The 56,056-nt window shown below is 64.5% G+C and carries 59 protein-coding genes (2 of these 59 only partly in view); 23 read left to right on the top strand and 36 right to left on the bottom strand.

Annotation, left to right across the window (positions count from 1 at the left end; all coding sequences use genetic code 11):
- The 4 genes in view from Clow_RS03040 to Clow_RS03025 are tightly spaced (at most 3 nt apart) and all read right to left on the bottom strand, a layout consistent with a single transcriptional unit that may run on beyond the window.
- Window positions 1-2,013: the 5' portion of an ATP-dependent DNA helicase gene (locus Clow_RS03040; protein ID WP_082418485.1), read on the bottom strand. 1,059 nt of this gene lie to the left of the window's left edge; the window shows 2,013 of its 3,072 coding nt (coding positions 1-2,013); its start codon is at window positions 2,011-2,013; the stop codon falls past the left edge of the window.
- 3 nt (window positions 2,014-2,016) lie between these two features.
- Entirely contained in the window at window positions 2,017-2,874 is an 858-nt protein-coding gene (locus Clow_RS03035; protein WP_055176023.1) for a TIGR02569 family protein, read from the bottom strand.
- Window positions 2,871-3,743: a DUF3152 domain-containing protein gene (locus Clow_RS03030; protein WP_055176020.1), complete on the bottom strand. Its 873-nt coding sequence runs from the start codon at window positions 3,741-3,743 to the stop codon at window positions 2,871-2,873. Before Clow_RS03030 ends, Clow_RS03035 begins: the two co-directional genes overlap by 4 nt.
- The gene (locus tag Clow_RS03025) at window positions 3,744-3,995 is read right to left on the bottom strand and encodes a DUF3107 domain-containing protein (protein WP_245625674.1); all 252 of its coding nucleotides are present in this window, start codon (window positions 3,993-3,995) and stop codon (window positions 3,744-3,746) included.
- Window positions 3,996-4,092: 97 nt separating this feature from the next.
- Between Clow_RS03025 and Clow_RS03020 the strand changes: the two genes are divergently transcribed.
- Both Clow_RS03020 and Clow_RS03015 read left to right on the top strand, forming a co-directional pair.
- The gene (locus tag Clow_RS03020; RefSeq protein ID WP_055176017.1) at window positions 4,093-5,409 is read left to right on the top strand and encodes a DEAD/DEAH box helicase; all 1,317 of its coding nucleotides are present in this window, start codon (window positions 4,093-4,095) and stop codon (window positions 5,407-5,409) included.
- On the top strand, window positions 5,406-6,644 hold the full coding sequence (locus Clow_RS03015) for an Rv3212 family protein (RefSeq protein ID WP_055176013.1): 1,239 nt from the start codon (window positions 5,406-5,408) through the stop codon (window positions 6,642-6,644). Before Clow_RS03020 ends, Clow_RS03015 begins: the two co-directional genes overlap by 4 nt.
- A 4-nt stretch (window positions 6,645-6,648) precedes the next feature.
- Here Clow_RS03015 and Clow_RS03010 read toward each other — a convergent pair whose 3' ends face one another.
- Entirely contained in the window at window positions 6,649-7,062 is a 414-nt protein-coding gene (locus Clow_RS03010) for a hypothetical protein (protein WP_055176009.1), read from the bottom strand.
- 480 nt (window positions 7,063-7,542) lie between these two features.
- Between Clow_RS03010 and Clow_RS03005 the strand changes: the two genes are divergently transcribed.
- Together Clow_RS03005 and Clow_RS12205 are read left to right on the top strand one after the other, a co-directional pair.
- The gene (locus tag Clow_RS03005; RefSeq protein ID WP_055176006.1) at window positions 7,543-7,800 is read left to right on the top strand and encodes a WhiB family transcriptional regulator; all 258 of its coding nucleotides are present in this window, start codon (window positions 7,543-7,545) and stop codon (window positions 7,798-7,800) included.
- Window positions 7,801-7,910: 110 nt separating this feature from the next.
- Window positions 7,911-7,985 (top strand): 50S ribosomal protein bL37, encoded by a 75-nt coding sequence (locus tag Clow_RS12205; RefSeq protein WP_370513925.1) that lies wholly within the window; start codon window positions 7,911-7,913, stop codon window positions 7,983-7,985.
- 105 nt (window positions 7,986-8,090) lie between these two features.
- Here Clow_RS12205 and rsrA read toward each other — a convergent pair whose 3' ends face one another.
- Together rsrA and Clow_RS02995 are read right to left on the bottom strand one after the other, a co-directional pair.
- The gene (gene rsrA, locus Clow_RS03000) at window positions 8,091-8,351 is read right to left on the bottom strand and encodes a mycothiol system anti-sigma-R factor (protein ID WP_069724553.1); all 261 of its coding nucleotides are present in this window, start codon (window positions 8,349-8,351) and stop codon (window positions 8,091-8,093) included.
- Window positions 8,351-8,956, bottom strand: a complete 606-nt coding sequence (locus Clow_RS02995; protein WP_055176003.1) for a sigma-70 family RNA polymerase sigma factor — start codon at window positions 8,954-8,956, stop codon at window positions 8,351-8,353. Before Clow_RS02995 ends, rsrA begins: the two co-directional genes overlap by 1 nt.
- 82 nt (window positions 8,957-9,038) lie before the next feature.
- Between Clow_RS02995 and aroA the strand changes: the two genes are divergently transcribed.
- Window positions 9,039-10,325 (top strand): 3-phosphoshikimate 1-carboxyvinyltransferase, encoded by a 1,287-nt coding sequence (gene aroA / locus Clow_RS02990; RefSeq protein ID WP_055175998.1) that lies wholly within the window; start codon window positions 9,039-9,041, stop codon window positions 10,323-10,325.
- Complete coding sequence (gene rsgA / locus Clow_RS02985) at window positions 10,318-11,313, top strand: ribosome small subunit-dependent GTPase A (protein ID WP_055175995.1); 996 nt, start codon at window positions 10,318-10,320, stop codon at window positions 11,311-11,313. Before aroA ends, rsgA begins: the two co-directional genes overlap by 8 nt.
- Here rsgA and Clow_RS02980 read toward each other — a convergent pair.
- Both Clow_RS02980 and Clow_RS02975 read right to left on the bottom strand, forming a co-directional pair.
- Window positions 11,310-11,816 carry a DUF6912 family protein gene (locus Clow_RS02980; RefSeq protein WP_055175992.1) on the bottom strand — a complete coding sequence of 169 codons (507 nt, stop codon included), beginning with the start codon at window positions 11,814-11,816 and terminating at the stop codon, window positions 11,310-11,312. The genes rsgA and Clow_RS02980 overlap by 4 nt on opposite strands.
- Window positions 11,817-11,819: 3 nt before the next feature.
- Window positions 11,820-12,230, bottom strand: a complete 411-nt coding sequence (locus tag Clow_RS02975) for an HAD-IA family hydrolase (RefSeq protein WP_055175990.1) — start codon at window positions 12,228-12,230, stop codon at window positions 11,820-11,822.
- 96 nt (window positions 12,231-12,326) lie between these two features.
- Here Clow_RS02975 and Clow_RS02970 point away from each other — a divergent pair, with 96 nt between their 5' ends.
- Window positions 12,327-12,725: a hypothetical protein gene (locus Clow_RS02970; protein WP_055175986.1), complete on the top strand. Its 399-nt coding sequence runs from the start codon at window positions 12,327-12,329 to the stop codon at window positions 12,723-12,725.
- 52 nt (window positions 12,726-12,777) lie between these two features.
- Here Clow_RS02970 and secA read toward each other — a convergent pair whose 3' ends face one another.
- The 9 genes from secA to Clow_RS02925 form a co-directional block, all read right to left on the bottom strand.
- On the bottom strand, window positions 12,778-15,330 hold the full coding sequence (secA, locus tag Clow_RS02965; RefSeq protein WP_055175983.1) for a preprotein translocase subunit SecA: 2,553 nt from the start codon (window positions 15,328-15,330) through the stop codon (window positions 12,778-12,780).
- Window positions 15,331-15,472: 142 nt separating this feature from the next.
- Window positions 15,473-16,147: a ribosome hibernation-promoting factor, HPF/YfiA family gene (hpf, locus tag Clow_RS02960; protein ID WP_055175980.1), complete on the bottom strand. Its 675-nt coding sequence runs from the start codon at window positions 16,145-16,147 to the stop codon at window positions 15,473-15,475.
- A gap of 180 nt (window positions 16,148-16,327) precedes the next feature.
- A complete protein-coding gene (locus Clow_RS02955) occupies window positions 16,328-16,933 on the bottom strand; it encodes a ComF family protein (protein ID WP_069724552.1) in 606 nt (201 codons plus the stop codon).
- Between the two features lie 30 nt (window positions 16,934-16,963).
- On the bottom strand, window positions 16,964-18,706 hold the full coding sequence (locus tag Clow_RS02950) for an LpqB family beta-propeller domain-containing protein (protein ID WP_055175977.1): 1,743 nt from the start codon (window positions 18,704-18,706) through the stop codon (window positions 16,964-16,966).
- Window positions 18,703-20,328, bottom strand: a complete 1,626-nt coding sequence (mtrB, locus tag Clow_RS02945) for an MtrAB system histidine kinase MtrB (protein ID WP_245625686.1) — start codon at window positions 20,326-20,328, stop codon at window positions 18,703-18,705. The genes Clow_RS02950 and mtrB overlap by 4 nt, the downstream gene beginning before the upstream one ends.
- Before the next feature lie 87 nt (window positions 20,329-20,415).
- Window positions 20,416-21,096, bottom strand: a complete 681-nt coding sequence (mtrA, locus tag Clow_RS02940) for an MtrAB system response regulator MtrA (RefSeq protein WP_055175974.1) — start codon at window positions 21,094-21,096, stop codon at window positions 20,416-20,418.
- 4 nt (window positions 21,097-21,100) lie between these two features.
- On the bottom strand, window positions 21,101-21,727 hold the full coding sequence (locus Clow_RS02935; RefSeq protein ID WP_055175971.1) for a dTMP kinase: 627 nt from the start codon (window positions 21,725-21,727) through the stop codon (window positions 21,101-21,103).
- Window positions 21,727-23,166, bottom strand: a complete 1,440-nt coding sequence (ahcY, locus tag Clow_RS02930) for an adenosylhomocysteinase (RefSeq protein WP_055175967.1) — start codon at window positions 23,164-23,166, stop codon at window positions 21,727-21,729. Before ahcY ends, Clow_RS02935 begins: the two co-directional genes overlap by 1 nt.
- A 48-nt stretch (window positions 23,167-23,214) precedes the next feature.
- The gene (locus Clow_RS02925) at window positions 23,215-23,568 is read right to left on the bottom strand and encodes a DUF4259 domain-containing protein (protein ID WP_055175964.1); all 354 of its coding nucleotides are present in this window, start codon (window positions 23,566-23,568) and stop codon (window positions 23,215-23,217) included.
- Window positions 23,569-23,847: 279 nt separating this feature from the next.
- On the opposite strand from Clow_RS02925, the gene Clow_RS02920 reads away from it, so the two are divergent.
- Window positions 23,848-24,693: a hypothetical protein gene (locus Clow_RS02920; protein WP_055175961.1), complete on the top strand. Its 846-nt coding sequence runs from the start codon at window positions 23,848-23,850 to the stop codon at window positions 24,691-24,693.
- A gap of 41 nt (window positions 24,694-24,734) precedes the next feature.
- Here Clow_RS02920 and manA read toward each other — a convergent pair whose 3' ends face one another.
- The 4 genes from manA to Clow_RS02900 all read right to left on the bottom strand — a co-directional run bounded on the left by manA (window position 24,735) and on the right by Clow_RS02900 (window position 28,801).
- The gene (gene manA / locus Clow_RS02915) at window positions 24,735-25,925 is read right to left on the bottom strand and encodes a mannose-6-phosphate isomerase, class I (protein ID WP_055175958.1); all 1,191 of its coding nucleotides are present in this window, start codon (window positions 25,923-25,925) and stop codon (window positions 24,735-24,737) included.
- A 46-nt stretch (window positions 25,926-25,971) separates the two neighbouring features.
- On the bottom strand, window positions 25,972-26,904 hold the full coding sequence (locus tag Clow_RS02910; protein WP_055175955.1) for a hypothetical protein: 933 nt from the start codon (window positions 26,902-26,904) through the stop codon (window positions 25,972-25,974).
- A gap of 20 nt (window positions 26,905-26,924) precedes the next feature.
- The gene (locus Clow_RS02905; protein ID WP_055175952.1) at window positions 26,925-28,292 is read right to left on the bottom strand and encodes a phosphomannomutase/phosphoglucomutase; all 1,368 of its coding nucleotides are present in this window, start codon (window positions 28,290-28,292) and stop codon (window positions 26,925-26,927) included.
- 65 nt (window positions 28,293-28,357) lie between these two features.
- A complete protein-coding gene (locus Clow_RS02900; RefSeq protein ID WP_055175948.1) occupies window positions 28,358-28,801 on the bottom strand; it encodes a DUF3499 domain-containing protein in 444 nt (147 codons plus the stop codon).
- An 85-nt stretch (window positions 28,802-28,886) separates the two neighbouring features.
- Between Clow_RS02900 and Clow_RS02895 the strand changes: the two genes are divergently transcribed.
- Both Clow_RS02895 and Clow_RS02890 read left to right on the top strand, forming a co-directional pair.
- Window positions 28,887-29,342 (top strand): metallopeptidase family protein, encoded by a 456-nt coding sequence (locus tag Clow_RS02895; RefSeq protein WP_055175945.1) that lies wholly within the window; start codon window positions 28,887-28,889, stop codon window positions 29,340-29,342.
- 70 nt (window positions 29,343-29,412) lie between these two features.
- Window positions 29,413-29,922: a hypothetical protein gene (locus tag Clow_RS02890; protein WP_055175942.1), complete on the top strand. Its 510-nt coding sequence runs from the start codon at window positions 29,413-29,415 to the stop codon at window positions 29,920-29,922.
- A gap of 82 nt (window positions 29,923-30,004) precedes the next feature.
- Here the strand turns inward: Clow_RS02890 and Clow_RS02885 are convergent, their stop codons facing one another.
- The 4 genes from Clow_RS02885 to rfbD form a co-directional block, all read right to left on the bottom strand.
- Complete coding sequence (locus tag Clow_RS02885; protein WP_370871895.1) at window positions 30,005-30,295, bottom strand: WhiB family transcriptional regulator; 291 nt, start codon at window positions 30,293-30,295, stop codon at window positions 30,005-30,007.
- 237 nt (window positions 30,296-30,532) lie between these two features.
- Window positions 30,533-31,612: a mannose-1-phosphate guanylyltransferase gene (gene manB / locus Clow_RS02880; RefSeq protein ID WP_055175936.1), complete on the bottom strand. Its 1,080-nt coding sequence runs from the start codon at window positions 31,610-31,612 to the stop codon at window positions 30,533-30,535.
- 149 nt (window positions 31,613-31,761) lie between these two features.
- Window positions 31,762-32,628 carry a glycosyltransferase family 2 protein gene (locus tag Clow_RS02875; RefSeq protein WP_055175933.1) on the bottom strand — a complete coding sequence of 289 codons (867 nt, stop codon included), beginning with the start codon at window positions 32,626-32,628 and terminating at the stop codon, window positions 31,762-31,764.
- Window positions 32,625-33,488 (bottom strand): dTDP-4-dehydrorhamnose reductase, encoded by an 864-nt coding sequence (gene rfbD / locus Clow_RS02870; protein ID WP_055175930.1) that lies wholly within the window; start codon window positions 33,486-33,488, stop codon window positions 32,625-32,627. Before rfbD ends, Clow_RS02875 begins: the two co-directional genes overlap by 4 nt.
- Window positions 33,489-33,584: 96 nt before the next feature.
- Between rfbD and Clow_RS02865 the strand changes: the two genes are divergently transcribed.
- Both Clow_RS02865 and Clow_RS02860 read left to right on the top strand, forming a co-directional pair.
- On the top strand, window positions 33,585-35,228 hold the full coding sequence (locus Clow_RS02865) for an LCP family protein (protein WP_055175927.1): 1,644 nt from the start codon (window positions 33,585-33,587) through the stop codon (window positions 35,226-35,228).
- A gap of 21 nt (window positions 35,229-35,249) precedes the next feature.
- Entirely contained in the window at window positions 35,250-35,903 is a 654-nt protein-coding gene (locus Clow_RS02860; RefSeq protein WP_055176329.1) for a TIGR03089 family protein, read from the top strand.
- 22 nt (window positions 35,904-35,925) lie between these two features.
- On the opposite strand, the gene Clow_RS02855 is transcribed toward Clow_RS02860, so the two are convergent.
- Genes Clow_RS02855 through Clow_RS02845 form a run of 3 tightly spaced genes read right to left on the bottom strand, consistent with a single transcriptional unit; the run spans window position 35,926 to window position 38,193 of the window.
- A complete protein-coding gene (locus Clow_RS02855) occupies window positions 35,926-36,393 on the bottom strand; it encodes a YdcF family protein (RefSeq protein ID WP_055175924.1) in 468 nt (155 codons plus the stop codon).
- Between the two features lie 7 nt (window positions 36,394-36,400).
- Entirely contained in the window at window positions 36,401-36,901 is a 501-nt protein-coding gene (gene purE / locus Clow_RS02850; protein WP_055175921.1) for a 5-(carboxyamino)imidazole ribonucleotide mutase, read from the bottom strand.
- A 53-nt stretch (window positions 36,902-36,954) separates the two neighbouring features.
- The gene (locus tag Clow_RS02845) at window positions 36,955-38,193 is read right to left on the bottom strand and encodes a 5-(carboxyamino)imidazole ribonucleotide synthase (RefSeq protein WP_055175917.1); all 1,239 of its coding nucleotides are present in this window, start codon (window positions 38,191-38,193) and stop codon (window positions 36,955-36,957) included.
- Window positions 38,194-38,246: 53 nt separating this feature from the next.
- On the opposite strand from Clow_RS02845, the gene Clow_RS02840 reads away from it, so the two are divergent.
- Together Clow_RS02840 and Clow_RS02835 are read left to right on the top strand one after the other, a co-directional pair.
- On the top strand, window positions 38,247-39,980 hold the full coding sequence (locus Clow_RS02840; RefSeq protein WP_055175914.1) for an ABC transporter ATP-binding protein: 1,734 nt from the start codon (window positions 38,247-38,249) through the stop codon (window positions 39,978-39,980).
- 2 nt (window positions 39,981-39,982) lie between these two features.
- Complete coding sequence (locus Clow_RS02835) at window positions 39,983-41,944, top strand: ABC transporter ATP-binding protein (protein ID WP_055175910.1); 1,962 nt, start codon at window positions 39,983-39,985, stop codon at window positions 41,942-41,944.
- 72 nt (window positions 41,945-42,016) lie between these two features.
- Here Clow_RS02835 and Clow_RS02830 read toward each other — a convergent pair whose 3' ends face one another.
- Both Clow_RS02830 and Clow_RS02825 read right to left on the bottom strand, forming a co-directional pair.
- On the bottom strand, window positions 42,017-42,475 hold the full coding sequence (locus Clow_RS02830; protein ID WP_055175907.1) for a PH domain-containing protein: 459 nt from the start codon (window positions 42,473-42,475) through the stop codon (window positions 42,017-42,019).
- Between the two features lie 11 nt (window positions 42,476-42,486).
- Entirely contained in the window at window positions 42,487-43,242 is a 756-nt protein-coding gene (locus tag Clow_RS02825) for a biotin--[acetyl-CoA-carboxylase] ligase (RefSeq protein WP_055176326.1), read from the bottom strand.
- Between the two features lie 104 nt (window positions 43,243-43,346).
- On the opposite strand from Clow_RS02825, the gene Clow_RS02820 reads away from it, so the two are divergent.
- Genes Clow_RS02820 through Clow_RS02800 form a run of 5 tightly spaced genes read left to right on the top strand, consistent with a single transcriptional unit; the run spans window position 43,347 to window position 47,416 of the window.
- Window positions 43,347-44,879, top strand: coding sequence for an acyl-CoA carboxylase subunit beta (locus Clow_RS02820; RefSeq protein WP_055175904.1), 1,533 nt, complete (start codon window positions 43,347-43,349; stop codon window positions 44,877-44,879).
- Window positions 44,880-44,888: 9 nt separating this feature from the next.
- Window positions 44,889-45,098, top strand: a complete 210-nt coding sequence (locus Clow_RS02815) for an acyl-CoA carboxylase subunit epsilon (RefSeq protein ID WP_055175903.1) — start codon at window positions 44,889-44,891, stop codon at window positions 45,096-45,098.
- Window positions 45,099-45,120: 22 nt separating this feature from the next.
- Window positions 45,121-45,720, top strand: a complete 600-nt coding sequence (locus Clow_RS02810) for a Maf family protein (RefSeq protein ID WP_055175902.1) — start codon at window positions 45,121-45,123, stop codon at window positions 45,718-45,720.
- A gap of 7 nt (window positions 45,721-45,727) precedes the next feature.
- Entirely contained in the window at window positions 45,728-46,948 is a 1,221-nt protein-coding gene (locus tag Clow_RS02805) for a DUF418 domain-containing protein (RefSeq protein ID WP_055175901.1), read from the top strand.
- A 57-nt stretch (window positions 46,949-47,005) separates the two neighbouring features.
- A complete protein-coding gene (locus Clow_RS02800) occupies window positions 47,006-47,416 on the top strand; it encodes a DUF3151 domain-containing protein (protein WP_055175900.1) in 411 nt (136 codons plus the stop codon).
- Window positions 47,417-47,569: 153 nt separating this feature from the next.
- Here the strand turns inward: Clow_RS02800 and Clow_RS02795 are convergent, their stop codons facing one another.
- Window positions 47,570-48,625, bottom strand: coding sequence for a Cj0069 family protein (locus tag Clow_RS02795; RefSeq protein WP_055175892.1), 1,056 nt, complete (start codon window positions 48,623-48,625; stop codon window positions 47,570-47,572).
- Window positions 48,626-48,923: 298 nt separating this feature from the next.
- Between Clow_RS02795 and Clow_RS02790 the strand changes: the two genes are divergently transcribed.
- The 4 genes from Clow_RS02790 to Clow_RS02780 all read left to right on the top strand — a co-directional run bounded on the left by Clow_RS02790 (window position 48,924) and on the right by Clow_RS02780 (window position 52,413).
- Window positions 48,924-49,790, top strand: a complete 867-nt coding sequence (locus Clow_RS02790) for a sulfurtransferase (RefSeq protein WP_055175889.1) — start codon at window positions 48,924-48,926, stop codon at window positions 49,788-49,790.
- Window positions 49,791-50,009: 219 nt separating this feature from the next.
- Window positions 50,010-51,764, top strand: coding sequence for an acetyl/propionyl/methylcrotonyl-CoA carboxylase subunit alpha (locus tag Clow_RS02785; RefSeq protein WP_055175886.1), 1,755 nt, complete (start codon window positions 50,010-50,012; stop codon window positions 51,762-51,764).
- Between the two features lie 82 nt (window positions 51,765-51,846).
- Complete coding sequence (locus Clow_RS11635) at window positions 51,847-52,011, top strand: type II toxin-antitoxin system HicA family toxin (protein WP_281175638.1); 165 nt, start codon at window positions 51,847-51,849, stop codon at window positions 52,009-52,011.
- A 15-nt stretch (window positions 52,012-52,026) separates the two neighbouring features.
- On the top strand, window positions 52,027-52,413 hold the full coding sequence (locus tag Clow_RS02780) for a hypothetical protein (RefSeq protein WP_055175883.1): 387 nt from the start codon (window positions 52,027-52,029) through the stop codon (window positions 52,411-52,413).
- A 233-nt stretch (window positions 52,414-52,646) separates the two neighbouring features.
- Here the strand turns inward: Clow_RS02780 and Clow_RS02775 are convergent, their stop codons facing one another.
- The 4 genes from Clow_RS02775 to Clow_RS02765 form a co-directional block, all read right to left on the bottom strand.
- The gene (locus Clow_RS02775; RefSeq protein ID WP_245625685.1) at window positions 52,647-53,591 is read right to left on the bottom strand and encodes a type II toxin-antitoxin system HipA family toxin; all 945 of its coding nucleotides are present in this window, start codon (window positions 53,589-53,591) and stop codon (window positions 52,647-52,649) included.
- A complete protein-coding gene (locus Clow_RS12015) occupies window positions 53,560-53,865 on the bottom strand; it encodes a HipA N-terminal domain-containing protein (RefSeq protein WP_245625684.1) in 306 nt (101 codons plus the stop codon). Before Clow_RS12015 ends, Clow_RS02775 begins: the two co-directional genes overlap by 32 nt.
- A 17-nt stretch (window positions 53,866-53,882) precedes the next feature.
- Window positions 53,883-54,170, bottom strand: coding sequence for a helix-turn-helix domain-containing protein (locus Clow_RS02770; protein ID WP_055175880.1), 288 nt, complete (start codon window positions 54,168-54,170; stop codon window positions 53,883-53,885).
- 81 nt (window positions 54,171-54,251) lie between these two features.
- Window positions 54,252-56,056 carry the 3' portion of a pyruvate carboxylase gene (locus Clow_RS02765; protein ID WP_245625672.1) on the bottom strand. Its footprint extends 1,624 nt past the window's final position, so 1,805 of the gene's 3,429 nt are visible here — the last part of the coding sequence; the start codon falls outside the window, past its right edge; it ends in the stop codon at window positions 54,252-54,254.

Raw genomic sequence — 56,056 nt, 5'->3', positions numbered from 1 at the left:
CGAGGGCTCCTTGACCTCTTCGTCCTCTTCCTCCACGGCGGTGATCGCCAGATACTCGGTGGCCCGGCTGGCCGCCACGTGAAAAAGACGGCGCTCTTCTTCCATCTTCTCCTTGGTGCGGCCGATAATCACCTCGGGGTCAATGCCCACGTCCACCAGGTCTAGGAACTCCTCTTGTTCAAAGAGCGTGCCCGTCTCCCCCAGAGCGGGCCAGGCATCATCTTGTACCCCCACCATCAATACCGCGCGCCACTGGCGGCCCGCCGCACCATGAGCGGTGAGCACCGTGACGGCCTCGGGGGCCGCCGCGCGACGATCGCGCACGCCCGTGGGCAATTCCTGCTGCTCGATGTGCTCGATGAAGGCGTCCACGCTGGCATTGGGGCGGCGCTCCACGTAGTCACCGGCGGCGTCGAAAAGCGCCATCATAGCGTCCAGGTCACGATCCGCCTGGGAGCCCGCCGCACCGCCACGCAGTGCTGCCGCGGAGAGGCGTTCCGAAAGGCCCGTGGCCTGCCACAATTCCCAGAGCACCTCCTCCACGGAGCCGCCATCATTGCGCGCCACGGAGGCCGCGCCGAGTACTTCGCGCATGCGGGTGAGAATGTCCCATTCGCGCTCCGTGAGTACCTCGCGCAACCCCTCCTCGGTCTCCTCATCGTGGGGAATAGCGGGGTCGATAAGGCGGCGCAGCGTGACCATCGCTCGGGTGGACATCTCCCAGCGGCGCAGGCCGCGCAGCAGGCGGCGCAGGGTCACCGGGTCCGCACCGCCCACCGGGCCGAGCAATAGGTCCTCAAGCTCTGTGGCGTCGAGCGGTTGGCGCAGCGCCTTGATTCCCAGAATCATGCCCGCCACCACGGGCTGCTGGGCCAGCACCATATCCGTGGCCTCGATGTGCACGGGGATACCGGCGCTTAGGAGCACGCGGCGCACGGGGTCAATGTGCCCCGAGGAGCGCACGATCACCGCGATCTCGCTCCACGGCACCCCGTCAATGAGGTGGGCGCGGCGCAACGCATTGGTATAAAAGGCCTGCTCCGCCACCGCCGAGGACGCAACGTGGATGACCTTGGCGGGCTTACGGCGCGATTCCGGCAGGTGCACCTCGTGTTCCACCGGCAGGTTGCGTAAGAAATCCGGCGAGGCCCCCCGGAAACGGAAGATGGACTGTGCAGAGTCGCCGCCCACCACGGCGAGGCGTGCGCGATCAAGCAGGAGGGAAAGCAGTTCCCCGGAGAGCGGATCGAGGTGCTGGGCGTCGTCCACCAGCACCGTGTGCCAGAGGCCATCGAGTATGGAGGGCTCGGCGCGCAGCGCCCGCAAAGCCACGTTCACCAATTCCGAGGCGCTATAGGAATGTGCCTCGCTCAGAGCCATTGTTTGCTCGTATTCCCGCAGGAAGGTTCCCGCCGCCTCCCAAGCAGGCTTTCCATAGCGCTGCCCCAGCTCTTCTAGCGACGCCGCCCCCACTCCCCGCTCGGCGGCTCGCAACAGGAAATCGCGCAATTGGCGGGCAAAGCCCACCAGTTCCAAGGCTGGAACATAATCCGCAGGCCAGGGGCCACGGCCTTCCTCGGCATGGCCCGCCAGTAATTCTCGTATCACCGCGTCCTGCTCCGCGCCGGTGATGAGGCGAATCTTCTCCTCGCTGACGTGTCGCAACAGGGCAAAGGCCAAAGAGTGAATGGAGCGCACCGCGGGTTCCTCGGCGGCGTAGCGGCCCTGGCCCGCCAAAAGACGCTCGGTCAGCTCCCGGCGAAGCCTGCCCGCGGCGTCCTTGGAGGCGGTGACGATGAGCACACCCGAGGGGTCCGCGCCGTGAGCGATGGCCTGTACGGCGGTATCCACGAGGAAGGAACTCACCCCCGCCCCCGCCGGTCCCGTCACTCGCCAGCGCCCCCGCTGCGGCAGGCCCCCCGGTATTTCTTCCCACCGGCGTTCCCCCTCAGTGCGCCGCCGGGCGGTGAGCCGAACCTCGGGGGCTGGGGGGTATAGCGATGCTTCGGTCATGCCTCACATTGTGGCAGATAGGCGGGACAGCACCAGCCGAGCAACCCTCTCAATGTTCGAAACAATGTTCGTATACACCCCTCCGACCTGGGCACATACGTAGGCGCGGTATAGCACGGCGCGCACCGCCAACTGCTCTGCCTCGGGGATATGGCTAAACCTTTCAAAGACGCCCTCGTCGGTGGCCTCAATCAGCAAAGCATCCACCATCGCCTGAACGGCAGTGTATCCATGCGGGCGCAGTACCCCCACGAGGTCGGTAAGCACCGGACCCTCACCCTCCGCGTAGATCGTGGTGCCCAGCATATCCGCGTGTCCAATGCACACCGGGGCGTCAATGTCCTCGCGGGCGGCGCGGAGATCCTGAATGACCTCCCTCAGGCGAGCATCCATTAGTTCCATGTCCACGGCACCCACGTCCGGGGACCACGCGCAGCGATCGGCCACGGAAAAAATATCGTCCCCACCCGTATCGGGGCGCTCGCTGACCCCCACCAAGGCTGCCTCTAGACGCAGCGCCGCCACGATGGTCTCGTCCACGCGGGCCACCAGCGAGCCTTCCTGGAAGGTGGAGGCGCGCCAGCCTCCGGCCACAAAGCGCCCATCGGTGGAGCGTACGGGGCGCGCTACCTTGAGCCCCGGCACGTCGAGGCGATCGCGCACCCGCGCCGACCACGCCACGTGCGGCCCCACCGCACGTGAGAGCGCCACGGTGCCGATGCGCCACCCGTGATCCCAGGCGCTGCCAAGCGGGGTGGGTTCTGCGCCTTCCGCGTGAAAAACCGCCGCTACCTGGTCTGGCAACCCCTCCGAGCGGGGCTCAAGCGGGAAAATCTGTGCTGGTTTTGCAACTTTATTCACGGTGCCACCTTGGGGTAAGGCCACGGGTTGTATTTACACGTGGCGTTATCGTCCGAATAAACCTCGCTGGGGTCAAAGCCGGCAAGCTCAGAATTATTCAAGCTCAACGTCTGCTGCATCATCACCGGAGCCAGCTCGCCGTCGCGCGCGCAGGGCTCGTGCTCGGAAAAGCCGAGACCGTGGCCAACCTCGTGGTTGATGAGGTATTGGCGGTAACTGCCCAAATCGCCCTGGAAGGGTGTGGCTCCGCGCACCCAACGGGATTCATTAATCACCACGCGGTTGCCTGCCGAATAAAAGCAGCTGGTCTCCATCTCCAAGTTGGTGCCACACAACTCGTGCGTGGTGCCCACGGAGGTCAATTGAATCCGCATGGTGGGATCGTCCGAGTCCGTCACGTGTTCAAAGCGATAGGCGGAATCATGCGTCCAGCCCTTGGGGTTAGACAGGGTGGCATCAATCATGGAGGCCAGGGCGTCATCCCCGCCCAGGCCGGCGGTGTCCACGCCGCCTTCCACCTCAATGACGTAGCGCACGACCTTTTCTTTGCCCTCCCCTACTTTCATCCCGGGGGAGCCAATCACGCGATACGTTCCGTTTCCGCGTTCCGTGTAGGTACCTCCCGCGGGGAGGCGGTCTGCGGCAACCTTCAAATCCCCTTCGTCGGAGGGCACTGGGCCTCGCTTGGTCTCCTGCCCCTCCGTGCGGGTGTCCTGCGTCACTTCAGCCTGGGAGCCTTCCTCCGAGGCGGGAGCGGTGACCATATCCCACAACACCCATACGGTGATGACCGCGAGAACCGGAATAGCATAGGCACGCCAGCCGTAATCGCGGGCAAAACGCACCAGCGCACTGTCCGAGGAGGCCATTTAGGCCCCGGCAAAGCCCACGGCACGGGGGGTGGTGGCACCCATATCCACGTAGGCAACGGTGGCGTTGCGCACCAGGTAGGTTCGCCCCTTGGTGCCCTGGAGTTCCAATACGCCTTCGCCGCTGCTCAGGGATTGTGCGATGCGCTCTTTCAGATCCGCACCGGTGTCAGCCACGTGCACCACCAGTTCCCGCGGGGACTCTTGAAAACCGATCTTGATGTCCATAGCCTCTACAGCCTCTGCCTTCATCCTCTTCGACACGTACATGGAGATTCTTTAAGGGTTCCGCACCGGAGGTCCGGCGGTCATGGAACCATCATAGTCAGGTGTCGATAGTATCTAAGGTGTGTCTGTAGGAAGCAACAGCCCAACCTTCGCGGAACTCGGCGTGGCCGTGGAAATCACGGACGCGCTCAGGGAGAGAGGGATAGAGCGCACCTTCGCCATCCAAGAACTCACTCTGCCGCGTGCTCTCGACGGCCGCGACATCATCGGTCAGGCGCGCACCGGCATGGGTAAAACCTATGGTTACGGTATTCCCCTCCTCGATCGGGTCTTTGACGCGGCGGATATTCCCGAGCTCGACGGTACCCCCCGCGCCCTCGTAGTGGCCCCCACCAGGGAACTGGCCGATCAGGTGGGAGAGGATCTGCGCCGCGCCGCCGCGTATCTTCCCCTCACCGTGGCTACCATCGTCGGTGGGCGGGGCTACGAGGAGCAGATCGACGCCCTGCGCAGCGGGGCCGACGTCGTGGTGGGCACGCCCGGCCGCCTGCTCGACCTCCATTCCTCTGGTTCCCTCGACCTCACCCAGGTAGCCATTCTGGTGCTGGACGAGGCCGATGAGATGCTGGATCTGGGCTTCCTTCCCGCCGTGGAAAAGATCATGAAGGCGCTGACCCACCCGCACCAGACCATGCTCTTTTCCGCCACCATGCCCGGCGCGATTTTGGCGCTGGCCCGCGGGTTCATGGATCACCCCCTGCATATCCGCGCCGAGGTGGGCGAGGAAAAACCCACCCACGATCGCATCCGGCAGATCCCCTTCCAGGCGCACCGCATGGATAAGCCCGCTATCTTGGCCAAAATCCTTCAGACTCCCGGCCGCGGACGCACCATCATCTTCACCCGCACCAAGCGCTCCGCCGCCCAATTGGCAGAGGATCTGGCTCAGGCGGGCTTCACCGTGGGCACCGTACATGGCGATCTACCGCAAAATATCCGTGAGAGTTCCCTCCAGGCCTTCCGCGATCGCCGCTTTGAGATCCTGGTGGCTACCGACGTCGCCGCGCGCGGCATCGACGTCGATGACGTCACCCACGTCATCAACTATCAGGTGCCGGACGATCCCATGACCTACATTCACCGCATTGGCCGCACCGGGCGCGCGGGCCACAGCGGCACGGCGGTGACCCTCATCGGCTATGACGAGGTAAATAAGTGGCAGATCATCAATGAGGAGAACTCCCTGGGCTTTGGCGAACCCGCGCAGTGGTTTTCCACCTCCCCGGAGCTCATTGAGGCCTTTGACCTCGACGCGAACACGGGGGATTCCGTGGGGCCGCCGCGCCGCGTCTTTGGTCTTGCACCGGCCCGCTCGGGCCTGGCGCGCGGGAGCAGGAAGGGGCAGAAAAACAGTGGGCGCGGGAGGCGTCGCCAGTGAATACTCCCCCGCTGCGCCGCACCCGGCGCGATCTCGCCGCCACGGCTGCCCTGGGGCTGCTGGCCGCCCTCGCGGTGGGCGGGGTGGTGTTGACCGCCCCGATTAGGGACGCTCATCCGAGCCCCAACCTTGAGGAATACCAGGCACCGCCCTCGCTGAGCGCGGTGCCCACCGGCTTGCAGGAATCCTGGCGGGTGCCCGATGCGCCAACGCCGGGGGTGAGCAAGCCGCTGTATTCCTATGGGCTCACCTTTACCCGCGATGCTCATTCTGTTTACGCCCGCGATGCCGCCGGTGAGGTGCGCTGGAGCTATGGGCGCGATGATGCCGAGATTTGCTCCCTGGGGGCCGCCTGGGGATCGGTAGTAGTGACGTATCGCACCCATGCCGGCTGCGGCGATGTGGTGGCGCTGAACGCCAAAACCGGGGAGTACAAGCACACCCGCAGTTCCCGCAACAGCGAGTTCACCTCCGCCATATCCTCCAACGATCGCGTGGGCACCGTAAGCGCGCAGCACGTGGAGTTATGGCGCTCCGATTTGGTGCGCACGGTGGAATACGGCGAGGTAGAGGCCAAACAAGAACCAGAGCTGCAACCCCACGAGGAATGTTCGCTTAGCTCCGCGCTCACCCGCAAGGATCTCCTGGCCGTGACCGAGACCTGCCCCGATCAGGATGGCTCGTGGCTGCGCTTGCAGGAGGCCACCCCGGAATCCTCCCGCGAGCCGAAGATCACCGGGGAGGTTCACCTCCCCCATGCCCAGGCGTGGCTGGTGGCCGTGGGGGAAAGCGCGGCCGCCGTGTATGTACCGGGCACCACCCCGCAGCTCATCTCCTATAACAAAGAGGGCACGGAACTCAGCCGCCGCGAGGTCCAGGCGTCTCCCCTCATGGAGGAAACGTCCCCGGATGAGGTCTTGTCTCCCCTCACGGCGGATCTTCCCACGCGCATGAGTTGGTTTGATGGTCAGCGGCTGTACCTCTTCCACCCCAGTGATCTCAGCGTGACGCAGGTTATCGAGGACGCCGAGGGCACCGGAGCCGGGGTCGCGGATCGCCTGCTCTATCCCACCGCCTCGGGTATTGCGGTAGCCGACGCCGAGAACGCGCACGTAGAGCGCACCCTTGAGGTTTCCCGCCCGCACACCCCTTCCTTCCTCGCCCTTTCAGTAGTGGGAGAAACGCTGGTGGAGCGCCAGGACGATACAACGGTGGGATACCGGCTTTCGTTCTAAAGCTCTAGCCCTCGTACACGCGGCTGGCCCAGGCCACCGCGCTGGGGCTAAACATGAGCACCAGCACCGCCGCCGCGGAAAGGCCCGTGGCCAACCCCAGAGGCCAGGCCCCAGCCCCCATCATGCTGAAAGATATGGGAACCAAGATGAGATTGAGCATGATGATGGGGCCACGCCCCAGACGCCCCCGGCCCCGCAGCACCGCCGCAGCCCCCACCACGACGGTGCCAAAAATAAGGAGGAAGAAGATCGCGGTGCCCAATCCCACCCACGCGGCATTGGGGCTATCGCTCACGATGGATTCATCGCGGGCGCCCGTCAGTTGGCGCACGATAAGCAGAATCGCATAGCCGATTCCCACGAGGGATTGCACGATGGATATGATCGCCGCCCAGCGGGCGGGGGCAGGGGGTGTCATACTCACGCGGGCAATTCTATCGCGCAGCGCCCGCCCGCTCAGAAAGTGATGGCGGGGGTTGGGTAGGCACAGAGTGATTTGACTTATGGGACACAGATAGTTTGATTCACTCTTCCGAAAAGTCCCAGTTCAGTGCTTTAAATAAGGGTAGGCTCACTAAAATTAAAACCCCTCCAGCCCCAACCAGTACCCCTCAAAGGCACTATATTTTGTGATTTATAGCACTTTTTAGGCCATAACCCTAGCCAAGATTGTTGATGCGTGCCATTATTTCCAGGTACCCAAAGCGACCGGCCAGTGAACCGGACGTGAACGTGGAAACACCAGAAGGTTAACGCAGCGTTACGCAGGGCCACGAGACCCCCGCCCCTCACCGCGCTACCCGCCCCCTCACCCCTCACAGGGTTCTTCTGGTGTGCCCACCGCTGTATTCACCACACCGCGCCCCCTGCGGGCGCTAATAAATTAAGGAGAAACATCATGGATTGGCGCCACGAAGCCGTTTGCCGCGACGAAGACCCCGAGCTGTTCTTCCCCGTTGGCAACTCCGGCCCCGCCCTCGCCCAGATCGCTAAGGCCAAGATCGTGTGCAACCGCTGCCCCGTCACCTCGCAGTGCCTGCGTTGGGCCCTGGAAACCGGGCAGGACGCCGGAGTATGGGGCGGCCTGTCCGAGGACGAGCGCCGCGCCCTCAAGCGCCGCAATAATCGCGGCCGCCGCATGCGCATGACCGTCTAAGCACCCGGCACATCAAAAAACACGGCGTCAATTTTCTCCCCAGCCCCGCTACCCACTAAAATTGGTGGGGTTGTCCTCCGTACTATTACTACGACCCACAAGGAGTCATCATGAGCAAGCGTGGTCGCAAGCGCAAGGACCGTCGTAAGAAGTCCGCAAATCACGGCAAGCGTCCGAACTCTTAAAAAGAAGTTCCCCGTGAAGCCGCATGGTGCCCGGTAGCCCTCCCAAAGGAGGACGCTACCGGGCACCAGCGTTTTTATAGCGGCACACGAGCCACTACAAGCCCCTCAGCCGCGCACAATGCGGATCTGAGCGGTAATTTTCTGCCTCAACATCACCGGGGCGTGGTCGGCGCCGCAGCAGCTCCGCATGAGCGCCCGGATTGCTTCCTCGCGCTCTAAGCGGGAAAAGCACTCGGGGCAACTGGCTATCTTCTGCCTCAGTGCCTCGCACTCCTGGGGGCTGAGGGCGGCGTCGAAAAGCTCCGACATCTCCCCTTGAACCTCCGTGCACTGGCAACCGCACGGTTCCTTATCAGAATCAGACATTATTGCTTCACCTTCTGAGCCTTCTCGCTATTCTCAGGGTGGTCGAGGCCAATCCCCTGTTCCTGTGCCACTTCCTTTAACAACCCGCGCAGCTGTTTTCTTCCGCGGTGCAGCCTGCTCATCACGGTGCCCAGCGGAGTATCCATGATCTCCGCGATCTCCTTGTAGGCCAGCCCCTCCACATCGGAGTAGTACACCACCATGCGGTAATCCTCGCGCAGCTGGTCCAGGGCGTCCACGATCTGCTGATTCGGCATCCGCTTGAGCGCCTCCACCTCGGCGGACACGAGCCCCGTGGAATCGTGGGAGGAGGTGGTGTAGAGCTGATAATCCGTCATCTCCTCCGTGGGCGTTTGCACCGGCTGGCGCTGCTTCTTCCGGTAGGAGTTGATGTACGTATTCGTCATAATCCGGTAGAGCCACGCCTTGAGATTGGTACCGGCCTGGAACCGATCAAAGGCCTGAAAGGCCTTCATATACGTCTCCTGCACCAGGTCCTCGGCGTCGGCGGGATTCCGGGTCATCTTGAGCGCTCCGCCATATAGTTGATCCAGCAGCGGCAAGGCCTCTTGTTCAAAGCGCTGGTGGAGCTCGGGGTCCGCCATAATCGGGATGCGGCCTTTCGGTTGTGGGGCAAGGGGCAACGCACACCATTGTAAGCACTGCCGCGATCTCTATGATGGGGGTGTGCCTGATCGTGATTCCTCCCCCGCCGCCTGGCAGGCCCCCACCGCCACCGGCCCGCTGAATTGGACGCAGAAAGTCCCCGGCTCTAAATCCATGACCAACCGCGCCCTCGTGCTCGCGGCCCTGGGTGACGGCCCCTCCACGCTGCGCGGCGCGCTGCGCTCCCGCGACGCCGATCTCATGTGCGAGGCCCTGCGCGCAATGGGCACCGGCATCGAGACCTCGGAATCCGATCCCACCACCATCGCCGTCACCCCCGCCGAACTCCACGGCGCGCAGGTGAACTGCGGCCTGGCGGGCACCGTCATGCGCTTTCTTCCCCCGCTGGCTGCGCTGGCCACAGGCACCGTGCTTTTCGACGGCGACCCCCGCGCCCGCCAGCGCCCCATGCGCCCGCTTCTCGACGCCCTGCGCACCCTCGGCGTGACGATCACCGGCGACGCCCTGCCCTTCCGCATGGAAAGCCACGGCGTCCCCGCGGGCGGCACCGTGGAAATAGATGCCTCGGCCTCCTCTCAGTTTGTCTCCGGGCTGCTCCTCTCCGCCGCCCGCTACGAGCGCGGAATCACCGTGATTCACCGGGGCGGAACCCTGCCCAGCCTCCCCCACATTGAGATGACGGTGGAGATGCTGCGCCGGGCCGGCGTGGAGGTAGAGGTGGATACCGCGCGGTGGACGGTGGCCCCCGGCCCCATCGCGGGGGGCACCTGGGAGATCGAACCCGATCTTTCCAACGCCACCCCCTTCATGGCCGCGGCCCTGGTCACCGGGGGCACCGTGCGCATACCCGGCTGGCCCACCGCTACCACCCAGGCCGGGGATCATTTCCGGCGCATCGCCACCGCGATGGGCGGCACCATCATCAACGATTCCACGGGCCTGGAAATCACCGGCCCGGTGGGGGGCCGCATCCAGGGCATTGACCTCGATATGTCCGAGATCGGGGAACTCGCCCCCACCGTGGCCGCCCTGGCTACCCTGGCGGAGGGGGAATCTCACCTGCACGGCATCGCCCACCTGCGCGGGCATGAGACCGATCGGCTGGCTGCCCTGGCTGCGGAGATTAATAACCTCGGCGGCGCCTGCACCGAAACCGCCGATGGGCTGCGCATCGAACCCTCCGATCTTCACGGCGGCCTCTGGAAGGCCTACGACGATCACCGCATGGCCACCGCGGGCGCCATCATCGGCCTGCGGGTGCCCGGAGTGGCGGTGGACGACGTGGCCACCACCGCCAAGACTCTGCCGGGCTTTGACGCCATGTGGGAGGCGATGGCGCGTGGCTAGGCGCCGCTACGACGAATCCGATGTGAAGGTGCGCCCCGGCAAGGGCTCGCGCCCGCGCACCAAGAATCGCCCGGAGCACCGCGACGCCCTCTTTGGCATGGTGGTGACCAAGGATCGCGGCCGCTGGGGAGTGGTGCTCGATGGGGCAACGGACCCCGTGGTGTGCATGAGAGCCCGGGAATTGGGCCGCACCCCCATCGAGGTGGGCGACCGCGTGGGCCTGGTGGGCGATACCAGCGGCACCCCCGGCACTCTGGCCCGGATCGTAAAACTAGCCGAGCGCACCTCCGTGCTGCGCCGCACCGCCGACGACACCGACCCCTACGAGCGCATCGTGGTAGCCAACGCGGAGTTGCTGCTCATCGTGTGCGCGGTGGCCGACCCCCCGCCGCGCGCGGGCTTCGTGGAGCGCAGCCTGATCGCCGCCTTCGTGGGCGGGCTGCGCCCCGTGCTCTGCCTGACCAAGACGGACCTGGCCGATCACCGCTCCTTTGCCGCCGAGTTTGCCGATCTCCACGTTCCCGTGCTCACCTGCGGGGTCAACGACGATCTTGGCGATCTCCTCGATCTCATCGGCGGGCACACCAGCGCCGTGATCGGGCACTCCGGGGTGGGCAAATCCACCCTGGTCAATCGGCTCGTCCCCCAGGCTGGGCGCGCCACGGGGGAGGTCTCCGAGGTGGGCAAGGGCCGCCACACCTCCACGCAATCGGTGGCCCTGCGTCTGCCGGGTGAGTCGGGGGGTTGGATCATCGACACCCCCGGTATCCGCTCCTTCGGGCTGGCCCACGTGGAGGCCGATACCGTGGTGGGCGTCTTTGAGGACCTCGCCCAGGTGGCCCAGGACTGCCCCCGGGGCTGCACCCACATGGGTCCGCCCGCCGATCCCGAGTGCCGCCTCGACGGCCTCGATGGTGCCAGCGCCCGCCGCGTGCAGGCCGTGCGCTCCCTTTTGAGCGCCCTGCGCACCAACGTGGACTGGGATTAAAGCAACTCCACCAGCACCGGTAGCTCGCTGGGGTCGTACCAGGCCATGAAGTTATCCAGGGCATCGCCCACGGTGAGTTCGGCGTCCTCATCGCCCATATCGGCGGCGTCGATAGCCTGAATGGCCTTGGCCGTGGCCTCCTCCGATTCCGCCACGTCCACGTGGATGGCGGCCACGTCCACCAGGTTCACCTGCGCGGGGCTGAGTTTGACCACCGATTCCCCGTGATCGGGGCTCAGCGTGGCGTGGGAATCGGGGACGTCGGCGGAGATGACCACGCGACGGTTCGGGAACTTCCCCTCATCGCCCACGGCGAGCAGGCGAATAGAGGCCTCCGCGGCGTCCTGGAAGGCCGCGTGGGCGATCTCCTCCTCATCACCCTCGGTATAGAACTCGCGCAGGGCCGGAGTCACGGCAAAGGCCCAGCCTGAGCGCGCGGTAACCACGCGGGACTCGTTCAGCCCGCACAGGGTGCTAAAGGTGGCGGGGATGTACACGCGCATGGGCTAGAACTCTCCCTCGATGTCAAAGAGCCCCACGATCTCCACCACCGTGCGATCAAAGGACTGATAGAGCACGCCCACCAGGCCCGCCTCCACGGCGGCGCGCACGTTGACGATGGAGTCGTCGATGAGCACGCAATCGCGCATGGGCAGTTCCAGGGTATCGGCGGCAATGCTCATCGCGCGCTCGTCGGGCTTTTCCGCCCCAATTTCCCCGGAAAGCAACACGGCATCGACGATCCCGCGATACTCCCACTCCCGGATCGGCTCGGCCCCAGGGCCACCCGGATCATTGGACAAAATGGCCGTGGCCACGCCGTTCTGCTTGGCCGCCGCAAAGAGGTTGCGCCAGCGGCGCTGATCCTCCTCGGAGCCGTCTAGCACGCCCACGTAATCAACGATGAGTCCTCGCACGCCATTCCCTTCTCTTACACGTCACTTTCGTGCCACAATGATACTCAGCCCAGCCCGCGTCTGCCTCGCGCCCTCGTCCAGAAAGGCAGACATCTCTTGCTCATACCCGTACCCGGCTATAGCCACCTGAAAATCTACGTTTCCGATACCCCGGAAACCCCCGCTAACACCCCGACGCCCCTGGTATCCACGCCGAGCCCACAGCTGCGCGCCCAGGCGGTGATCTTTCTCGAAGTACTCTGCGGGCAGCGCCCCCTGCGCCAACTCAATCCGCGCTTCTTCTCCCCCGGTGTTATCTCCTATGCCCGCGCCCATCGACGTCCCCCGCAGCCGGTGCGGCTATGTTCCCTCCATCTGCGGGACCGACTACGGGATCAGGCGCGCGACCAGGGCACCGCCGAGCTCTACGGCACCTGCGAGATCGGCGGAGTGCGCTATGGATTCACCGCCTGCACCAGGGCGGAGACCATCACCCAGTTCCGAATATTGTGGTAGCAGCACAAAAGGCGGGGAGTACTCCCCGCCTTTTGCCTACCTCACCGAGCGGTTAGGCCTCTTCCTGGGTCCCCTGCTCGGATTCCTGCTGGCCCACGAACTGCTTGCGCAGCATGAAGAGCTGGCGCACCGTCTCTTCCTTGATCGCATCATTCATGGCCTGGAACATCTCGCCACCCTCCTTCTGGTATTCCACCAAAGGATCGCGCTGCGCCATCGCGCGCAGGCCGATGCCCTCCTTGAGGTAATCCATCTCATAAAGGTGCTCGCGCCACTTCTGGTCAATCACCGGGAGGATCACCATGCGCTCCAGATCGCGCATCTGGCTCTCCCCGCTGACCTCGGCCACCTTGGCTTCTAGCTCGGAGTACTGTGCGTGGGCGTCGGCAAGCAGGGCGTCGCGCAGCTGATCGGCCGTGAGCTCGCCTGCGGAGCCGTACTCGGTGCCGTCGATGAGCTCCTGGGCCTCCACCGTGGGGCCGTAGAGGGATTCCAGGGCGTGCCACAGGGCCTGAAGGTCCCAGTCCTCCACGTAGCCCTGGGCGGTGGCGCCGTCCACGTAGGCCTCGATGGTCTCGTCGATCATCTTCTGGATGTGCTCGCTGATGTCCGTGGATTCCAGGATGTCGTGGCGCTCGCGGTAGATCACCTTGCGCTGCTCGTTGAGCACCTCGTCGTATTTGAGCACGTTCTTGCGCATCTCAAAGTTCTGGTTTTCCACCTGCGCCTGGGCACCCTTGATGGAGTTATTCACCATCTTGGCCTCAATCGGCACATAGTCGGGCACGTTGAGGCGGTTCATCATGTTTTCCATCGTCTGCCCCACAAAGCGCACCATGAGGTCATCGCGCATGGAGAGGTAGAAGCGGGTCTCGCCCGGATCGCCCTGACGGCCCGAGCGGCCGCGCAGCTGGTTATCAATGCGGCGGGACTCGTGGCGCTCGGTGCCCAGCACGTAGAGGCCACCGGCCTCGCGCACGGCGTCGCCAAGCTCCTGGGAGCGCTCCTTGACCTTGGGCAACTCCTTCTCCCAGGCCTCCTGGTAGGATTCCTCGTCCTCCACCGGGTCCAGGCCGCGCTCGCGCAGCTGAATATCCAGCAGAATATCGGGGTTGCCGCCGAGCACGATGTCCGTGCCGCGGCCGGCCATATTGGTGGCCACCGTGACCGCTCCGGGCAGGCCCGCCTGGGCCACGACCTCGGCCTCCTGCTCGTGGTGCTTGGCATTGAGCACGTTGTGCTTAATGCCCTTGGCCTGGAGCAACTGGGAAAGGTACTCGGAGCGCTCCACGGAGGTGGTACCCACCAGCACCGGCTGGCCCGCGCGCTGGCGCTCCGCGATGTCCTCGGCCACCGCCGCGAACTTCGCCTCCTGGGTCTTGTAGATGCGGTCGGAGTGGTCCACGCGGGCGTTCTCGCGGTTGGTGGGGATGGGCACCACGTTGAGCTTGTAGATCTGGTGCAGCTCGGCGGCCTCGGTCTCGGCGGTACCCGTCATGCCCGCCAGCTTCTCGTACAGGCGGAAGTAGTTTTGGAGGGTCACCGTGGCCAGCGTTTGGTTCTCATTCTTGATCTCCACGCCTTCCTTGGCCTCGATGGCCTGGTGCATGCCCTCGTTGTAGCGGCGCCCGCTGAGCACGCGGCCGGTGAAGGAATCCACGATGAGGATTTCCCCGCTGCGCACGATGTAATCTTTATCGCGCTCAAAGAGCTCCTTGGCCTTGATGGCGTTATTGAGGTAGCTCACCAGCTGGGAGTGCTCGGGGGCATAGAGGTTCTCAATGCCCAACTGATCCTCGACGAACTCCACGCCCTCTTCCAGCACACCCACGGTGCGCTTGCGGTGATCCACCTCGTAGTGAATCCCCTCGCGCATGCGCGGGGTGAGCTGCGCAAAAACGCTGAAGTACTGGGAGGAACCGTTGACGGGGCCGGAGATAATCAGCGGGGTGCGGGCCTCGTCGATGAGGATGGAGTCCACCTCGTCCACGATGGCGTAGTTGTGCCCGCGCTGCACCACCTCATCGGTGGAGCGCACCATGTTATCGCGCAGGTAATCAAAGCCGAACTCGTTGTTCGTGCCGTAGGTAATGTCCGCGGCATAGGCGATGCGGCGCTCCTCCGGGCGCATATCGGAGAGGATCACGCCCACTTCCAGGCCCAGGAAGCGGTGCACGCGGCCCATCCACTCGGCATCGCGCTTGGCCAGGTAATCATTCACCGTAACCACGTGCACGCCCTTGCCGGAGAGCGCGTTGAGATAAGCGGGCAGCACACAGGTCAGCGTCTTACCCTCACCCGTGCGCATCTCGGCCACGTTGCCAAAGTGCAGGGCGCTGCCGCCCATGATCTGCACGCGGAAGTGCTTTTGGCCCAGCACGCGCCAGGAGGCCTCGCGCGCGGTGGCAAAGGCGTCGAGCAGCACGTCGTCCAGGCTTGCGCCTTCTTCCAGGCGCTCCTTGAACTCGGCAGTCTTTGCCTTCAGTTCCTCGTCGCTCAGCGCGGCATACGTGTCCTCCAGGGCAATAACGTCGTCAGCGATCTTTGCCAGACGCTTCACGGTGCGGCCTTCGCCGGCGCGGAGCAACTTCGACAGTCCTAGCACTTCCCACAAGTCCTTACTCTGATGAGGGCGGTTTGCAATTTAGAGAAATATCCTCCGACAGTGTACGCGGCAGGCCCGGCATACGTGTAACACCGCCACCGACTACGGCGTCGGCAGCGGTGTGAGCAGTATCGACGCCCCGCTAGGCCTCTTCTTCCTCCGCGGTCAGCGAGATTAGACCGTAGTCAAAGGCGTGGCGGCGATACACCACGGAGGGCCGCCCCGTCTCCTCGTTGACGAAGAGGTAGAAATCGTGGCCCACCAATTCCATCTCGGAAAGGGCATCATCCACCGACATCGGCGTGGCCGGGTGCTCCTTGGTGCGCACCACCTGGCCGGGCAGCACGTCCTCTACGGAATCCGCATAGGGGTCAACGTCAAAGCGCCCCTGCTCCTGGCGGGCCTTATCGGCCTGCGCCGCGAGGTCCGCCGTGACTTCTCCCACGCCCTTGGGGGCGCGGTGCCCCGAGCGGGAAATGGAGCGGCGAGCCTTCACCTTGCGCAGCGAGCGCTGCATCTTGGCAATCGCGGTCTCTAGCGCCGCGTAGAAGCTATCCTCCTTGGCCTCCGCGCGGGCGATGTGTCCCTTGCCGGTGGCGGTGATCTGAATACGATCGCTCTGCGCTTCCCGGCGCGGATTAGGTTCATGCTGCAATTCCACGTGGAACGAGGTGAGGGTGGGGTCCAGCTTTTCGATCTTGGCGAGCTTGGTGTGTACCCGCTCGGCAAAGTGCTCGGGGACCTCCACGTTGCGCCCGGTGATGGAAACCTGAGCTTCCGGGCTGAGGGACTCGTTGCCGTTGATGGCAGTGGACATCTTCTTACCTCCCTAGAAGTAGGTGGTGGACGTCATGTGTCCAGGGCCCATGATACCCAGATCTAAGGTGGCGCGAGGGCGATTTATTTACTTCCCATTTACCCAAGGAAACCCCCATGCCCAGGCCAGGCCGTTCAAAGGCACTGTTCATTTACCCGCTTGTCACTCTTTTAAAAGCCTCTAGGCGTGCGACCACACCACCGCCCCGGCTACCTCTACCCCGTGCACCAGTAACCGCGCCACGGCGGCCTCCAGGGTGGCGCCGGTGGTCAGGACGTCGTCGATAAGCACCACCTGGCTCGGCACCGCCCCGCGAATCCGCACGGCTCCGGCCACGTTGCGGCGGCGCTGCTCGCGGCTGAGCCCCACGGAATCGCGCACCGAGGGGCCGTAGCGCAGGACACCCCGAGCCAAGGGAATACCCGCGGCCCGGCAGCAGGCCGTGACGTGATCCCCGCCGCGCAGCCGCGCCGAACGGTCCCTGGTGGGGGCCGCCAGCGCCACGGCCTCCTCGGGGAGTTCTCCCCTGGCGTGCAGCGTGCGCAAACCCGCGGCCAGGGCCGCGCCCACGTAGGGGTACACCGCCCGATTACCGCGTTCTTTGAGGTTGAGGATCACCTGACGGCGCACACCGCCGTACACCCCGAGCGACCACACCGGAACCAGCGGATCGACCGGCGGGCTGATGCGCTGCGGGGGCCGCGCCCAATGGAGGCGGCACCGGGGGCACAGCACATGCCCCGGCTCCCCACATCCCGCGCACCGGCGCGGCAGCAGCAGTTCCACCCCCCAAAGCCCCGTATTTAGTGCACCACTTTAATGCACCACGATGGGGGTGGCGCGGGTTCCTTGGAGTCCGGGGACCTCGCGCCAGTAGGCTTCCTCCCCCGAGGGGGTATCGGGCAGCATGCGCATGGCCAGGGAATCCGTGAGGTAGAGCCGGGCCGCCGTGGCCGCCACCGCCGTTACCGGGGCGGCCACCATGGCCGAGGCGATGGGCGTGGTTTCCGAGCCGTCCAGCTCTACCCTGAGCAGGGGGCTGCCGGCCTCGCTCGTTCCCACCAGGAGGGAGCCGTCTATGTTCCAATCCACGGCGGTCACGCGGCCCGCCAATTGGGGGGAAACCTCCACCGCGTTGATGATGGAGCGCCCGCCGGCCTCGGACTTATCGACGACTCCCACGTACACGCGGGAATCAATAATCATCGCCGCCCGCGCGCCCGTGGGAGAAAGCCGCAGATCCGTCATTCTGGCTCGCTCCCCCTCGGTCTGCTCATTCGTGGGCAACCCGGAGGTATTCGCCGTGGTCTGCACCAGTTCCCCGGTGCTGGCGGAGCGCACCACCCGCACCACCTCGGTGCCATCGAGCACCGTCCAGGCGGCGGTGGTGCCGTGCTCGAAGGAGGGACGGGTGATGCTGGGGGCCTCTAAGACCTCCTCGACGCGCCCCGTCACCTGCCCCAGGAACAGGCTGCTGCGCTCCCCGTTGCTGCGGGTAAAAGCGATCTGCCCATCGGCGGTAATATCCGCCTGCTCTATCGACTCCGCAGAACCCAGGGGGCCAGCCACCGGCTCCGCCGTGGTCGCAGAAACCGTGACCAAAGCGCCATCCTCGGAGACGGCATAGAGGGGGCTCACCGAGGTAGAACCCACCTCCGGGTTGTACTCCGCCACGTCATCGGTGGTGATCCGCTCTAGGCCCTCGTCCACCGGGGCGCCGTCGATTTCGATGTCATAGGGGCCTGCCAGATTTGCCCTGGCCAGCGTCCACACCACCTGGGCGGCAAAGGCAATGCGCTGTTCCCGATCCAGGCTGCTCATCCCAGCAAAGCGCAGCACCCCATTAGCGCTCACGGAAAGGGAGACGTTCTGGGGAATCGGGTTCTCCACGGCGGTGCGAATGGTCTCGCTCGGCCCGTGCAGCAACATTCCCAGCAGGGTATCGCGGGTATCCTCCTGGCCCCGGTACACCCAGCGGCGATCGGCCACCAGCGTTTTCACCGTTTTGCTGGGGAAGTACAGCATGCGCGGCTCGTAGTGATTGCGTAGGTCCATGCGCTCAATGACCACCACACCGGGCAGGGTGGTCATGCGCCACTGATCTTCTTCGTTGCGCTCGAACACCACGGAGGTTTCCATCCGCTCGTTCAAGGGGGTAAAGGAGCCCTCGGAATCTAGTTCACCGATCACGTTGGCCCGGATTCTCAGCGTCTGCTTGGAATTGGTGGAACCGGCCTCCGTGCTGGTCTCCATTCCCTCGATCACGCGGATACTCTGCTGCCGGGGCCAGGAGGAGGCGATGTCCGTGGAAAGGAAGGCCCTGGCGGACTGATAATTCTGGGAGGGGTTCGCGGAGGCCTGGAAGAAATCACGCAAGAGCACCCCTGGGTCCGCCCCGTCCTCGGGAACGATGGTCTGCTCTGGTTCCTGCACCGCCGAGCTAAAGGGGCGCAGGGCCCTGGGCTCCGAGTTCCTGGGCAGCGTGCTGCACCCTGCGATCAGGCTCAGAGAGGACACCGCGGCGATCACCGCGAGGGTGTTCTTCTTCCATATACTCATGACGCTTCTCCTGGGCCCGGCTCTTTGGAGGATTCAGCGGCGGGTTCCGCTGAGGGCTGCTCGGAGCCTTCTTCGGCTGGCAAGGCCTCCGACGCCGCCGACGCCTCCGCGTCCGGCACCGCCGGCAACTCCGGCTCTAACTCCTCTGACTCCTCCGGCTCCGGGGCCTCCAATTCCAAGGGGCTGTGCTCGATCTTCCCATTGGGGATGCGCGGCAGCACCACGCGGAACTGCGAACCCACCCCCTCGGTTCCCGTGGCGTCGAGAATACCGCCGTGCAGAATGATGTCCTCCTGGGCGATAGCCAGGCCCAGCCCGGTTCCCCCGGAGTGGCGCTTGCGGGAGGGATCGGCGCGCCAGAAGCGGTTGAACACCAGTTCCTCCTGGCCCTCGCGCAGGCCCACGCCGTGATCGGTCACCGTCACGGCCACGGCCTCCTCGTTGCCCGCCCAGGTCACCGTCACGGGGTTTCCCTCGGAGTGGTCAATGGCGTTAGCCAAGAGGTTGCGCAGCACCCGCTCCACGCGGCGGGAATCCGCCGTGAGGTGCAGGGGTTCGTCGGGGCCCTCGAAGTTCACCTGCACGCCGATCTCCTCGGCCAGGTGCTCCACCTGCCGCCAGGCTTCCTTCACGCACAGGCGAATATCCAGGCGCGATTCGCTCAGATCGGCCACGCCCGCATCGTGGCGGGAAATCTCTAGCAGGTCTGCCAAAAGATCCTCGAAGCGATCGAGCTCGGCCGTCATCAACTCGGTGGCGCGGCGGGTGCCGGGGTCGAACTCATCGGCGTGCATGGCGATCATGTCCGCCGCCATGCGCACCGTGGTCAGCGGGGTGCGCAGCTCGTGGGAGACGTCGGAAGTAAATTGGCGTTGCAGATCGCCGTATTCCTGGAGCTGTTGAATCTGCTTGGAGAGCGATTCCGCCATCGTGTTAAAGCTCATGGCTAGGCGGGCCATCTCGTCCTCGCCCTCCACGGACATGCGTTCGCGCAGGTGTCCCGCGGCCAGACGCTCGGCAATCCGCGAGGCCGAGTGCACCGGGGTAATCACCTGCTGGGCCAGCAGCCAGGCGATACCGATGAGGAGCACCACCACGATGCCCGCCGCCGTGGAGATGAGGCCACGGATCAGCGCCATCGTCTCCTCATCGTTCTCCATCGAGAGCACCAGGTACACCTGGAGGCCGGGAATATCGGAGCTGGTGGGGCTGCCGATAATCAGCGCGTTATAGCGGCTACCATCGCTGCGGCCTACCTCGTGAAACTGGGTGGATACCTGCCCCTCGCTCACGAACTTGCGCAGGCTCGTGGGAATATCAAAGCCCTGCGGAGAGGTGACTTCTACGGTGTCCTCGTGGGCCACCATGAGGACGGGCTCATAGGGGGCACCGGCGTCCGCCTCCACGCCCGTCCTATTGGTCAAGGCGGCGCGCGCGGAGTTCAGCCGCACCTGGGCGGCGTTATTGGGAGAGGTGGCCGCGATCTGCTGCTCCACGGCGATGCGTGCGCGCTCAATCTCCGAGTTCGCAGTATTGATCTTGCTATCTACCAAACGCTGCGTGACTATCGAGATCATCGCCAATCCGAGGATCAGCATGACCACGGAGGTGGCCACGAACATCGAGCCGATCACGCGCACCTGAAGGGAGGTGCGCCAGGACTCCGCGGCGGATTCCCGCCACTGCGCTAGTCTCTGCCTCAAGCTGCGCTACTCCCCCGAGCCCGTCTTATATCCCACCCCGCGCACCGTCAGGATGATGGTGGGGTTCTCCGGGTCCTTTTCAATCTTGGAGCGCAGGCGCTGCACGTGCACGTTGACCACGCGGCTATCGGCGGACTGGCGGTATCCCCACACCCGTTCCAGGAGTTCATCGCGGGTAAAGGCCTGGCCGGGCTTGCGGGCCATCTCCACGAGGAGGTCAAACTCGATGGGGGTCAGCGCCACCTCCTCGCCGTTCCTGCGCACGGAGTGGCTGGGGACGTCGATAGTCACGGCGCCCACCTCAAGGACCTCGCTGGGCTCGGAGTCCGTGCGGCGCAGGCGCGCGCGGATACGCGCCACGAGTTCCTTGGACTTAAAGGGCTTGGTGATGTAATCATCGGCGCCGGATTCCAGGCCCAGCACCACGTCCACGGTGTCCGTTTTGGCCGTGAGCATGACGATGGGCACGGTGGATTCCTGGCGGATAGCGCGGCAAATATCCACGCCGTTCATTCCCGGAAGCATGAGGTCCAGCAGGATGAGATCGGGGGCCTCGCGCTGCGCGGTGGGCACCGCGTCCATGCCATCGGTCACGGCCACCGTGGCAAAGCCCTCCCCCTCTAGCACCAGGGTGAGCATCTCGGAGATCGCGGGGTCATCGTCTACCACCAGGATCTTGGGCATCATCTTTTTATTTTCCCTCCACGAGATCGCGCACTGCGTTGATTACCTCCGACGGCTCTGAGGCTACCAGCCACGGCCCCGCCCACTGCTGCCGCGCCAACTCCCGGTAGGCACCGTAAGTGCGCTCCTGGAGGCCGCCGTCGCGTTCGTACTGATCGCGGGTACGGGTGGCGTCGCTACGCTCCCGCGCCTGGGCGCGTGCCGACGCCACCTGGGGTGCGGTATCCAGCAGCACCTGGAGGTGGGGCCTCGGCAGGCCCAGTTGCTCAAACTCTAGGTCGTAGACCCACTCCACCACCTCCTTGGCCCGCTGCTGCCCCTTCGGGGCCAGGCGAGCGGCGGAATAGGCGGCATTGGAGGCCACGTAGCGATCTAATACGAGGAGGCCGTTGTTTTCATATTCCCGCAATTGAGACAACGCCCCGTGACGGTCCAGCGCAAAAAGGGTGGCCATGCCGTAGACGGACTCCACCAGATCGCCCATCTGCCCGTACAGGGCGCGGCTGGCGAGCTGGGCGTGCACGGATTCCGCATAGCGGGGAAAGGCCAGGCTCTCCGCCCCAAGCTCCGCCCGCAGGGCGCTGACCAGGGTGTTCTTCCCTGCGCCGTCGATGCCTTCTACGCAAATAATCATCAGTAGCGGTAGTGCTCCGGCTTGAAGGGTCCCGCCACTTCCACGCCGATGTATTCGGCCTGTTCCTTGCTCAATTCCGTGAGCGAGCCGCCCAGGGCCTCGACGTGGATACGCGCCACCTTTTCATCCAGAATCTTCGGCAGGCGGTACACCTCCTTGCCGTACTGCTCGGCGTTGCGGAAGAGCTCGATCTGCGCAATGGTCTGATCGGCAAAGGAATTGGACATCACAAAGCTCGGGTGGCCGGTGGCATTGCCCAGGTTGAGCAGGCGCCCCTCGGAGAGCACGATGATGGAACGCCCGTTGGGCAGGGTGAACTCGTCTACCTGCGGCTTGATGTTCTGGCGGCTCACGTCCTCGCGGTGCAGCAGAGAGGCCATATCAATCTCATTATCAAAGTGGCCGATATTGCCCAGCACCGCGTGATCCTTCATGGCCAGCATGTGCTCAACGGTGATGATCCCCAGGTTGCCGGTGGCGGTAATCACGATGTCCGCCTCCGCGATGGCCTCCTCCACCGTGACCACGGGGAATCCCTCCATGAGGGCCTGGAGGGCATTAATCGGATCTACCTCGGTGACCTTCACCCGAGCGCCCTGGCCCTTCATCGCCTCCGCGCAGCCCTTGCCCACGTCGCCATAGCCGCAGATGAGCACGTTCTTGCCGCCCATGAGCATATCCGTGGCGCGGTTAATGCCGTCGATGAGGCTGTGCCGGGTGCCGTACTTATTATCGAACTTGGACTTGGTGACCGCGTCGTTCACGTTCATCGCCGGGAAGGGCAGGGTGCCCTGCTGGGCGTAGTGGTAGAGGCGGTGCACACCCGTGGTGGTCTCCTCGGTGACTCCGCGCACCGTCTCCGCCGTGCGGGTCCAGCGGCGGGCGTCGGCAGCCAGCACCCGGCGCAGCATGGCGTGGAAGGCCACCTCTTCATCGGAATCATCCGGCATATCCTCCGGTACCGCCCCGGCGCGCTCGTATTCCCCGCCCTTAATCACGGCCATCGTGGCATCGCCGCCATCGTCCAAGATCATGTTCGGGGCCTCGCCCTCGCCCCAGTCAAAGATCTGATCGAGGCACCACCAGTATTCCTCCAGGGTCTCGCCCTTCCAGGCGAATACCGCCGGCCCCTCCGGCTGCTCGGGGGTGCCGGTGCCCACCACGACGGCCGCCGCGGCGGCGTCGTCCGTGGAGAAGATGTTGCAGGAGGACCAGCGCACCTCGGCGCCCAGGGCCGTGAGCGTTTCGATGAGCACGGCGGTTTGCACCGTCATGTGAATGGAACCCGCGATCCGCGCGCCCCGCAGCGGTTGCTCCTCGGCGTACTCGCGGCGCAGGGCCATGAGTCCGGGCATTTCGTGTTCCGCTAAGCGAATCTGGTGGCGGCCCGCCTCAGCGAGGTTCAGATCGGCCACCTTGTACGGCAAGGGAGTGCTCATGGGAGGGTGCTCCTTTTTAGGGTTGGATTCTCCCCCACTACCTTAGCGCTAGGAAAGGGCCTCCAAATACACTTCAAGGTCCTCCTGGGTATCGGCGTTTTCCAGCAACTCCCCGGCAACCTCGCGCAATTCTTCATCGCCCGCGCCGATGAGTTCGCGCAGGAAGGGGTGGGCGTCGGCCACCTCCCCGGCGGAAAACGGCGCCCCCGCCCAGATCGACGCCACCGTGGCGGCGGCCAGGCCGTTGAGGTATTCCTCCTCGCTGGGGGAATCCTGCTTGGCGGCCAGCACGCAGGCATCCCGAATGGCCTCCACGATCTCGGCCTCGTCGAGGTTGCCCAGCTCCTCTAGGAACTCCTCGTTGGCTTCCTCGGCAAAGATGGACATATCCCATGCACCCATGATGTTCTTTCCTTTCTTGTATCCCGTCCCGCGCCAGCATCCTCCTGCTGGGTGGTACCGCGCCATACACTGTGCCAACTTACGCGCCATTGCGGGCTCGGTGGTGGCCGCGTGGTGGGAAAAAGATGCTCTTGATTTAACGTTCACTTCTGATAAGTTCGTTATCAGGTTGTTACTTTCATCCGGCTGCGATATTCCCCAGGCGGCACGAGCGCAGCACGCCAGTAAAACACACCGAAAATATCCCCGGCACGGGGCATCGGGAAGAGGAGAAGACAGGTGAACATAAACACGCGCAAGGCGATGGTGTTTATTGCCGTGGGCATACTTGCCGCGGCCGCCATCGGCGTGATCGTGTGGCGGGTGTCCACCCCGTCTCCTCCTTCCGCAGCGGCGCGCTCCCAGCACTCCACCGCAGAAGAAACCTCCGCTGTCGACAAAACCACCAGCGCACCCACCACCACGAAGTCCGGCGAGCAGGAAGAAACCGCAACGCACCGCGATGCCGCGGCCCCGGAGGCACTGGCCGCGCAGCAGCGCGAAGAACACGAGGATGCCTCCACCCTGCTGCGTGCAAAGCCCACGAAGATCTATCGCCCCGATAGCATCTCCGCGCAGGACCTCGGCAAGGATAGCGGCAATGGCGGGGAGAATACCGCCCTTGCCGCCGCGCCCCGCGAAACTGCCGACGCCCCCGTAGCCCAGCGTTCCGAGGCCCCGCAGCCTCCCGCTGAGCCCGCCGCGCCCACGACCCGCACTCCCGTGACACCCCCCAGCGAAAACGTCACTCCCACTCCCGATGAGCCCAGCGGTTATGGCCCCTCCCTTTCCGAGGCCATTGAGCAGGCCCAGGAGGAAATCTCTAAGCTCCCCGGCATCTCCGAGCTCCCCATCCCCTCCCTCCCCTTGGGCGAGGAAAATAATCCCACCTCGGAGGAGCAGGAAGAACAGGGCGGACTGCGCCGCGTGCCGGAGGACGCCGAGGTTCCCACCGAGCCGAGGGCTACCGACGACCCCGCCCCGGCCACGAGCGAGCCCGCCGCTGGCAATAGCGGCAACAGCGAAGAGCCTGCTGCCTCCGAGGCTGCTCTTCCCTCGGCGCTCTTTTCCGCGCGGCGGGATTAAGCGCGCCGGGAATGAAATCCCGAACTCATAAAACCTCGCGGTTATACCCGCGCCCAGAACACCTCGGCTTCTCCCGAGTCAGCACCGGATACCGCCACTTCCTGCTCACAGGCAGGAATCCACACGGCCTCCCCGGCGTGCAGGCGCTCCTCCCCCGAATCTCCCTTTACTGTGGCCGTGCCCTGCGTACACATGAGGATGGAGGGGCCATCGTGGTCCACGCTCAACTCCTGACCGGAGCCAACCTCATGGCGGCTAAGCCGAAACTCCGTGCTGGGCACCGGGTAGGCGCCATCGGCATCGCACTCCACGGTGGGATTGACCAGGGAGTCGAAGGTGAGCAGCCGCACCAATTCCGGCACGTCCACGTACTTGGAGGTCAGGCCGCCACGCAGCACGTTATCGGAGTTCGCCATGATCTCCACGCCCATGCCCTTCACGTAGGCGTGGAGCTGGCCCGCGTCCAGGTAGATGGCCTGGCCGGGTTCCAGGTGAATGTGGTTGAGCAGCAGCGCGCCCAGCACTCCGATGTCTCCGGGGTAGCGCTCTTGAAGGTCGAGCACGGTGCGCAGAACCCCGCCGATCCAGTCCTCGCGCCCGGCCAGGGGGCGGGCCGATTCCACGATGGCCTCGATGAGCTTCACCCGCACCGCGTGGGGAATGGTGATCCAGGTAGTAAAGAGCACCCGCAGGTTATTTTCTTCCTCGCCCTGGTTATCCAGCATGGCGAGGTAGCGCTGCGCCTCCGCGCAGTCTAGGGCCTCGAAGAGTTCGAGGGTGCGATCTAGGGGGCGGAAGCCCGCCATCGCGGTGAACTCCGTGAGCGCCACGATGAGTTCCGGCTTGTGATTATCGTCCTTGTAATTGCGGTGGGCCGCATGAAGGTCGATTCCCTCCACATTCTCCCTGGCAAAACCCTCCTCCGCCTGAGTCTTGGAGGGGTGGGCCTGAAGGGAAAGGGGCTCGGCCGCCGCGAGGAGTTTCAGCAAGAAAGGCAGGCGATCACCAAAGGCGGCCCGCACGCGGGAGCCCAGGTGTGATTCTGGGTCCTGGGCGATGAGGGCGTCGAGAGGCGTGCCCGTGGCGGCCACCACCGAGGGTGAGGCCGGGTGCGCGCCGTACCAGAGTTCGGCCTGGGGGTTCTCCGAGGGAACCGGCTCCCCGCGCAGGCCGGGAATGAGGGTCCGCGATCCCCAGGGGTAGGCCCGAATAATCCCGTTGAGCTTATCCATGTGGTGTTTCTCCTCATTCTTGCTTTTCTTGCTTGCGCCGTGCGCCCTACGAATCCAGCGGTACCGTGGCCGCCAGGGCGCGGGCAATCAGGCATAGCGCCTCGGCGGTATGCCCCTGGGCGGCCGCGGGCGTATTTTGCTCCAAGCCGCCGGGTATCAGGGCCTCCGGGGAGGTCCACACAACGACCTTCAAAGGTAGCACTGCGGGAGCAGCGTCGAGGAAGGGATCAAAGAACGGATCGCGCTGAGCCGTGGCTCCGGCGAGTTCCTGTGGTTCTGCCACCCCGCTGGGCAGTTCGTAGGCGCTCCACACGCGGGCGGCCACCTCGGCTATGGCCTGGGCTATCGGGCCGTGCCCGGTGTGCATGATCTGCGCTCCCGCACACCAAGAACGCAGTTGACGGGCGGGATTGACCACCTCCTCGCGCTGCGGATGAACGCGCTCCACCTCTTCATCCACGGCATCGGCCAGGTGATGAAGGCGGGTGGCGACGAGGTGAGGATCTTCCTCCATGAGATCAATCACTGTTCCCACCGCGGCCAGCGTGCGCGCGGGAGAAAGGGCGGGAGCGGCCTGCGGGGCGTCGAGAAGCACGGCGCGCTCGGGAGCGTCCTCGCGCAACGGCCCTTCCGCGGGACCTGCATAAACGACGGTCGCCCCGCGCGAGGCGGCCACGGACATCGCGCGGGCGGCCTCCTCGTCCTCGGCGCGACTCCCCACGATCACCACGGTGTCCAACGCCCCGATATAACTGGGCAGGGTGCGCGCCACCACCACCGGCACCCGCAACGGCGCTTTGAGCGCCATGAGTAGGCGGGCGCTGGCCTCCGCGATGGTGTCGGTGGCGATGACCACCACGCTGCGCGGGCGATGGCCCACAAGTTCCGGTACCTCGGTGAGCTGGGCGGCCGTGCGCACCTGGGCGCCCTCATAGGCCACCCGGTAAAAGCGCATCATCTCGGCGGAAGGCGTGGTCATGCCCCCGAGGATAGCGTTACTTAAGCGCGGATGATCCCCAGAATCTCGGCCACCAGGGCGTCAATCTCCTCCTTGGTGGGAGCCTCGGCGTTGAGGCGCAGCAGAGGCTCGGTGTTGGAGGCGCGCACGTTGAACCAGGCGGGGGTTCCGGCGAGCTGCACCGTCACGCCGTCGAGAGTATCCACCGATTCCGCGCGATCCTTGAAGGCCTCCACCACGGCCTGCGTGGTGGCCTGTTGATCGTCCACCGTGGAGTTGATCTCCCCGGAGGCCTCGTAGCGGCTGTACTGGCCCATGAGCTCGGAAAGCGGCTGCTCACCCGCGCCCAGGGCGGCCAGCACGTGCATGGCGGCCAGAATCCCGGAATCCGCGTTGAAGAACTCCGTGAAGTAGTAGTGCGCGGAGTGCTCGCCGCCAAAGACGGCCTTGTGCTCGGCCATCGTGGCCTTGATGAAGGAGTGGCCCACGCGGGTGCGTACGGCGGTGCCGCCGTTTTCCTCGATGATCTCGGGCACGGTGTGGGAGGTAATGAGGTTGTGAATGATCGTGGCGCCGGGGTTGCTGCGCAGATAGCGCTGCGCCACCAGCGCGCAGATGGCCGAGGGAGACACCGGCTGTCCCTTCTCATCCACCACAAAGCAGCGGTCGGCATCGCCGTCAAAGGCCAGTCCGATGTCCGCGCCCTGCTCCACCACAAAGCGCTGAAGGTCCTCCAGGTTCTTCGGCTCCAGCGGATTGGCTTCGTGGTTGGGGAAGGTGCCGTCCAGTTCAAAGTAGAGGGGGCGCACGTCCAGCGGCAGCCCCTCGAATACCGCCGGTACGGTGAGCCCGCCCATGCCATTGGCGGCATCCACCGCCACCACCAGCGGGCGAATCTCGCTCAGGTCCACCAGGGAACGCAGGTAGGCGCCGTATTCCCCCAGCACGTCGCGCTCGGAGATGGTGCCGGGCTCGCCCTCATACGCCGGCACGCCCTCCACGAGGGCCTGGGAAATATCGCCCAGGCCCGTATCCTGGCCCACCGGACGCGCACCGCTGCGGCAAAGCTTGATTCCGTTATATTCCGCCGGATTGTGGCTGGCGGTAAACATCGCGCCCGCGCACTGCTGCGAGCCGGAGGCAAAGTACAGCTCATCGGTGGAGGTCAGCCCCAGCAACACCACGTCAAGCCCCTGGCTGGTGGCACCCTCGGCAAAGGCGCGGGATAATTCCGGGGAGGAAGGGCGCATGTCATGGCCCACCGCCAGCGTGGTTTCCCCCTCCTCGCGCAGCAGGCGGGCAAAAGCCGCCCCGGCATCGCGGACGAACTCTGCATCAATATCGCGCCCGACGACACCGCGGACATCATAGGCCTTAATCACGGCAGAGACGGATTCACGGGTGCGCATAAAAAGAAAGTCCTCCTGGGTCGGTGTGCATGGTCACCCGCCCTAGCTTAGTGGCTGCGTGGGACTTAAGGGTTCTCCTCGTCCTCATCACGCACCACACGCAGGTGTGCGCGCCTCCGCTGCTTTTCCTCCGCCAGCCGCTTGGAGCGGTGCACCGGGTGCACCGAGGTATCCGGACGCAGCGCGTGATCCGCGGCCTCCTCCCCCTGCGGATCATGACCCGCCACGAGCCCCGTGGAAAAGCGGCCTGCCTCCCGCACGGCCTCGGCCAGGGCGGTCAGCTCCTCGTCCTCGTCAACGTCGATTCCCTCCACGCGCAGCATCTCCCAGCCCAGCGGGGCGGTAATCCGCTCCGCGTGGTGCGCGCACAGATCCCAGCTGTGCGGCTCCGAGGACGGCGCCAGCGGACCCACCACCGCCGTGGATTCCGCATAGGCGTAGGTGAGCGTGGCTACCGCGGGTTTGCCGCAGCCGGGACGGGAACAGCGACGAAATTGATTCACGCCCATAGAGTCTAGACCTCCACTTGAGATTTGAATACCCCACCGGCGCGCCACCACGGCCCGGCCCCACCCACGCCGTAGGCTTGCGGGCATGTACACCAGGGCTTTCCGGGATCGTCGGCAGCGCGGACTGCGCGGGCCGCTCCTGCCCACCACCCTGCCGCGTTACCGCAGCAGGAGGCAGCTTTTCGACGCCGCCGTGCTCGAAGCCTACGCCCCCCTCGCCGCCCAATTCCACGAACAGCTCGCCAACCTCGACGTGGCCGTGGACACCGTGCCCCGCATGCAACTGCGCCCCGATCTCACGGTGCTGCCCCCCGAGATCGTGGCCGACGGCCCGGTTCCCCTGGGCCGCATTATCCCCGCCGGGGTGGACGCGGCGGGCAATCCCACCCGCTCGCGGATCGTGCTTTTCCGCATGCCCGTGGAGCAGCGCGCCGATACCACGGAGGAACTTCGCGAACTCCTCGCCACCATTCTCACGGCCTTGGTGGCGGCCTATTTGAACCTCGACCCGAGGGATATTAACCCTGATTTTCAGTGGTAAGCATCTATTGCGCCGCCTGCCCTGCCGCCTTATTCTGTGAGCGCCCTCCTTAGTCAATAAAGGAAGCATCATGCAGGAAACGCTCGTATCCGTCAGTTTGCTTGCCCTACTCATGATTATTCTTCCCGCCCTTTTCTGCGGCGGGATCATCGCCCTGATCGAACGTAAAACCCCTCACCGCGTTTCTGCCCAGGCCACGGGGTCTACCTGGCTCCTTGGCACGGCAGCCGCAATCGTCAGCCTGCTCATCAGCGCCTTCGTGCTCGGACTACTCCCCCGCGCCGTCAATAACGAGGACATCGTGGCCTTCGCGCTCCCGATCATCCTCATCATTTTGTTGCCTGTGGGCGCCCGCTTTGCCCACCACCAGATCGCCGGGCCACTCGGCCTCGCGCTCGGAGGTGCGGTGGGCTGCGCTCTTTATTACTGCGTGGATACCCTCATCACGGGGCTGGGCGACGGCTCGGGGTTGTGGTCCCTGGGAATCCTCTACGCCTGGGTATTCTGCGGAATCCCCCTGCTCGTGGTGGCTATTCTATATTCCGCCATCACGAGGAATCGCGCCCCGCAGCGCGCCTGAGTACGAACACCACCTGAGCACAGTATTAGAGCCTCCCGCTTACCTTTCACAGGAAACGGGAGGCTCTATCTCTCCGCACTCTTTAAGAAATCTCGCGCCGCAGGCGGCGGCGTTCGCGGTCGGAAAGCCCGCCCCAAATACCAAAGCGCTCGTCGTGCTCAAGGGCGTATTCCAGGCACTCATCGCGCACGCTGCACGCCCGGCAAATGCGCTTGGCCTCGCGGGTCGAGCCCCCCTTTTCCGGAAAAAAGGCCTCGGGGTCGGTCTGCGCGCATAGGGCCTGCTCTTGCCATTCCTGCTCTACCGCCCCGAAGAGATCGTCAAGAGTCAGCTTGGCTGCGGTGCCGCCACGGAGTGTGGCGTCGTCGGCCATGTCTTCCACGCCACGGTCCCTTCTCCGTATCCAACAGTTGCTTACACTGTTGAGATTCAACACCACGTCACTACATATCGTCAACCTCTACGGCGCCTTTTTCACCGCCGTTTTCCATAGCAGCACGTCAAGAACACCATAAACCACAGTAGTCACAGCTCTTACCGTCCGGGGGTGGCACTCGGGGGCTCTATATATAGTGGTGCCGATTTTTCTGTGCACAATCCTCAGCTGAGCCTAAGCATCGGTAGAAAAGCGCACTCCTCCATCGGGGATCACCACGCCGGGCCACACCCTCATGCCGTCAAGGAGTTCGCAGCGCGCGCCGATCTGCGCGCCCTCACCGATCACGCAGCCCTTGATCCGGGCGTTCGCCCCCACGCGCGCCCCGGAGGCGATGATGGAATCCTCGATCACCGCGCCGGGCTCCACCGTCACGCCGTCAAAGACCACCGTGTCGTCGATACGCGAACCCGCACCGATCTCGCTGCCGCGCCCCACCACGGTGCCGCCCACCAGGATCACGCCGTCGCGCACCCCGGCGGAATCGTCCACCAGGCTCTCCCCGGCGCGTCCTTCCAGCAGCGGGGAGGGGGCGATACCGCGCACGAGATCGGAGGAGCCGCGCACAAAATCATCGGGGCGGCCCATATCGCGCCAATAAGCGGCGTCCACGTACCCGAATACCCGCTTGCCCTCCGCCAGCAGGCCGGGGAAGGTCTCGCGCTCCACGGACACCACGCGGCCCGCGGGAATCTGCTCGATCAGCTCGCGGCGGAACACATAGCAGCCCGCGTTGATCTGATTGGTGGGCGGGTCCTCCGTCTTTTCCAGGAAGGCCTGCACGCGCCCCTCGGCGTCGGTGGGCACGCAGCCAAAGGCGCTGGGGTCAGCCACCCGCACCAGGTGCAGGGTCAGATCCGCCTCGCGCTCCTCGTGGGTGCGCAGCAGCGCACCTAAGTCCATGCCGCTGAGCACATCGCCGTTAAATACCATCGCGGTGTCGTAGCGCAGGCGGTCGTAGACGTTGCGGATACCGCCGCCGGTGCCCAGCGCCTGCTCCTCCACCACGTACTCGATTTCCAGGCCAAAATCGGAGCCATCGCCAAAGTAATCCTCAAAGACCTCCGCGCGATAGGAGGTACCCAGCACCACGTGCTCCATTCCGGCGGCGCGGATGCGCGCCAAGAGGTGTTCCAGGAAGGGGTACCCGGCCGTGGGCAGCATGGGCTTAGGCGTGCTCGTGGTCAGCGGGCGCAGGCGGGTGCCCTTGCCTCCCACAAGAATCACGGCGTCGGTCTGCTTGGGATTCGGCATAGCGCTACTTCGTGGTTCCTTCTTTTTTCGTCTCAGCCCGCGCACGCACAGGCGATAGCGAGAATTATTTTCGCACCCCGGCCCCTCCCATGCAGTGAGACACGCGGAGGGCAGGCAAACCCTGACCCCGCTTATCGACGCCCCCTAACCTAGCCCCGCAGCCGCAGCACCGCCGCGCGAGCCCGCAGACCCACCCACAGCGCGCCGCGCAGGGGCGCGCGCCACCACCCCGGCAAGCGGTCGGCCAGGAAACGATAGGCACTGGCGTGGTGCGCGGGCACCGTCACCCCGGAATATCGGCGCGCCACATGCCCCTGATCGTGCTCGATCACCGCCGTGGGGCAAAGCACGTTATCCTTCCCGGCGCGCCCCAACCGGTCGCCTAAGTCCACGTCCTCCATGTACATGAAATAGCGCTCGTCGAAGCCGCCGATGGCCTCAAAATCCGCCCAGCGCAGCAGCAAGCAGGAACCGGAGAGCCACCCCGCCCGGCGTTCCTCGCTCATGTCCTCCCCCGCCTTATAGGCCCGCGTCCAGGGATTATTCGGCCAGATATTGCCCAGCAGGGCGTGCCCGATGCCGGTGCGCAGGGAGGGCAGGGCGCGGGCCGAGGGGTAAGCGCTGCCGTCGTTTTGGCGGATCAGTGGCCCCACGGCGGCGGCGTTGTCGCGGCGTCGGGCGCAAGCCAGCAACTCATCAATGGAGCCGGGGGTGAACTCCACGTCGGGATTGACCACGAGGAAGAACTCACCGTTAATCTCCCCACGCTCCCGGCGCGGGGCCAGGTGGCGGGCCGCCGCGTTAATAGCGCGCCCATAGCCCAGATTGCCCCCGGTATTCAGCAGTTCCACCCCCGGCCCCACCGCCGCCTGGGGGGAACCATCGGTGGAGCCGTTATCGGCCAGCAACACGTGCGTGGGCAGCGTGGTGGCCGCGCCCAGGGAATCGAGCAGGGCGGGCAGGTGGCGGCCCGGGGAGAATGTAACAGTAATAACGGCAAGGGGCGCGGGGCTCATGGTGCAGAAAGTGTAGCCCTGACTGCCCGGTCCAGGCCGCTGCGCCACTCGGGAAGTTCGAGGGAGCGGCCAGAGGGGGAAGAATCCAGTACCGACCACGGGGGGCGGTGCGCCGCCGTGGGATACTGCTCGCTACTCACCGGCTGCACGCGGGCCGGATCATGGCCCGCCGCCTCAAAGGTGGCACAGGCCAGCTCATACCAGGTGGCCTGGCCGGTACCCGCCAGGTGCATCATTCCCCTGCCCGTTTCCTCCGCGGCCACGTGCCACAGCGCGCGGGCGAGATCGAGTGCAAAGGTGGGGCTGCCGGTCTGATCGCTGACCACCGTGGGGTTGATCCCCTCGTCTGCCAGGCGCAGCATGGTGCTCACGAAGTCCCGGTGCTCCGGCAAGACGTTCCCGCTGAATAACCACGCGGTGCGCACCACCGTATGCTTTCCCCCGGCTGCTACCACCGCGCGCTCCCCCTCCGCCTTGGTGCGGCCGTAGACGGTATCGGGAGCCACGGCGTCGCCAGGCAACAAAGGGCGGCGCGGGGCGGCGGTGCCAAAAACATAGTCGGTGGAAAGGTGAATGAGGTGGGCGCCCTCCTCCGCGCAGCGGCGCGCCAGTAGGCCTGGGGCCTGCGCGTTGAGCGCCGTGGCCTCCGGGGTGTGGGTTTCCGCCGCGTCCACCGCCGTAAAAGCTGCGGCGTTTATCACTACGTCCGCCCCGCGCAGCACCGGCGACTGCCCCACGGAGCGGGGGCTCGTGACGTCGAGAAGCCGTTTATCACACCACGTCACCCGTGCCCACGAGGGTGCGCACAGGCGCAGGCATCTCCCCATCTGGCCCGCGGCGCCTGTGACAACCACCTTCACAGCGATACACTCCTTTGGAGTAGATTTTTGACGTATTTGCCCCCGGATTGTACCCGGATGGGCACCCGAGACCCCGTACGTTGGAGGAGCCCCGCAGTGAACGAGCATTCTTGGCCCCCGCCCTCCCAGCCCTCCTCACCGCGCCCCTCGCGCAATATCCAAGCCCCGCCGCGCGCAGGCATCTCCCTGGCCCAGGCGGGCTCCAAGCCGCTCAAAACCCTGCTCGCCGTACTCGCCGTGCTCGTGCTGCTCCTCTCCGCCCTGGGGTACTTCGCGGTGGGCCGCCTGGGCTCCCAACTCGCCTCGGCCGGCAACCTCCAACTCGGCGGAGCCACCGCCAAGGGCTCCGCCCCCGATGGTGCCACCGATATTCTCCTGGTGGGATCGGATTCGCGTACCGACGCCCAGGGTAAGCCGCTGAGCCGCGCGGAACTCGACGCCCTGCGCGCCGGGGACGAGGAAGGCGCCTATAACACCGACACCATCATGCTCATCCGCGTGCCCAACGACGGCACCTCTGCCACCGCCGTCTCCATCCCCCGCGATACCTACATCCGCGATGACACCTACGGAAACCTCAAGATCAACGGGGTATTTAGCAGCTATAAGACCGCCAAGGAGGACGAGCTGCACAGCGAGGGCGTCACGGACGAAAAGCGCGTGGAAAAGCAATCCACCGAGGCCGGGCGCGCCGGGCTCATCTCCGCGGTCACGGACCTCACCGGGATCGAGGTGGATCACTACGCCGAGGTGGGGCTGCTGGGATTCGTGCTGCTTACCGACGCCGTGGGGGGCGTGGACGTGTGCCTCAACGAGGCCGTAAACGACGAGTTCTCCGGCGCCAACTTCCACGCCGGAACCCAGACCCTCGACGGCCACCAGGCCCTCGCCTTCGTGCGCCAGCGCCACGGCCTGCCCCGCGGGGACCTTGACCGCGTGGTGCGCCAGCAGGCCTTCATGGCCTCGATGGTTAATAAGGTGCTCTCCGCTGGCACGCTCACCAATCCCTCGCGCCTGGGAGATATGAGTCAGGCCGTGGAGCGCTCCGTGGTGCTTGACGAGAACATGGACATCATGAGCTTTGCCACGCAGCTTTCCAACCTGGCCGGAGGCAACGTGGTATTCAACACCATTCCGGTGACCTCCATCGACGGCACCGGCGACTATGGCGAATCCATCGTGACCGTGGACACCGCCCAGGTCCACGAATATATGGACTCCCTGCTCGGTTCCAAGGAGCCCGAGACCAGCGAGGACGCCCCGGAGGCCAACGAGGACCACACCGAGGAGGAATCCACCGCGCCCCAGAACCCGGCCACCATCACCGTGCTCAACGCCGGTTCCATCTCCGGCCTCGCCGGTTCCGTGGCCGCGCACCTCACCGAGACCGGCTACACCATCGCGGAGACCACCAACGCCCTGCCGGGGGTGTACTCCACCAGCCAGATCGTGGCCCCCAGCGCCGAGGACCCGGCCGCCCAGGAACTCTCCGATAAATTGGGTAACCTCCCCATCAGCGTGAACGAATCCCTGGAGCCCGGAACCCTCATCGTGGTCACCGCCGAGGACTACACCGGCCCCCGCGACGACGCCGCGATGGCCACGGAGGAAACCGCGCCCACCACGAGCGCGGCCCCCAAGGTGGAGGAGGCCGTGGGCCAGCCCGGAGCGGACTTTGGCACCGCCGAGGTGGCCCCGAAGATCGACGCCGGTGGGCACGGGCCCCGCTGCGTGAATTAAAAATGGCCTAGCATCGTGGGCATGGAACTCCTCGCGCACCTTTTGCAAGCGGACCCGGCCCGGCCCCGGCTTACCGTCTACGACGAGCTCACCGGGGCTCGCTTGGATTTCTCCGCCCAGACCCTCGATAACTGGGCGGCCAAAGTGGCCAACATGCTCTACGAAGAGCTCGATCTCACCCCCGGTTCCCGCATCGGCATCGCCCTGCCCTGCGGGTGGCAGTCCTGCGCGATCGCCCTGGGCGCGATAGCGGCGGGAGTGACCTATACCTTTGAGGCCGATGCCGAGGTTGAAGTGGAGTTCTGCGCCCTCGATCGCGTGCCGGAGAACCCCGCGGGTGACCTCGTGCTCGTCACCGACGATCCCTTTGGCCGCGGCGTGATCGAGACCGGTGGAACCCTCCCCCTGGGCACGGTGGACTTCGGACCCGTCGTGCGCCTCTACGGCGATCAGTTCTTCTCCCCCACCCCCAAGATCGCGGATTACGCGGCGCGCAGCGATCTCCCCGCCGAATCTCGGGTGCTCTCTACCGGGTGGACGGATACCCAGGGGTTTGAACGCACCGTGCTCGAACCGCTGGCCGTGGGTGGATCCGCCGTGGTAGTCTCCGGGATCGTCGGCCCGGAGCGATTGCAGGCTATCGCGGAGGCAGAGAAGGTGACCCTGCGTCTCTAGCCTGCCATCGCGTGCCTCGCTCTTATCTGTTCCTCCACCGCTCCACCCAGCGCCGCCACACAATGCGCAGCGAGGAGTGACCCACGGCGGCGACCTCGCGCAGGTACATCACCCGACGCCGCCGCCCCACGGTGGGGGCCGCCAGCACCCTCATGGGCAGCCCCAAATGCCAGATCCACAGGCGGGTGCGCCACACGTGGAAGCCGTTGGTCACCACCACCCACCGCCCGGCCTGGGGCAGGAGGCGGTGCGCGTTTTCCAGGTTCTCATTGGTGGATTCCGCCTTGTCCTCCACCACAATGTGCTCCGGGGCCACCCCGTGCCGCCGCAGCCAATCGGCCATCGCGGGGGCCTCGTCCTTGCCGCTGACAACGAGGGCACTACCCGACCCGTGTTCGCGCCAATAATCCAGCGCCGTGCGGAGCCGGGCGGCCAGCATGGGGCCCACCTCCCCCTCGGTGAGCCGGGCACCCAGCACCAAGACCGGCATGGGCCGCTTAGTTTCCCAAGAGGCGTTGCTTGAGGGCGGCGTCCTTGCGCTCCACCTCGGCGGCCATCTTTTCCTGGTAGGCGATCATCTTCTGGCGCAGGGAATCATCGCCGGCAGAAAGAATCCGCACCGCCAGCAGGCCGGCGTTCTTGGCCCCGCCGATGGAGACGGTAGCCACGGGCACCCCGGCGGGCATCTGCACGATGGAGAGCAGGGAATCCATGCCGTCGAGGTCCTTGAGAGCGCGGGGAATACCGATCACCGGCAAGGGCGTAGCCGCAGCCACCATGCCCGGCAGGTGGGCCGCTCCCCCGGCGCAGGCGATAATCGCCTTAATGCCCTGCTCGTGGGCGTTCTTCGCATAGGCCAGCATGCGCTCGGGTGTGCGGTGGGCGGAGAGCACCCCCACCTCAAAGGGCACGCCGAACTCCGCCAGTACCTCGGCGGCGGGGGCCACGGTGTCCCAGTCGGAATCGGAACCCATAATCAGGCCTACTTGAGGGGTCATCGCTGTATTCTCCTTCTTCGCTACACGTTGCTCTGCTGAAAAGTTCCACTCATTTACTCCGCCACCCAGCCATCGGCCCAGCGCCCATACACCAGATAGTGCGCGGCGAGGTCGGCCTCGCGGGCCGTGGCGGCGGCGTCGGTACCGCTGAGGTTCACGTGCCCGAGTTTGCGCCCTGGGCGGTGTTCCTTGCCGTAGAGGTGAATCTTGGCGGCCGGGAAGCGGCGCCACACCTGGGCCATGCGGCTGGGCAGCGGCTCGGCGGGGTCCTCGGGGCCACCCAAGGTATTGACCATCACGGTCACGGGGGCCACGGGATCGGTGGCCCCCAGGGGAAGGTCGAGCACGGCCCGCAGGTGTTGCTCGAACTGGCTGGTCAGGGAGCCATCCTGGGTCCAGTGCCCGGTGTTGTGCGGGCGCATGGCCAGCTCATTAATCCAGTACTGGCCGCCCTTATCGAAGAGTTCCACGGCCAGCACGCCGGTGACGTCCAGTTTGCTCGCGATCTCGCAGGCCAGGCGCTGCAAAGATGCTGCCTGCTCCGGGCTCATCTCCGGCGCGGGAGCAATGGCGCGGTGGCAAATGCCATCGCTTTGCTCGGATTCCACCACGGGCCAGGCCGCCACCTCGCCGGAGGGGGTGCGGGCCACCATCGCGGAGAGTTCGCGGTCAAAGCTCACCTTCTCCTCGGCCATGAGGCCCACACCGCGTTCCAGGAGGTCGAGCACCAAGGTTTCCAGCTCTGCGAGGTCCTTGGGGAACCACACCCCGTGGCCGTCGTAGCCGCCGCGCCGGGCCTTGAGGCACACCGCGCCAGATACCTCCTCGAAAAAGGCCGCGGCCTCCTCCGGGGAGGTCACGGGGCTAAAGCGGGGCACCGGGAAGCCCAGTTCCCCGAGTTTGGTGCGCTGTTCCAGCTTGTCCTGGGCATAAAGCAAGGCGTGTGGGCCGGGCTGCACGCTCACGCCTTCCTCAATGAGGGTGCGCAGGTGCTCGCTGGGTACGTGCTCGTGATCGAAGGTCACCGCGCTGGCTCCCGACGCCGCCGCGCGCAGGGCGTCGATCTCGCGGTAGTCGCCCAGGAGGACGTCGGCAGCCACCTGGGCGGCAGAGGCCTCACGGGTGCCTGCAAGCAGACGCACGGATTGTCCCAGTTCGATGGCCGCGGTCTGCATCATGCGGGCCAATTGACCATCACCGATCACGGCCACAATCGGCTGACCGGGTGCGTGGGCTGCGGGATTTCCTGGGGCATCCTGTACTGCGTCATTCACGCTGCTTACTATAGTCATTTCCCCGTCTCTTCCCCCGTGCCCGCCCTCGCAAACATTGCTAGCCTTGCCGGGTGAACTTCCTACGCTTGATTGGTTCGCGGGCCCGGCCTTATACCGGCGCTCTCATAGCGATCCTCGTTCTTCAAACAATCTCTACACTCGCCACCCTGTACCTCCCCTCCCTCAACGCGCGCATCATCGACGAAGGCGTCTCGCGCGGGGACGTCGATCTCATCTGGAACCTCGGCGCCATCATGCTGGGCGTGGCCTTCCTCCAGGTCATTAGCGCGTGCATCGCCGTGTGGTTTGGCGCGCGCACCTCGATGGGCACCGGCCGCGATATTCGCTCCGATGTGTTCCGGCAGGTCTCGCGCTTTTCTGCGGAAGATATTGGGCACTTTGGCTCCGCCACGCTGATTACCCGCGGCACCAACGATGTGCAGCAGGTGCAAATGACCTACATGATGATGCTGAACTTCGTGGCACCCGCCCCGATCATGATGGTGGGCGGCATCATCATGGCCGTGCGCGAGGACCCAGGCATGTCCTGGCTGGTGGTGGTGAGCGTGATCGTGCTCTTTGCCGCCGTGAGCCTGCTCATCGCCCGGCTCATGCCGCTGTTTACCGGCCAGCAGAAAAAGATCGACGCCATCAACGGCGTGCTGCGCGAGCAGATCACGGGTATCCGCGTGGTGCGCGCCTTTACCCGCGAGGATCACGAGGAGGCCCGCTTTGCCAAGGCCAATGCCGAGCTCACCGATCTTTCGGTGCGCATCGGTAACCTCTTTGTGCTGCTCTTCCCCATCATCATGCTCATTTTGAACCTCGCCACCGGTGCAGTGATGTGGTTCGGCGGGCAGCGGGTGGACGCCGGGGCCGTGGAGGTCGGCTCTCTCACGGCCTTCCTCCAATACCTCATGCAGATCCTCACCGCCGTGATGATGGGTGCCTTCATGGCCATGATGTTGCCGCGCGCCCTGGTCTGCTCTAACCGCATTACGGAGGTCTTGGAGCGCGAACCCGCCATCGTGGAGCCCGCCAACCCGGTGGTCCCGGAGCGCAAGGAAGGCGTAGTGGAGTTCAAGAACGTCTCCTTCTCCTACCCCGGCGCCGAGGCCCCCGTGCTGCATAACCTCTCCTTTGAGGCCCGCCCCGGCCAGGTCACCGCGATCATCGGTTCCACCGGCGCGGGCAAAACCACACTGCTGGGTCTCATCCCCCGCCTCTACACCGCCACTCAGGGCCAGGTGCTTCTCGACGGCGCGGAGGTGGCGTCGATGGCCCGCGAGGGGATCGTCGAGCGCGTGAGCATGGTTCCGCAGAAGCCCTATCTTTTCTCCGGCACCGTGCGCTCCAACCTGGCGATGGCCAATCCCGAGGCCAGCGAGGAAGAGATGTGGGCCGCGCTGCGCACCGCGCAGGCGGACTTTGTGGATGACCTCGATATGCCCATTTCCCAGGGTGGCACCAACGTGTCCGGCGGCCAGCGCCAGCGCCTTTCCATTGCGCGCATGCTCGTGGCCCCGGCCAAGGTGTATCTCTTTGACGATTCCTTCTCCGCCCTGGATATGACCACGGACGCGCGCCTGCGCGCCGCCCTGACTCCGCGCATGGCCGATTCGACGATGATCGTGGTGGCTCAGCGAGTGAGTTCCATCATGGAGGCCGATCAGATCCTGGTGATGGAGGCCGGGGAGATCATCGCTCGGGGCACGCACGCCGAGTTGCTAGAGACCTCCGAGGCTTACCGCGACATCGTTCATTCCCAGGCTTCCGATTCTCAGGCTTCCGAGGAGGTGCGCTAATCATGGCACAGGACAATCAAGCACTCTCCGACCAGGAAATCCTGGACCTCCAAGAAAAGGTGGGCGTGGACGAGTGGAGCGGTTCCGCCCCGCGCCAGGCCAAGAACTTCCGCGCGGGCGCCACCCGCCTGCTGGGCCTGCTCTCTCCGTATAAGGCGCAATTGGCCCTCGTGGTCGCGCTCATCTCCATCTCCGTGGCACTCAACGTCTACGCCCCGCGCGTGACGGGCTACGCGATGGACGTGATCTTCTCCGGTGCTATCGGCTCCCAGCTGCCCGCCGGTGTGCCCAAGGAGGCGATTATCTCCGGGCTGCGGGCCGAGGGGCAGGACACCCTGGCGGACATGATGAGCCGCATGGACGTCACCCCCGGCGCGGGCATTGACTTCTCCCGCCTGGGTACCTTCATCGCGCTTATCATCGGGCTGTATGCCACGGCCTCGCTGTTCATGTGGTTGGAGGGCTTCATCCTCAACCGCCTGGTCATGCGCGCGGTGTCCGGCCTGCGCCGGGACGTTGAGGCCAAGATCAACCGCCTGCCGCTCTCCTACTTCGATACGAGCAAGCGCGGCGATGTGCTCTCGCGTACCACCAACGACGTCGATAATATCCAGCAGGCCCTGCAACAGGCCCTAGCCCAGGCACTCAACGCCCTGCTCACCGTCATTGGCATTACCGTGATGATGTTCTGGGTTTCCTGGCAACTCGCCCTGGTGGCCCTGCTCTCTCTGCCGCTGACCGCCGTGGTGCTCGGCGTGATCGGCTCGCGTTCCCAAAAGCAGTTCACGACGCAGTGGCGCTCCACCGGCCAACTCAACGGGCACGTGGAGGAATCCTTCTCCGGCCACGAGATCATTCAGGTCTTTGGCCGCACGGAGGCCTCCGTGGCGGACTTCAACGAGCGCAATGAAGAACTCTACAAGGCCAGCTCTACCGCGCAGTTCCTCTCCGGCATGATGATGCCGATTATGCAGTTCATCTCCTACCTTTCCTACGTGGGTATCGCGGTGCTCGGCGGCCTGCGCGTGGCCTCCGGCTCCATGACCTTGGGCGATGCCACGGCCTTCATTCAGTATTCGCGCCAGTTCAATCAACCCCTGGGCGAGCTGGGCAGCATGATGCAGATGTTGCAGTCCGGCGTGGCGTCGGCCGAGCGCGTCTTTGAGCTTCTCGACGCCGAGGAGCAGCAGCCCGATCGCGCCACCGCCCAGGTGCAGGGCCGCGCCCGCGGCCTGGTGGAGTTCCAGGACGTTTCCTTTAGTTACACCCCCGATAAGCCGCTGATTAGCGGCCTCAACCTGCGCGTGGAACCGGGTCAAACCGCAGCCATCGTGGGGCCCACCGGCGCGGGTAAGACCACCCTGGTCAACCTCATCATGCGCTTCTATGAGATCAATTCCGGGCGGATCGCCCTGGACGGCACGGATATTCGGGAACTCTCCCGGCGCGACCTGCGCTCCCAGGTGGGCATGGTGCTCCAGGACGCCGTGCTCTTCGAGGGCACCATCATGGAGAACATTCGCTATGGCCGCCTGGACGCCACCGATGAGGAAGTGCTCGCCGCGGCCAAGGCCACCTACGTGGATCGCTTCGTGCGCTCGCTACCGGAGGGCTACGAGACGCTGATCGACGCCGACGGCGGCTCCCTGGCCGCCGGTGAGCGCCAGTTGGTGACCATCGCGCGCGCCTTCCTGGCTCAGCCCGCGCTGCTCATCTTGGACGAGGCCACCTCCTCGGTGGATACCCGCACCGAGGTATTGGTGCAGGAGGCCATGAATGCCCTGCGCGCCGAGCGCACCTCCTTTGTGATTGCCCACCGGCTTTCCACTATCCGCGATGCGGACGTCATCTTGGTGATGGAAAGCGGCAATATCGTGGAGCAGGGCACCCACGAGGAATTGCTCGCCCACGGCGGCGTGTATGCCGAGCTCAACGCCGCGCAGTTCAGCCAGGAGGCGGAGTAAGGGGTTTCGGGGGCGGGGAGGGCTGACTTGCGGGGCCGTCGGGGCGTCGGGGGCTGTTGAGCCCCGCAGCCCCTACCAGTAGGTGAGTGCCGTAATGGCCTGAGCCACGCGCTTGGGGCGGGGTATGCGGGCAAAGATAAGGGGGCGGTCATAGCCCATCAGCCCCAGGGCCAGGCGCCCTCGGCCCCGTTTTTTAGCCCCGCGCACCTGCCGCAGCGGCACCTCATCGGTGCGTGCCCGCAACCCCGGACCGCGCACGAGAATACGCCGGGTGGTCACCATAAAGCGCTGATGGCGGGAGCGCCACAGGGGCAGCACGAGCCGCCAGCACAGACCCAGCGCCCAGAGCCCCACCAGGGCGTTGCGCAGCCCCAATCCCACGGTGACCTCGGGGCGGTCGAGGTAGCCAATGATGATCCAGACCACCCCGGTGAGCAGGATTGCTTCTAGGGCGGGGAAGGTCAGCGTGCTCAGCGGGGCGGAAACATCCACCACCACTTTTTCCCTGGGCTCGGGGCTAAAACCTGCCATGACCTCTCAGCCTACGTGGCGGGGCGCAGGTGCGTCACGTCACCGGCGGAGAACTCCTGGCGGCCCTCGGCGGTTTCCACCAGCAGCGCTCCTGTGGGGGAAATATCCACCGCGCGCCCCTCGATGTGTTCCCCCCAGCGTTCCACGCACACCGCCTGCCCCAGGGTGGTGCAGCGGGAGCGGTAATCTCGCAGGAGTTCCGGGGCACCTTGGTACCACTGCTGCACCCGGTTTTCCAGGGCTTCGAGCAGCGCGGCGGCCACACGCGCCGGATCGTGGTCAATTCCCTCCAACATGAGCGAGGTGGCATGGGCCACGGGAAGTTCCTCTTTGCTCAACGAGAGATTCAGGCCGCAGCCCACCACCACGCGCGGGGCGCTATCGAGGTCGGCGGCCTCCACGAGGATTCCGCAGATTTTCTTGCCCTCAATGAGGGCGTCATTGGGCCACTTCAATCCGGCTTGGGGCACCACATCCGTCACGGCCACTCCCACGGCCAAAGGCAGCAAACCCAAGCGATCTACCAGCTTGATACCAGGCTTGTACAGCACCGATACCGCTATCTGCTTATCGGGAACCCCCTCCCAGTGGCGGTCGAGGCGGCCGCGTCCGGCGGTCTGGTGCCGGGCGATGAGCACGGATCTATCGGGGGCGTCGGCCTGGGCTAGGAGATCGGCGTTCGTGGAGCCGGTCTGCGCCACCACGCGTAGTTGCGCGTAAGCAGCGGCGGCATTGCCGAGGTGTTCGCGGAGTAGTTCTTCATCCATGCGCACCACTCTAGAGGCACTTTTGGCCCTCTGGCTTCCACGGCGGCCGCCCGATGACCCCGCGCCCCCGCTGCCGCCACGGGCACCGCCTAGAATGTGCAACCATGACTGATCTTTCCACCACTGCCGGCAAATTGGCCGATCTCACCGCCCGCCTCGCGGAGGCACAGGCTCCGGTGGGTGATCGCGCCATCGCTGACGCCCACGAGGCCGGGCGCTTGACCGCCCGCGAACGCATCGAGGCGCTTCTCGACGCCTCCTCGTTCGTGGAGGTCGATGCTCTGGCGCGGCACCGCGTCACCGAGTACGGGCTGGATTCCCAGCGCCCCGCCACCGACGGCGTGATTACCGGCTACGGCACCGTGGAAGGGCGCAAGGTATGCGTCTATGCGCAGGACGCCAGCGTTTTCGACGGCCGCCTGGGCGAGGTATATGGCGAGAAGATCCTGAAGATTTACCGCTTGGCCACCAAGACCGGCGTGCCGCTCGTCTCCTTCATCGAGGGCGCCGGAGCGCGCGCCGCCGAGGGCACTGCGGCGCTGTCCTTTTATGCGCGTATTCTGGCGGCCTCCACCCAGGCCTCCGGCGTCATCCCGCAGATCGCGGTACTCACCGGAACCGCCTCCGGCCCGCACGCTCTGCTTGCGGGTTCCGCCGATCTCACCCTCGCGGTCTCCGGCCAGGCGCGGATGCAATTGGAGCAGGTAGAAGATTCCGAGCCCGTCGATTCCGCTCACGTGGTAGCCGATAGCGACGCCGAGGTCGTGGCCGCCCTGCGCGAACTCCTGGGCTACCTCCCCTCTAATAATCGCGCCGAGGCCCCGCGCCCGGTGGAGGCCCGCATCACCGGCTCCGTCGCGGAAAATATCTCCGCCGCCGATCAGGAACTCAATGGGCTCATCCCCGATGCTCCCAGCGCCACCTATGACATGCGCGAGGCCATCGCCAAGGTCGTCGATGGTCAGGCCACGCTAGAGGTTCAGCAGGCCACGGCAGCCAATATCATCACCGCCTTTGCCCGCATTGAGGGCCGCGCGGTGGGGATCGTGGCTAATCAGCCCGAGGAGAACTCCGGTCTCCTGGATTCCCGCGCCGCCGAGAAGGCCGCCCGCTTCATTCGCACCTGCGATGCCTTCAATATCCCCGTGGTGACCTTCGTGGACGCCCCCGGTTTTACCTCTGGCGAGGGGGAGGATAACCACACGGTGCGCGGCGTCGCCAAGCTCTCTTATGCCTACGCGGAGGCCTCCGTGGGCACCATCACCGTGATCGCCCGCCACGCCATCGGCGCGGCCGGGGTGGTCATGGGTTCCAAGGACCTCGGGGTAGACCTCGCTTTTGCCTGGCCTACCGCGCAGATCGCGGCCATGCACTCCCAGGAGGCCGTTCCGGAGATTCACGCCGCTGAGCTGGCCAAGGCCGAGCGCAAGGGCAAGGATGTGGCGGCTCTCAAGGAGAAGTTCACCGCCGCATACGATGAGAGCCACCTTTCGCCTTATCAGGCCGCCGAACGCGGCATGGTGGACGCGGTGATTCCCCCGGAGCAAACCCGTGGACAGCTGGTAGAGGGGCTGCGTCTTTTGGATCGCAAGGTCACCTATCCGCCCGCCAAGAAGCACGGCAATATCGCACTCTAAGGAGAAAATATGGCTGATATATTTACCCCTCGCCTCCGGGTGCTTTCCGGTTCCCCGGATGAGGTGGAGGTAGAGGCCCTGCGCCAAGCGCTCGGGGACCTGGCCCGGGCTGCGGAGCGACGCCGCTCCATCGACGGCGACCGCTGGGGGCGCGTCGATGATCGCTACACCCCGCGTCCCTTTAATCCCCGCGCTTTTAGCGCCGTGCCCTATCACTGATCCGCGCACAGGAAGAGCAGATATGCGCCTTGTTTTGGCCTCGCAATCCCCCTCCCGCCGTGCGATCTTGCGCTCCGCAGGAATAGAGCCGCATCTTCATCCCACGCAGGTGGATGAAGATGCCGTGCGGTCTCGCCTCGCCGAGGGCACCCCTCCCGCAGAGGTGGTTGCGGCCCTCGCGCGCGCCAAGGCTCAGGCTGTGGCACAACAGTACCCCCAGGACGTCGTGGTGGGCTGCGATTCCATGCTGCTCCTTAACGGAGAGCTTCAGGGCAAGCCGCATACCGAGGAAGAAACGATACGCCGCTGGCGCGCCCAGGCCGGGCGCACGGCGGAATTACTCACCGGGCACTGCGTTCTTGGCCCGCAGGGGCGCACCCAGGTGGATACCGCCCGCACCACCATCACCTTTGCTCAGGCCACCGAGGCCGATATTGCGGCCTACGCCGCCACCGCTGAGCCCTGGGAATGTGCGGGTGCCTTCACCCTGGAGGCCCTCGGTGGGTGGTTTATTGATCGAATTGAAGGCGATCCTTCCTCCGTTATTGGACTTTCGCTACCATTAGTGCGCCGCGCCCTTTATTCTTTCGGCTTGAATGTCTCCGATTTCTGGGAATCCTAAATCACGCATGTCTCCCGCTCACGCTCTTACCCGCCCCCGCCGTTTCACCTACCGCACCAGGCTCAGCAGCCCCAGGTCCAACCGCCTTGACGGCATCGACCTCGCCCGCTCGCTGGCCATCATCGGCATGTTCTACATGCACACCTGGGGGCACATGTGGGGTGATAATATCCTGCGCCGCGCCTTCGAGGGGCGTTCCTCGATTCTCTTTGCCGTGCTCGCGGGCCTCTCCGTGGTGCTGCTCACCAAATCCCGAGACACGCTGACCTCCGTGCTGCAATTAGTGGGGCGCGGCATCATCTTGGTGGCCATTGGCCTGGCCATATCCCTGGATTCGGTGGGGCCCATCGTTATCCTGGTCACCTACGGATTCCTGTATATTTTCGTGGCTCCCCTGGTGTTTAGGCTCAACCTCCTCACCGTGACTCTCGCGGCGGCGGCCTCCGCGCTATTCCTCCCGCTCATCTCCTTTGAGCTGCGCCAAGCGCTGCCCGACCCCCCGATGTATGGAGCCACCCCCACCCCCGGTCTGCTCGCGGACGGGCAGTGGTCAGAGTTCTGGCAATATCTCTTTGCCACCGGGCTCTTCCCGCTCCTCTCCTGGATTCCGGTGTTCCTCGCCGGTGTGGCGGCCGGTAAGTACCTCTTTGCCGCGGAAACCACGGATCATGCCGCCCGCGGGCTCGTGGCCATTGGTGCTCCCCTGTTCTTCCTCGGCTTTGGTGGCTCCTGGCTCTTCCTCACCCTGAGCGATTTCAAGGAAAGCTATAGCATTTTCCACCCCGATGGCGAGCAGGCCACGGACTTCCTCTTGCACAACGCCTTCGGCGTCACTCCTACCGACTGGTACTCCTGGCTGCTCATTTACGTGCCGCACTCGGGTTCCATTGCAGAGATCGTCTCCTCCACGGGTATCTCGCTTTTCATCATCGGCCTGTGCCTCATCGCCTGCCGCAATATCCTTTTCAATGATCTGGTGTATCCGCTGCGCGATCTGGGCAAGATGCCCCTGACCGCCTACGTGGGCCACATCCTCGCCATCGGCTACCTCAACGCCAATGGGCACATCGCAGAGCCCGGCTTTGCCATTGCCAATATGCTTGGCCCCATCGTCTTTGCGATGATCTGGTTCCGATTCTTCCGCCGCGGCCCGGTGGAACAGCTCATGTACTGGGCGCTCAAGCCGCTCTCCCGGTTCTCCGCCAGGGTGCAGGGAAACAAGCGCTAGGCACGAGGCCACAAACGCTCGGCGGCCAGGTGTAGACAGATCACTAGAGTGGTACACATGAATATGAACGATATGCTCGCTCCCCCTCCCGTCCAGCTGCCCGCCGACCCCGCCCAGGGCTCCGATCTTCGGGCTACCGGCACGGCGCTGGCGCACCCGGAAAGCCCCCTGGTGTGGGCGGTGCGAGCCGAAGACGCCCTCAAAGAGGCGGACACCGACGAGGCTCGCCTGACCGCCTACGCCTTCGCCCGCACGGGCTATCACCGCAGCCTTGATCGCTTGCGTGCGAATGGGTGGAAGGGCTGGGGTCCCGTGCCCTTTTCTCACGAGCCCAATCAAGGCGTGCTGCGCGCCATCGCGGCCCTGGCCCTAGCCGCCAAGGCCATCGGGGAGGATTCGGAGTATGACCGCTGCCGGCAAATGCTTTCCGACGCCGACCCGGACTCCGTGCGCACGCTGCTGGGGTAGGTGCCCTGCCGGGCCGTTTGGGCGTTCTTCTGTTTCTCAGAGATGCTGCCCCTTTGGCGTTTCTCCGCGGCTCCCCTATCGCTCCCGGCCCCGCAGGCAAAGAACCCCCGCGCCGTCACAGCGCAGGGGTTCTCACAACAGCCGCGGAGACCTTTAGCCCTTCTTCTCCACGCGCGAGATAGCCTCGCGGGCCACCTTCTCCTGGATGCCCATGTCCAGCTCAGAAGTGAAGCCCACGCAGGAGCAGTTGATCTCGCCCAGCACGTAGGTATCGCTGCCGTCCTCGGCGGTATCCAGCATGAAGTCCGCGGTCCAGATCAGCGGGATATTATCGCCGCCCAGCTTCTCCGCGATCACGGGACGCACCTCGGCAAAGAGGTCCACCAGTTCCTGCCATGCCTCGGGGGAATCATAGGTGTACTTCGCCCCGGAGAAGAGGGTGGCGGAGAAGTTCTCGCCGCCCTCGGCGGGCTTCTTGTGCACCACGAACACGGGGTCCGCTCCCACCAGGAGAATACGAATCTCTCCCTCCACGATGCGCGGCATGAAGCGCATGTCCACGAGCATGCCGTTATCGCCCACGATGTACTGATCGCAGAAGTCCATGAACTCGCCCAGCTCGCGCTCCTCGGTGTGGTTGTCCACGGCCTCGGTGCACTTGAGCTTAGTGTCCAGCGGCAGAGCGGTACCGGGGGTGGAGGCCTCGGCCACGGCGGCGTCGGCAATGCGCACGCGCCAGATGCCGGAGCCGGTGGAGCCGCGGTTCTGCTTGAGCACGCGCTCGCCGTAGGACAGGGAGGTGGGGAAGGTCTGGTGGAAGGATTCTACGTCGTAGTAGGCGGCGGTATCGGAGGGCACGAGGTCGGTGTCGTTGAGTTTCACCAGCGCATCCTTGGCCCCGTAGGCCATCATTTCCTCGGGCGTGGACATGCCCACCAGGCCGGCGTCGGAGAGCTTGGTCAGTAGATCAAAGTAGCCCTTTTCCCCACCGGGAATGTTCCCGGGGTTCACGCGGGAGATGTAGGCGTCAAAGTTCTCGGATACGTAGGTGTATAGGTCCTCGGACCATTCCGGGCGGAAGTACACCACCTCGGAGTGCCACCCGGCGTCCTTGATGGCGTTGACGATGGGCATGGTGTCCTTGCGGTGCCCGTCAAAGTATTTGTCGGAGCCGCCTTCAACCTCAAAGACCACAATTGCCTTATGCACGGAGGGAAACCCTTTCTGAGCCACAACGGGGAGCGTCGCCAGCCCTGGGCCATCGCGGCCATCGCCGGGGACGCGGGGCCTTCCTCACCGGCCCCATCGCCCAGTGTAGGCCCGCTGCGTGATGCCCTCACCTACAGAAAGGTCAATGTAGGAAACGCCACATTCCTCCTGCGGTGGTGATGATTTATCCCGCAGACTACTATTGTGTATTCCGCTAGACCGTTGCCTCGCGGCTGCTTCACGGCAACGCATAAAATCCGCTTTTCCTCATAAAACCCAACAGAAAGAAGAGAAAATCATGCCCGTTCCCGCCGATCCCCACCCCTCCTTCCAGGACTACGCCCACCCCGAGCGCGTGGTATCGGCCTCATGGCTTTCCGCGCGCATCGGAGTACCCGGTTTAAGAATCGTGGAATCGGATGAGGATTCCCTTCTTTACGATATTGGGCACGTCCCCGGCGCCGTGCGCATCGACTGGCAGCGCGACCTCAACGACCCCATTAGCCGGGACTTCATCGACGGCGCGGGCTTTGCCGCCCTCATGCGCAGCAAAGGCATCGCGCGGGATGACACCGTGGTGATCTACGGTGATAAATCTAACGGCTGGGCCGCCTACACGCTGTGGGTATTCCAGCTTTTCGGCCACAAGGACGTGCGCCTCCTCGACGGCGGGCGCGATGCCTGGATGGCCGAGGAGCGCGACACCTCCTTTACCGTGCCCGATTACCCCGCCACCGATTACCCCGTAGTGGAGCGTCACGACGCCCCCGCGCGCGCCTTCGTCGATGAGGTACTCGGCGCCGCGTGCAGCGACAAGACCATGCTTATCGACGTCCGCGGCATCGACCAGTACACGGGCGACGCCACCGTCCCCGCGGAAAAAACCGCCCTGCGAGCAGGCCATATTCCCACCGCCATCAATATCCCCTGGGAAAATGCCATCTACCCCAACAATAATTTCCGCACCCGCGCGGAATTGGAGCGCCAGTACCACTCCCTCGAACCCGATCAGCCCACCGTGGTTTATAGCCACCTGGGCGATCGCTCCGCGCACACCTGGTTCGTGTTGAAGTATCTGCTTGGCTTTAACTCCGTGCGCAACTATGACGGTTCGTGGTCCGAGTGGGGCAACATGGTGCGCATGCCCATCACCATCGACGGGTAATCTTAAGCCTTTAAACGTCCCCTAATATAAGGATCTTTCGTATCCCCTTTTCCTTTCACTTCCCGCTTTCCACCGGTAAGTGTGTAGCATGTTCCCCTGTGTGTGCATGCACCGTCCGGTGGTTCTTTTCTAGGCAAAATAGGAAAGAAACGCGGCACGGCCCCTAGCGATGCACCGACCTTAAGGAAGCAAACCGCTAAGCAGGAGGCTCAAACCCAAGTGGCAGGAGAAATATCCAAGGTGCTCGTGGCTAACCGCGGAGAAATCGCGGTGCGCATTATCCGCGGAGCCCGGGAGGCCGGCTACTCCACCGTGGCGGTCTACGCCGAGCCCGATGCTAACGCGCCCTTCGTGGAACTGGCCGACGAAGCCTTTGCTCTTGGCGGGCAGACCTCCGCCGAGAGCTATCTCAACATTCCTAAAATTATCGACGCCGCCCACAAGGCCGGGGCCGATACCATTCACCCCGGCTATGGCTTCCTCTCCGAGAACGCGGACTTTGCCCAGGCCGTTATCGACGCCGGCCTCACCTGGGTTGGCCCCTCCCCCGAGGCCATCGCCACCCTGGGCGATAAGGTGGCCGCCCGCCACATCGCGGTGCGCGCGGGGGCTCCGATGGCCCCCGGCACCAAAAATCCAGTCTCCGGGGCTGACGAGGTACTGGCCTTTGCCGAGGAGCACGGTCTTCCCATCGCCATCAAGGCAGCCTTTGGTGGCGGCGGACGCGGCATGAAGGTGGCCTATACCAAAGAAGAAGTAACGGACCTCTACGAATCCGCCACCCGCGAGGCCGTCTCCGCCTTTGGCCGCGGCGAATGTTTCGTGGAGCGCTACCTGGACAAGGCCCGCCACGTAGAGGCCCAGGTGCTTGCCGATAAGCACGGCAACGTCATTGTGGTGGGCACCCGCGATTGCACCTTACAGCGCCGCTTCCAAAAGCTCGTGGAGGAAGCACCCGCCCCTTACCTCAGCGATGAACAGCGCTATGCCATTCATGCCTCGGCCAAGGCAATCTGTAAGGAGGCCGGCTACTACGGCGCGGGCACCGTGGAATACCTGGTGGGCTCCGATGGACTCATTTCCTTCCTAGAGGTCAATACCCGCCTTCAGGTGGAGCACCCCGTCACGGAAATGACCACCGGGATCGACCTGGTACAAGAACAGTTCCGCATCGCCGCCGGATTGCCGCTGAGCATCACCGAGGACCCCGCCCCCCAGGGCCACGCCTTTGAGTTCCGCATCAACGGCGAGGACGCGGGCGCCGGATTCATGCCCGCCCCCGGAACCATCACCCGCTACCGGGAAGCCGGTGGCCCCGGCGTGCGCGTGGACTCCGGTATCCGCGAGGGCAGCGTGATCGGCGGGCAATTCGATTCCATGCTCGCCAAGCTGATCGTGCACGGCCAAGACCGCGACCAAGCCCTTGCCCGCTCCCGCCGCGCCCTGGCGGAGTTCGTGGTGGAGGGAATGCCCACGGTCCTCCCCTTCCACCGGGCCATCGTGGACGATCCCGACTTCATCGGAACCTCACACGGCTTTGGCGTGTACACCAAGTGGATCGAGGAGGCCTGGGATAACCCGGTACAGCCCTTTGACGATTCCGAGGCTGCCGACCCCTCCGAGCCCTCCACCCTCAACCGCATGATCGTGGAGATCGACGGACGCCGCGTGGAGGTAGCACTTCCCGCAAATTTTAGCTTGGGCGGCGCTAAGAAGCGCACGAAGCGTCGCCGCAGCAAAGGCGCCAAGGCTGCGGTGTCGGGCGACGCCGTGGTGGCTCCCATGCAGGGTACCGTCATCAAGGTAGAAGTGGAGGATGGCCAAGAGGTTTCCGAAGGTGAGATCGTGGTGATTCTGGAGGCCATGAAGATGGAAAACCCGGTGAAGGCCCATAAATCCGGCGTGGTTTCCGGGCTGAGCGTGGCGGCTGGCACCGGGGTGACCAAGGGCGAGCAGATGTTGGAGATTAAATAGCCACACCTGTGTTGCTTGCCAACGGTGCGAGCTAAGCTGCACCGTTGGCAAGCCGATGAACTAACGCTAACCGGTTCATCGGCTGCACACTGCGGGTTTCCAGATGATCCGCCAGGGCAAGGGTGACCACGAAATATGGGAACACCCCGACCTCACCCGTCCGGTTATCATCACGTCCACCCGTGAGGTTTCACCGGCCGTCACACGTGCCGCACTCAAGGCCATCGCCCGTGTTTCACAGGAATAGTAGAGGTGGAATGATATGAATACTGTTACTGTTTCCGCTCAAAAATGGGAACAAGGCTGGGATCTTATCATTGAGGGCGATGAAAGCCGCGCCACGAGTGTTCAATATCTGCATGATGCCGAACGCCAAGTACGTGATTATTTGGGTACGGAAGAATCAGGCCTCAACCATGATGATCTCTCCATCATTATCACTCCCGATATTGGTTCAGCACTTAATGATGCAGAAACGAGCCGTGAAGCCACTAAAGCAGCCGCACAGGCTCAACAATATGCCACCGATAAGGCAAGAAAAGTGGCTTCCGAACTGCAATCGCAAGGCCTCAACGTCACGGATTCCGCGTATCTTCTCGACATTTCCCCCAGCCGCGTTGCCCAACTTCTTACTCACAACGCTTCCTAGCATCTTCCGACTGCGGGAAGATAATTCGCCTGATACAGGAATTAGCGCCCCCGCCATCACCTCTATCGCCCTTTGAGAAAATAATAAGCCCTTGTCATCGGCACTCTCCCTATAGCGGAAGGTCAACGGCAAAGACTCACTCACCATGATAGTGCAGGCAAGGGAACAACAATCCATGCCATACGACGATTCAACTCGTCATAACACCATGTTATGACGGATACTCTCGCCTACTACCTATCCCCAATTGCAGCAATAGCCCCCAAACGTGGCCGTATAGAATCAGCCATCATAAGAATTTCCCGCTGGGCAATACCATTGTTGCGGGCCAGAGTTTCCCAATCTGCAAAGGAATCTGCGATACGCAGCAACTCCCGTTTCGCCCCTTCCAGCCTCATGCCACACTCTTCCGCCAGGTCCAAAACCGCTCCTACCTCATCAGGAAATGTATCCGTACCCACGACAGAGGTGGCTCGGCGGTTATGAATATCGGGGTTCGGATTCACGTCAAAAACAGGGCTCAACTCCCAGCCCCCACCCACAGCAATGAACCCGTGATTCCGCAAGTGATCGTCAGTGTTTCCCAATGCGGCATTAGCAATAACCCTACGATACAAACTGCGGTGATCTTTCTTAACCGAGGAAGATATATCCCGCATCGCCTCTGCTATATCAGCGTAATCTCGCTGGTCGCCATCGGAAGATTCCGTCGCCGTCATGGCGCTCATATAGCCAATACGAGCCCCGTCTTTGCCACGATCAAACCTCCGCACCACCAAAACGTTACGGCGGCCCACTCGAATCAATCGTCTCTGTGGAACCACAATTCCAGCTTTTTCCTGAAGATCAAGCATCGTGGCTTCCCACGCCATCACATCCCAGCGATCACTTCCATGAGGAAACTTCACTATTGCCAAAGAGCCATCCTCCAATAGCACGGAAGCCTTGGGGCGCGCCCCACCCAACCCCGTGCTTCCGGTATCCAAAAGATGCTTGATGGCCTCTACAGGATCGTCCTCAGAAATTAATTCATCGCTTGCCCGCAACAACTCAGGCAAAGAGATAAGATGCGGAACTTTAGACGGCTCGCCTAGAAAATCCGTTTCCCCCAGCGAGCGAAAGCGCAGTGCACCTTGGCGCGTGTTATCACTGACCCCCAAGAGAAAATCTACGTCCATCAAGGCGGCGAGGTGTTCTCCCCTCCTCACGGGCACGAGCGCGCTCTGATTTTTCTATAAGATTCCGCCCCCACCGATCAGGGGTGCTATCCGCAAAGGAACGCAGCAGCCCATCATGGTACTGCGCTCCCGGAACCAACCGCAGAGCAGGATCAATATTCTCCCCACCTTGGGAAAGATAATTCGCATCATAGAGAAAGGTGGTCGAAACCCTCCCCCTACTCCTCGTGAAATGCGCCTCACCCACACGCCGCAGAGCAGCCCCCTCCCCCATCATCACTTCCACCGAGTTCATCGCGCCCGCTTCTTTTCCAGCCGCCCCGCCCGCAGCCTCCCTATATCGCTATTCAGCGGGTCCAGCACCTCTACCACCTGGTCCAGTATCCCCAGGGCGCGAAAAACCTGGGCCACATTACCGAACTGCACCCCAGGGCTTCCCGCCTCAATTTTGCGCAGGGTATCGCGGGTAATCCCCGCGCGCTCCGCCACCTGCTGCGCGGTGAGCCCCAGGACCATGCGCCAACCACGCACGTACTCCCCCATCTCCCGCATTTGGCGGTCAATCCTGTACCCAGACATACCGCCACTATACCTACGGCCAGAAGAACCGCCACAACATACCGTTATGACTATTCCGCTCGCCGTAAAAGCAAAATCGAACTACTTCACCTCAACAATGAGGTCCCCACCTTCCACCTTGGTGGGCTGGGTGAGCACCACGCGGGAGATCACGCCGTCGATGGTGGCGGAGATGGTGGCCTCCATCTTCATCGCCTCGATCACCGCCACCGGGTCCCCAGCCGATACCTCATCACCCTCGGCCACGTTCACGGTGACCACCCCGGAGAAGGGTGCGGCCACATGCCCGGACACTCCGGGATCGGCCTTTTCCGCCGAGGCCGTCACGGATTCCACGGAACGGTCGCGCACGCGCATGGGGCGCACCTGTCCATTAACGGTGGCCACCACGGAGCGCAAGCCCTTGTCGTCGGGCTCGCCCACGGCGTCGAGACGCACCAGCATGTTGCGCGCGGAACCCGGCAGGGAGATGGAAACCTCCTCGCCCTCCACCAGACCGTAGAAGAACTCCCTATCTCCCAGTTCGGAGACGTCGCCAAAGTGGCGGCGGTGCTCCTCGAACTCGGCGGCGGGCTTGGGGAACATCAAGGCGTCGAGGGCGGCGCGGCGGTCGGCCCGGTCCTTGGATTCCAGCCTCTCCTGCTGTTCGGCGGGAATCTCGGTGTGGTTCGCCGCACCAGCCGAACGCCCGGCCAGGGCCTTATCGCGTAGTTCCTCGGGCCAGCCGCCGGGCGGGGTGCCCAGTTCGCCGCGCAGGAAGGCGATCACGGAGTCGGGAATGTCGTAGGCGCGCGGGTCCGCGGCGAACTCCTGAGCTGTTACTCCGGTACCCACCAGGGAGAGGGCGAGGTCGCCCACCACCTTGGAGGAGGGGGTGACCTTGGTGGGGCAGCCGAGCATGGCGTTTACGTCGGCGTACGTATTCTCGATCAGCTCGAAGCGATCGCCCAGGCCCAGCGCGGTGGCCTGGGTACGCAGGTTGGAGAGCTGGCCGCCGGGAATCTCGTGGTGGTACACGCGCCCGGTGGGGCCGGGAATCCCGGACTCGAAGGGGGCGTAGAGCGCACGCACAGCCTCCCAGTAGGGCTCCATATCCCCCACCGCTTCCAGCGAAAGCCCGGTATCGCGGTAGGTGTGAGCGAAGGCCGCCACGATAGCGGAGAGCGAGGGCTGGGAGGTGGTGCCCGACATCGGCGCGGAGGCGCCGTCCACGGCGTCCGCCCCGGCCTCGGCGGCGGCGAGGTAGGTAGCCAGTTGACCACCGGCGGTGTCGTGGGTGTGCACGTGCACCGGCAGGTCAAACTCCTTGCGCAGGGCACTCACCAGTTTCTTGGCGGCGGAGGGCCGCAGCAGCCCGGCCATGTCCTTGATCGCCAGGATATGAGCGCCGGATTCCACGATCTGCTCGGCCAGGCGCAGGTAATAATCCAGGGTGTAGAGGTCCTCGGCGGGGTTGCTCAGATCGCCGGAGTAGGCCATCGCCACCTCGGCCACGGCGGTGTTGGTTTCCAGCACGGCGTCGATAGCCGGGCGCATTTGGCTCACATCGTTGAGGGCGTCGAAGATGCGGAAGATGTCCACCCCGGAGGAGGCGGCCTCGCGCACGAAGGAGCGGCACACGGAGTCCGGGTACGGGGTATATCCCACGGCGTTGCGCCCGCGCAGCAGCATTTGGATATTCACGTTCGGCATGGCCTCGCGCAGGGCGTCCAGCCGCGCCCAGGGGTCCTCGTGGAGGAATCGCATGGCGACGTCGTAGGTGGCTCCGCCCCAGGCCTCCACGGAGAGCAGTTGCGGGGTCAGCCGCGCCACGGCCTTGGCAGCGGGCACGAGGGCGGAGCTGCGCACGCGGGTGGCTAGGAGGGACTGGTGGGCGTCGCGGAAGG

The organism is Corynebacterium lowii (assembly GCF_001412085.1).
Taxonomy (GTDB): domain Bacteria; phylum Actinomycetota; class Actinomycetes; order Mycobacteriales; family Mycobacteriaceae; genus Corynebacterium; species Corynebacterium lowii.
Note: the sequence above shows the minus strand (reverse complement) of the source record. Positions and strands in the feature narration are given on the sequence as shown.

Coding starts and splice junctions, on each gene's coding strand:
- Clow_RS02815 (WP_055175903.1), top strand. CDS start 44,889: ATGGCTGATATATTTACCCCTCGCCTCCGGGTGCTTTCCGGTTCCCCG.
- Clow_RS03010 (WP_055176009.1), bottom strand. CDS start 7,062: ATGACACCCCCTGCCCCCGCCCGCTGGGCGGCGATCATATCCATCGTG.
- Clow_RS02885 (WP_370871895.1), bottom strand. CDS start 30,295: ATGGCCGACGACGCCACACTCCGTGGCGGCACCGCAGCCAAGCTGACT.
- Clow_RS02845 (WP_055175917.1), bottom strand. CDS start 38,193: ATGACTATAGTAAGCAGCGTGAATGACGCAGTACAGGATGCCCCAGGA.
- Clow_RS02855 (WP_055175924.1), bottom strand. CDS start 36,393: ATGCCGGTCTTGGTGCTGGGTGCCCGGCTCACCGAGGGGGAGGTGGGC.
- Clow_RS02810 (WP_055175902.1), top strand. CDS start 45,121: ATGCGCCTTGTTTTGGCCTCGCAATCCCCCTCCCGCCGTGCGATCTTG.
- Clow_RS02825 (WP_055176326.1), bottom strand. CDS start 43,242: ATGGATGAAGAACTACTCCGCGAACACCTCGGCAATGCCGCCGCTGCT.
- mtrA (WP_055175974.1), bottom strand. CDS start 21,096: ATGATGCCCAAGATCCTGGTGGTAGACGATGACCCCGCGATCTCCGAG.
- Clow_RS02830 (WP_055175907.1), bottom strand. CDS start 42,475: ATGGCAGGTTTTAGCCCCGAGCCCAGGGAAAAAGTGGTGGTGGATGTT.
- ahcY (WP_055175967.1), bottom strand. CDS start 23,166: ATGAGCACTCCCTTGCCGTACAAGGTGGCCGATCTGAACCTCGCTGAG.
- Clow_RS02950 (WP_055175977.1), bottom strand. CDS start 18,706: ATGAGTATATGGAAGAAGAACACCCTCGCGGTGATCGCCGCGGTGTCC.
- Clow_RS02835 (WP_055175910.1), top strand. CDS start 39,983: ATGGCACAGGACAATCAAGCACTCTCCGACCAGGAAATCCTGGACCTC.
- Clow_RS02860 (WP_055176329.1), top strand. CDS start 35,250: ATGGAACTCCTCGCGCACCTTTTGCAAGCGGACCCGGCCCGGCCCCGG.
- Clow_RS02790 (WP_055175889.1), top strand. CDS start 48,924: ATGCCCGTTCCCGCCGATCCCCACCCCTCCTTCCAGGACTACGCCCAC.
- Clow_RS02890 (WP_055175942.1), top strand. CDS start 29,413: ATGCAGGAAACGCTCGTATCCGTCAGTTTGCTTGCCCTACTCATGATT.
- Clow_RS02805 (WP_055175901.1), top strand. CDS start 45,728: ATGTCTCCCGCTCACGCTCTTACCCGCCCCCGCCGTTTCACCTACCGC.
- Clow_RS02895 (WP_055175945.1), top strand. CDS start 28,887: ATGTACACCAGGGCTTTCCGGGATCGTCGGCAGCGCGGACTGCGCGGG.
- rsrA (WP_069724553.1), bottom strand. CDS start 8,351: ATGTCTGATTCTGATAAGGAACCGTGCGGTTGCCAGTGCACGGAGGTT.
- mtrB (WP_245625686.1), bottom strand. CDS start 20,328: ATGTTCGTGGCCACCTCCGTGGTCATGCTGATCCTCGGATTGGCGATG.
- Clow_RS03030 (WP_055176020.1), bottom strand. CDS start 3,743: ATGGCCTCCTCGGACAGTGCGCTGGTGCGTTTTGCCCGCGATTACGGC.
- Clow_RS02875 (WP_055175933.1), bottom strand. CDS start 32,628: ATGAGCCCCGCGCCCCTTGCCGTTATTACTGTTACATTCTCCCCGGGC.
- Clow_RS02820 (WP_055175904.1), top strand. CDS start 43,347: ATGACTGATCTTTCCACCACTGCCGGCAAATTGGCCGATCTCACCGCC.
- Clow_RS12015 (WP_245625684.1), bottom strand. CDS start 53,865: ATGGGGGAGGGGGCTGCTCTGCGGCGTGTGGGTGAGGCGCATTTCACG.
- Clow_RS02925 (WP_055175964.1), bottom strand. CDS start 23,568: ATGGGTGCATGGGATATGTCCATCTTTGCCGAGGAAGCCAACGAGGAG.
- Clow_RS02910 (WP_055175955.1), bottom strand. CDS start 26,904: ATGACCACGCCTTCCGCCGAGATGATGCGCTTTTACCGGGTGGCCTAT.
- Clow_RS03005 (WP_055176006.1), top strand. CDS start 7,543: ATGGATTGGCGCCACGAAGCCGTTTGCCGCGACGAAGACCCCGAGCTG.
- Clow_RS02900 (WP_055175948.1), bottom strand. CDS start 28,801: ATGGGCGTGAATCAATTTCGTCGCTGTTCCCGTCCCGGCTGCGGCAAA.
- Clow_RS02775 (WP_245625685.1), bottom strand. CDS start 53,591: ATGGACGTAGATTTTCTCTTGGGGGTCAGTGATAACACGCGCCAAGGT.
- Clow_RS02770 (WP_055175880.1), bottom strand. CDS start 54,170: ATGTCTGGGTACAGGATTGACCGCCAAATGCGGGAGATGGGGGAGTAC.
- Clow_RS02935 (WP_055175971.1), bottom strand. CDS start 21,727: ATGATTATTTGCGTAGAAGGCATCGACGGCGCAGGGAAGAACACCCTG.
- manA (WP_055175958.1), bottom strand. CDS start 25,925: ATGGATAAGCTCAACGGGATTATTCGGGCCTACCCCTGGGGATCGCGG.
- manB (WP_055175936.1), bottom strand. CDS start 31,612: ATGCCGAATCCCAAGCAGACCGACGCCGTGATTCTTGTGGGAGGCAAG.
- Clow_RS02780 (WP_055175883.1), top strand. CDS start 52,027: ATGAATACTGTTACTGTTTCCGCTCAAAAATGGGAACAAGGCTGGGAT.
- Clow_RS02905 (WP_055175952.1), bottom strand. CDS start 28,292: ATGCGCACCCGTGAATCCGTCTCTGCCGTGATTAAGGCCTATGATGTC.
- Clow_RS02800 (WP_055175900.1), top strand. CDS start 47,006: ATGAATATGAACGATATGCTCGCTCCCCCTCCCGTCCAGCTGCCCGCC.
- Clow_RS03025 (WP_245625674.1), bottom strand. CDS start 3,995: ATGAAGGCAGAGGCTGTAGAGGCTATGGACATCAAGATCGGTTTTCAA.
- Clow_RS02995 (WP_055176003.1), bottom strand. CDS start 8,956: ATGGCGGACCCCGAGCTCCACCAGCGCTTTGAACAAGAGGCCTTGCCG.
- purE (WP_055175921.1), bottom strand. CDS start 36,901: ATGACCCCTCAAGTAGGCCTGATTATGGGTTCCGATTCCGACTGGGAC.
- Clow_RS02980 (WP_055175992.1), bottom strand. CDS start 11,816: ATGCGCGTGTACATCCCCGCCACCTTTAGCACCCTGTGCGGGCTGAAC.
- hpf (WP_055175980.1), bottom strand. CDS start 16,147: ATGTCCACTGCCATCAACGGCAACGAGTCCCTCAGCCCGGAAGCTCAG.